Annotated in this window: 61 protein-coding genes (1 of these 61 running past the window's edge); 10 read left to right on the forward strand and 51 right to left on the reverse strand. The window is 54.5% G+C overall.

Translation table 11 applies throughout. From position 1 onward, the window contains the following. Positions 1–191: 191 nt before the first annotated feature. The gene (locus tag KNP02_RS00005) at positions 192–2,318 is read right to left on the reverse strand and encodes a DNA topoisomerase III (protein WP_214706078.1); all 2,127 of its coding nucleotides are present in this window, start codon (positions 2,316–2,318) and stop codon (positions 192–194) included. A 126-nt stretch (positions 2,319–2,444) separates the two neighbouring features. On the opposite strand from KNP02_RS00005, the gene KNP02_RS00010 reads away from it, so the two are divergent. After that, the gene (locus KNP02_RS00010; RefSeq protein WP_214706080.1) at positions 2,445–3,314 is read left to right on the forward strand and encodes a DMT family transporter; all 870 of its coding nucleotides are present in this window, start codon (positions 2,445–2,447) and stop codon (positions 3,312–3,314) included. Here the strand turns inward: KNP02_RS00010 and KNP02_RS00015 are convergent. The 3 genes from KNP02_RS00015 to KNP02_RS00025 all read right to left on the reverse strand — a co-directional run bounded on the left by KNP02_RS00015 (position 3,309) and on the right by KNP02_RS00025 (position 6,938). Next, positions 3,309–4,691, reverse strand: a complete 1,383-nt coding sequence (locus KNP02_RS00015) for an MATE family efflux transporter (RefSeq protein WP_214706082.1) — start codon at positions 4,689–4,691, stop codon at positions 3,309–3,311. The genes KNP02_RS00010 and KNP02_RS00015 overlap by 6 nt on opposite strands. Positions 4,692–4,772: 81 nt before the next feature. Continuing rightward, a complete protein-coding gene (locus KNP02_RS00020; RefSeq protein WP_214706084.1) occupies positions 4,773–6,026 on the reverse strand; it encodes a peptidase U32 family protein in 1,254 nt (417 codons plus the stop codon). Between the two features lie 9 nt (positions 6,027–6,035). Then, positions 6,036–6,938 carry a peptidase U32 family protein gene (locus KNP02_RS00025; protein ID WP_214706087.1) on the reverse strand — a complete coding sequence of 301 codons (903 nt, stop codon included), beginning with the start codon at positions 6,936–6,938 and terminating at the stop codon, positions 6,036–6,038. Positions 6,939–7,088: 150 nt separating this feature from the next. Between KNP02_RS00025 and KNP02_RS00030 the strand changes: the two genes are divergently transcribed. Beyond that, positions 7,089–7,883, forward strand: coding sequence for an SDR family NAD(P)-dependent oxidoreductase (locus KNP02_RS00030; protein WP_240731320.1), 795 nt, complete (start codon positions 7,089–7,091; stop codon positions 7,881–7,883). Positions 7,884–7,951: 68 nt separating this feature from the next. Here the strand turns inward: KNP02_RS00030 and KNP02_RS00035 are convergent, their stop codons facing one another. Genes KNP02_RS00035 through rnz form a run of 7 tightly spaced genes read right to left on the reverse strand, consistent with a single transcriptional unit; the run spans position 7,952 to position 12,607 of the window. Then, positions 7,952–8,272 carry a hypothetical protein gene (locus tag KNP02_RS00035; protein ID WP_034777912.1) on the reverse strand — a complete coding sequence of 107 codons (321 nt, stop codon included), beginning with the start codon at positions 8,270–8,272 and terminating at the stop codon, positions 7,952–7,954. 35 nt (positions 8,273–8,307) lie between these two features. Further along, entirely contained in the window at positions 8,308–8,853 is a 546-nt protein-coding gene (locus KNP02_RS00040; RefSeq protein ID WP_214706088.1) for a hypothetical protein, read from the reverse strand. After that, positions 8,826–9,788 (reverse strand): ATP-binding cassette domain-containing protein, encoded by a 963-nt coding sequence (locus tag KNP02_RS00045; protein ID WP_214706090.1) that lies wholly within the window; start codon positions 9,786–9,788, stop codon positions 8,826–8,828. The genes KNP02_RS00040 and KNP02_RS00045 overlap by 28 nt, the downstream gene beginning before the upstream one ends. Continuing rightward, positions 9,757–10,425 (reverse strand): hypothetical protein, encoded by a 669-nt coding sequence (locus KNP02_RS00050; RefSeq protein ID WP_214706091.1) that lies wholly within the window; start codon positions 10,423–10,425, stop codon positions 9,757–9,759. Before KNP02_RS00050 ends, KNP02_RS00045 begins: the two co-directional genes overlap by 32 nt. Further along, positions 10,403–10,813 (reverse strand): DUF4430 domain-containing protein, encoded by a 411-nt coding sequence (locus KNP02_RS00055; protein ID WP_214706093.1) that lies wholly within the window; start codon positions 10,811–10,813, stop codon positions 10,403–10,405. Before KNP02_RS00055 ends, KNP02_RS00050 begins: the two co-directional genes overlap by 23 nt. Further along, positions 10,810–11,700 carry a hypothetical protein gene (locus KNP02_RS00060; RefSeq protein ID WP_029595291.1) on the reverse strand — a complete coding sequence of 297 codons (891 nt, stop codon included), beginning with the start codon at positions 11,698–11,700 and terminating at the stop codon, positions 10,810–10,812. Before KNP02_RS00060 ends, KNP02_RS00055 begins: the two co-directional genes overlap by 4 nt. Position 11,701: 1 nt before the next feature. Next, entirely contained in the window at positions 11,702–12,607 is a 906-nt protein-coding gene (gene rnz / locus KNP02_RS00065; RefSeq protein WP_214706096.1) for a ribonuclease Z, read from the reverse strand. Positions 12,608–12,682: 75 nt separating this feature from the next. Between rnz and KNP02_RS00070 the strand changes: the two genes are divergently transcribed. Beyond that, a complete protein-coding gene (locus KNP02_RS00070) occupies positions 12,683–12,856 on the forward strand; it encodes a hypothetical protein (protein WP_021067671.1) in 174 nt (57 codons plus the stop codon). Positions 12,857–12,900: 44 nt separating this feature from the next. Here KNP02_RS00070 and KNP02_RS00075 read toward each other — a convergent pair whose 3' ends face one another. Both KNP02_RS00075 and KNP02_RS00080 read right to left on the reverse strand, forming a co-directional pair. Next, a complete protein-coding gene (locus KNP02_RS00075) occupies positions 12,901–14,031 on the reverse strand; it encodes a M20/M25/M40 family metallo-hydrolase (protein WP_214706101.1) in 1,131 nt (376 codons plus the stop codon). 179 nt (positions 14,032–14,210) lie between these two features. After that, on the reverse strand, positions 14,211–15,200 hold the full coding sequence (locus KNP02_RS00080) for an aromatic acid exporter family protein (RefSeq protein ID WP_021067673.1): 990 nt from the start codon (positions 15,198–15,200) through the stop codon (positions 14,211–14,213). 67 nt (positions 15,201–15,267) lie between these two features. On the opposite strand from KNP02_RS00080, the gene KNP02_RS00085 reads away from it, so the two are divergent. Together KNP02_RS00085 and fadH are read left to right on the forward strand one after the other, a co-directional pair. Continuing rightward, positions 15,268–16,347, forward strand: coding sequence for an N-acetylglucosaminidase (locus KNP02_RS00085; protein WP_353047331.1), 1,080 nt, complete (start codon positions 15,268–15,270; stop codon positions 16,345–16,347). Between the two features lie 94 nt (positions 16,348–16,441). Then, entirely contained in the window at positions 16,442–17,206 is a 765-nt protein-coding gene (gene fadH / locus KNP02_RS00090; RefSeq protein WP_371819416.1) for a 2,4-dienoyl-CoA reductase, read from the forward strand. Positions 17,207–17,238: 32 nt separating this feature from the next. Here the strand turns inward: fadH and KNP02_RS00095 are convergent, their stop codons facing one another. From KNP02_RS00095 to KNP02_RS00130, 8 genes are all read right to left on the reverse strand, one after another. Further along, on the reverse strand, positions 17,239–17,829 hold the full coding sequence (locus tag KNP02_RS00095) for an HD domain-containing protein (protein WP_214706105.1): 591 nt from the start codon (positions 17,827–17,829) through the stop codon (positions 17,239–17,241). Continuing rightward, entirely contained in the window at positions 17,826–18,500 is a 675-nt protein-coding gene (locus KNP02_RS00100) for a metal-dependent hydrolase (RefSeq protein ID WP_214706107.1), read from the reverse strand. The genes KNP02_RS00095 and KNP02_RS00100 overlap by 4 nt, the downstream gene beginning before the upstream one ends. A 39-nt stretch (positions 18,501–18,539) precedes the next feature. Then, entirely contained in the window at positions 18,540–19,262 is a 723-nt protein-coding gene (locus tag KNP02_RS00105; protein ID WP_138859288.1) for an amino acid ABC transporter ATP-binding protein, read from the reverse strand. Continuing rightward, positions 19,259–19,918 carry an amino acid ABC transporter permease gene (locus tag KNP02_RS00110; RefSeq protein ID WP_034777942.1) on the reverse strand — a complete coding sequence of 220 codons (660 nt, stop codon included), beginning with the start codon at positions 19,916–19,918 and terminating at the stop codon, positions 19,259–19,261. The genes KNP02_RS00105 and KNP02_RS00110 overlap by 4 nt, the downstream gene beginning before the upstream one ends. A 56-nt stretch (positions 19,919–19,974) precedes the next feature. Next, a complete protein-coding gene (locus KNP02_RS00115) occupies positions 19,975–20,763 on the reverse strand; it encodes a transporter substrate-binding domain-containing protein (RefSeq protein WP_214706642.1) in 789 nt (262 codons plus the stop codon). 184 nt (positions 20,764–20,947) lie between these two features. Beyond that, positions 20,948–21,289 carry a DUF952 domain-containing protein gene (locus KNP02_RS00120; RefSeq protein ID WP_021067681.1) on the reverse strand — a complete coding sequence of 114 codons (342 nt, stop codon included), beginning with the start codon at positions 21,287–21,289 and terminating at the stop codon, positions 20,948–20,950. A gap of 55 nt (positions 21,290–21,344) precedes the next feature. Then, the gene (locus tag KNP02_RS00125; RefSeq protein ID WP_214706109.1) at positions 21,345–21,773 is read right to left on the reverse strand and encodes a BrxA/BrxB family bacilliredoxin; all 429 of its coding nucleotides are present in this window, start codon (positions 21,771–21,773) and stop codon (positions 21,345–21,347) included. Positions 21,774–21,807: 34 nt separating this feature from the next. Then, positions 21,808–22,992 carry a class I SAM-dependent methyltransferase gene (locus tag KNP02_RS00130; protein WP_034777948.1) on the reverse strand — a complete coding sequence of 395 codons (1,185 nt, stop codon included), beginning with the start codon at positions 22,990–22,992 and terminating at the stop codon, positions 21,808–21,810. A gap of 99 nt (positions 22,993–23,091) precedes the next feature. On the opposite strand from KNP02_RS00130, the gene KNP02_RS00135 reads away from it, so the two are divergent. Beyond that, a complete protein-coding gene (locus KNP02_RS00135; protein ID WP_214706110.1) occupies positions 23,092–23,868 on the forward strand; it encodes a sporulation protein in 777 nt (258 codons plus the stop codon). An 80-nt stretch (positions 23,869–23,948) separates the two neighbouring features. On the opposite strand, the gene KNP02_RS00140 is transcribed toward KNP02_RS00135, so the two are convergent. The 8 genes from KNP02_RS00140 to KNP02_RS00175 all read right to left on the reverse strand — a co-directional run bounded on the left by KNP02_RS00140 (position 23,949) and on the right by KNP02_RS00175 (position 33,568). Further along, positions 23,949–25,271, reverse strand: coding sequence for a dihydrolipoamide acetyltransferase family protein (locus tag KNP02_RS00140; RefSeq protein WP_214706112.1), 1,323 nt, complete (start codon positions 25,269–25,271; stop codon positions 23,949–23,951). A gap of 11 nt (positions 25,272–25,282) precedes the next feature. After that, the gene (locus KNP02_RS00145; protein ID WP_034777955.1) at positions 25,283–26,260 is read right to left on the reverse strand and encodes an alpha-ketoacid dehydrogenase subunit beta; all 978 of its coding nucleotides are present in this window, start codon (positions 26,258–26,260) and stop codon (positions 25,283–25,285) included. Further along, positions 26,260–27,258 (reverse strand): thiamine pyrophosphate-dependent dehydrogenase E1 component subunit alpha, encoded by a 999-nt coding sequence (locus KNP02_RS00150; RefSeq protein WP_034779950.1) that lies wholly within the window; start codon positions 27,256–27,258, stop codon positions 26,260–26,262. Before KNP02_RS00150 ends, KNP02_RS00145 begins: the two co-directional genes overlap by 1 nt. Positions 27,259–27,279: 21 nt before the next feature. After that, positions 27,280–28,689 (reverse strand): dihydrolipoyl dehydrogenase, encoded by a 1,410-nt coding sequence (gene lpdA, locus KNP02_RS00155; protein ID WP_214706114.1) that lies wholly within the window; start codon positions 28,687–28,689, stop codon positions 27,280–27,282. Next, positions 28,673–29,764 carry a butyrate kinase gene (gene buk / locus KNP02_RS00160; protein WP_214706115.1) on the reverse strand — a complete coding sequence of 364 codons (1,092 nt, stop codon included), beginning with the start codon at positions 29,762–29,764 and terminating at the stop codon, positions 28,673–28,675. The genes lpdA and buk overlap by 17 nt, the downstream gene beginning before the upstream one ends. 1 nt (position 29,765) lies before the next feature. Then, positions 29,766–30,887 (reverse strand): Glu/Leu/Phe/Val family dehydrogenase, encoded by a 1,122-nt coding sequence (locus tag KNP02_RS00165; protein WP_214706116.1) that lies wholly within the window; start codon positions 30,885–30,887, stop codon positions 29,766–29,768. Positions 30,888–30,911: 24 nt separating this feature from the next. Next, positions 30,912–31,808, reverse strand: a complete 897-nt coding sequence (gene yqiS / locus KNP02_RS00170; protein ID WP_214706117.1) for a phosphate butyryltransferase — start codon at positions 31,806–31,808, stop codon at positions 30,912–30,914. Positions 31,809–31,930: 122 nt separating this feature from the next. Then, on the reverse strand, positions 31,931–33,568 hold the full coding sequence (locus KNP02_RS00175; protein WP_138859277.1) for a sigma 54-interacting transcriptional regulator: 1,638 nt from the start codon (positions 33,566–33,568) through the stop codon (positions 31,931–31,933). Between the two features lie 130 nt (positions 33,569–33,698). On the opposite strand from KNP02_RS00175, the gene KNP02_RS00180 reads away from it, so the two are divergent. Beyond that, positions 33,699–33,947, forward strand: coding sequence for a DUF2627 family protein (locus KNP02_RS00180; protein WP_034777970.1), 249 nt, complete (start codon positions 33,699–33,701; stop codon positions 33,945–33,947). 613 nt (positions 33,948–34,560) lie between these two features. Here KNP02_RS00180 and spo0A read toward each other — a convergent pair. From spo0A to aroQ, 15 genes are all read right to left on the reverse strand, one after another. After that, positions 34,561–35,292: a sporulation transcription factor Spo0A gene (gene spo0A, locus KNP02_RS00185; RefSeq protein ID WP_138859276.1), complete on the reverse strand. Its 732-nt coding sequence runs from the start codon at positions 35,290–35,292 to the stop codon at positions 34,561–34,563. Beyond that, positions 35,293–36,990, reverse strand: coding sequence for a DNA repair protein RecN (gene recN, locus KNP02_RS00190; RefSeq protein ID WP_214706118.1), 1,698 nt, complete (start codon positions 36,988–36,990; stop codon positions 35,293–35,295). Positions 36,991–37,003: 13 nt separating this feature from the next. Continuing rightward, the gene (gene ahrC, locus KNP02_RS00195; protein ID WP_214706119.1) at positions 37,004–37,453 is read right to left on the reverse strand and encodes a transcriptional regulator AhrC/ArgR; all 450 of its coding nucleotides are present in this window, start codon (positions 37,451–37,453) and stop codon (positions 37,004–37,006) included. Positions 37,454–37,592: 139 nt separating this feature from the next. Then, a complete protein-coding gene (locus KNP02_RS00200) occupies positions 37,593–38,414 on the reverse strand; it encodes a TlyA family RNA methyltransferase (RefSeq protein ID WP_034777976.1) in 822 nt (273 codons plus the stop codon). A gap of 6 nt (positions 38,415–38,420) precedes the next feature. Further along, complete coding sequence (dxs, locus tag KNP02_RS00205; protein WP_214706127.1) at positions 38,421–40,313, reverse strand: 1-deoxy-D-xylulose-5-phosphate synthase; 1,893 nt, start codon at positions 40,311–40,313, stop codon at positions 38,421–38,423. 123 nt (positions 40,314–40,436) lie between these two features. After that, positions 40,437–41,315 carry a polyprenyl synthetase family protein gene (locus tag KNP02_RS00210; RefSeq protein ID WP_214706133.1) on the reverse strand — a complete coding sequence of 293 codons (879 nt, stop codon included), beginning with the start codon at positions 41,313–41,315 and terminating at the stop codon, positions 40,437–40,439. Continuing rightward, the gene (xseB, locus tag KNP02_RS00215; protein ID WP_034777980.1) at positions 41,312–41,542 is read right to left on the reverse strand and encodes an exodeoxyribonuclease VII small subunit; all 231 of its coding nucleotides are present in this window, start codon (positions 41,540–41,542) and stop codon (positions 41,312–41,314) included. Before xseB ends, KNP02_RS00210 begins: the two co-directional genes overlap by 4 nt. Continuing rightward, positions 41,511–42,860: an exodeoxyribonuclease VII large subunit gene (xseA, locus tag KNP02_RS00220; protein ID WP_214706135.1), complete on the reverse strand. Its 1,350-nt coding sequence runs from the start codon at positions 42,858–42,860 to the stop codon at positions 41,511–41,513. Before xseA ends, xseB begins: the two co-directional genes overlap by 32 nt. After that, a complete protein-coding gene (locus KNP02_RS00225; RefSeq protein ID WP_214706137.1) occupies positions 42,853–43,689 on the reverse strand; it encodes a bifunctional 5,10-methylenetetrahydrofolate dehydrogenase/5,10-methenyltetrahydrofolate cyclohydrolase in 837 nt (278 codons plus the stop codon). The genes xseA and KNP02_RS00225 overlap by 8 nt, the downstream gene beginning before the upstream one ends. 84 nt (positions 43,690–43,773) lie before the next feature. Beyond that, positions 43,774–44,157, reverse strand: a complete 384-nt coding sequence (gene nusB / locus KNP02_RS00230; protein ID WP_034777985.1) for a transcription antitermination factor NusB — start codon at positions 44,155–44,157, stop codon at positions 43,774–43,776. A gap of 112 nt (positions 44,158–44,269) precedes the next feature. Next, positions 44,270–45,613, reverse strand: a complete 1,344-nt coding sequence (accC, locus tag KNP02_RS00235; RefSeq protein WP_034777987.1) for an acetyl-CoA carboxylase biotin carboxylase subunit — start codon at positions 45,611–45,613, stop codon at positions 44,270–44,272. Between the two features lie 7 nt (positions 45,614–45,620). Next, positions 45,621–46,076: an acetyl-CoA carboxylase biotin carboxyl carrier protein gene (gene accB, locus KNP02_RS00240; RefSeq protein ID WP_214706139.1), complete on the reverse strand. Its 456-nt coding sequence runs from the start codon at positions 46,074–46,076 to the stop codon at positions 45,621–45,623. A gap of 112 nt (positions 46,077–46,188) precedes the next feature. Next, a complete protein-coding gene (gene efp / locus KNP02_RS00245; RefSeq protein WP_021067706.1) occupies positions 46,189–46,755 on the reverse strand; it encodes an elongation factor P in 567 nt (188 codons plus the stop codon). Between the two features lie 29 nt (positions 46,756–46,784). Beyond that, entirely contained in the window at positions 46,785–47,852 is a 1,068-nt protein-coding gene (locus KNP02_RS00250; RefSeq protein WP_371819421.1) for a M24 family metallopeptidase, read from the reverse strand. Next, positions 47,848–48,285 carry a type II 3-dehydroquinate dehydratase gene (gene aroQ, locus KNP02_RS00255; RefSeq protein WP_214706147.1) on the reverse strand — a complete coding sequence of 146 codons (438 nt, stop codon included), beginning with the start codon at positions 48,283–48,285 and terminating at the stop codon, positions 47,848–47,850. Before aroQ ends, KNP02_RS00250 begins: the two co-directional genes overlap by 5 nt. A gap of 142 nt (positions 48,286–48,427) precedes the next feature. Between aroQ and KNP02_RS00260 the strand changes: the two genes are divergently transcribed. Continuing rightward, positions 48,428–49,372 carry a DUF1385 domain-containing protein gene (locus KNP02_RS00260; protein ID WP_214706149.1) on the forward strand — a complete coding sequence of 315 codons (945 nt, stop codon included), beginning with the start codon at positions 48,428–48,430 and terminating at the stop codon, positions 49,370–49,372. A 16-nt stretch (positions 49,373–49,388) separates the two neighbouring features. Further along, complete coding sequence (locus tag KNP02_RS00265; RefSeq protein WP_214706155.1) at positions 49,389–49,802, forward strand: SA1362 family protein; 414 nt, start codon at positions 49,389–49,391, stop codon at positions 49,800–49,802. A gap of 55 nt (positions 49,803–49,857) precedes the next feature. Here the strand turns inward: KNP02_RS00265 and hpt are convergent, their stop codons facing one another. Both hpt and mntR read right to left on the reverse strand, forming a co-directional pair. Then, entirely contained in the window at positions 49,858–50,385 is a 528-nt protein-coding gene (hpt, locus tag KNP02_RS00270) for a hypoxanthine phosphoribosyltransferase (RefSeq protein WP_214706644.1), read from the reverse strand. Between the two features lie 178 nt (positions 50,386–50,563). Further along, positions 50,564–50,992 carry a transcriptional regulator MntR gene (gene mntR, locus KNP02_RS00275; RefSeq protein ID WP_034778001.1) on the reverse strand — a complete coding sequence of 143 codons (429 nt, stop codon included), beginning with the start codon at positions 50,990–50,992 and terminating at the stop codon, positions 50,564–50,566. Positions 50,993–51,156: 164 nt separating this feature from the next. Here mntR and KNP02_RS00280 point away from each other — a divergent pair, with 164 nt between their 5' ends. Further along, positions 51,157–51,537 (forward strand): rhodanese-like domain-containing protein, encoded by a 381-nt coding sequence (locus tag KNP02_RS00280; protein ID WP_034778003.1) that lies wholly within the window; start codon positions 51,157–51,159, stop codon positions 51,535–51,537. A gap of 91 nt (positions 51,538–51,628) precedes the next feature. Here the strand turns inward: KNP02_RS00280 and gcvPB are convergent, their stop codons facing one another. The 5 genes from gcvPB to KNP02_RS00305 all read right to left on the reverse strand — a co-directional run. Further along, positions 51,629–53,104, reverse strand: a complete 1,476-nt coding sequence (gene gcvPB / locus KNP02_RS00285) for an aminomethyl-transferring glycine dehydrogenase subunit GcvPB (RefSeq protein ID WP_214706156.1) — start codon at positions 53,102–53,104, stop codon at positions 51,629–51,631. After that, on the reverse strand, positions 53,104–54,441 hold the full coding sequence (gene gcvPA, locus KNP02_RS00290; protein WP_214706646.1) for an aminomethyl-transferring glycine dehydrogenase subunit GcvPA: 1,338 nt from the start codon (positions 54,439–54,441) through the stop codon (positions 53,104–53,106). The genes gcvPB and gcvPA overlap by 1 nt, the downstream gene beginning before the upstream one ends. A gap of 25 nt (positions 54,442–54,466) precedes the next feature. Next, positions 54,467–55,540, reverse strand: coding sequence for a glycine cleavage system aminomethyltransferase GcvT (gene gcvT, locus KNP02_RS00295; RefSeq protein ID WP_214706158.1), 1,074 nt, complete (start codon positions 55,538–55,540; stop codon positions 54,467–54,469). Between the two features lie 147 nt (positions 55,541–55,687). Continuing rightward, complete coding sequence (locus tag KNP02_RS00300; protein ID WP_034778008.1) at positions 55,688–56,026, reverse strand: hypothetical protein; 339 nt, start codon at positions 56,024–56,026, stop codon at positions 55,688–55,690. Next, on the reverse strand, positions 56,023–56,489 hold the 3' portion of the coding sequence (locus KNP02_RS00305) for a shikimate kinase (protein ID WP_233004372.1). Its footprint extends 19 nt past the window's final position; 467 of the gene's 486 nt are visible here — the last part of the coding sequence; its start codon lies beyond the right edge, outside the window — the gene reads right to left on this strand; its stop codon occupies positions 56,023–56,025. Before KNP02_RS00305 ends, KNP02_RS00300 begins: the two co-directional genes overlap by 4 nt.

Consider the following 56,489-nt stretch of genomic DNA (forward strand, 5'->3'; position numbering starts at 1 on the left):
CGTCAGGGGAAAACAGCGCGTGAAACGCGAGCTCGGCTTCGCCCTCATGGCGGTGAACCTACGGAAGTTCATCGCCAAAGGCATCGGGGGAAGTGCAAAGAAGGGGTCCGGCCACCGAAAATCGGTGACCGGACCCCTCTTTTTATTAAAAAGCTCTAAAGCCGGCTAGTTATGTCCCAGCCTCTTATTTTTTATTTAAATTCGAATCGGAGCGCCCCTTTTTCAAGATAGAGCGCAGCGTCGAACGTCTTGTCCCCTTTTTTGAACGTATGCACGTTCGACTGGCCGCCGTTGATCATCTGTTTCAGCTCATCCTTGGCAATCCCGACGCCGAGCACTTGTTTCGACATCGTGAACTTGCATCCTTCGCGATAACCGCTGCAGCCGATAAACTTCGGATGCTCGACGAGCCCTTTGCCGCAGCTCGGACAGACGCCGAACGACGCTTTTGGCCGTGCCGCAGATTTTTTACCGAAACGTCTTGCTTCGATCGTGTAGCCTTCCGGGTTCGCCGACTCGACACGCGCCTTCGCCTCCTCGACGAGATGAATCGACATCTTTTTCGCCTGTTCGATAAACTCGGCGGCGGATGCCGATGCCTGTCCAATCTCATGGAGCCGCTTCTCCCACTTCGCCGTCATGGCCGGCGAGGCGAGGATGCTGTCGCCGAGCACATCGATTAAGAGACGACCCTTGTCGGTCGGGACGAGCTCTTTCTTTTGCAGGTCGACATAACCCCGTTTTTTCAATCCGTCGATAATATTGGCCCGCGTGGCCTCGGTGCCGAGCCCTTCGACTTCTTTCATGATGTGAATCAGTTCCTCATCATCGAGTTGCTTGCCGGCCACTTTCATCGCCATGATCAGTGCCCCTTCCGTATACCGTTTCGGTGGCTCCGTCTGTTTCGATAATACTTCGACTTTTTTTTCGGTCAACGGTTCACCGACTGTAAGTGCCGGGAGCTCGACGTCTTTGGACTTCATCTCGACGACTTGCCGGTACCCGGGGCTGACGACGACCGTCCCTTTCGCCCGGTATAGGTCGTCCCCGTCCATGAGGTCGACCGTCGTCTTCTCAAGCTTCGCCGGAGGGGCGAACGCCGCAAGAAAGCGACGGTTAATCAAATCGTATAGTTTTGCATCGTCCCCGCTGAGCCGAGCCACATCGCCACACGCCTCGGTCGGGATGATCGCATAGTGATCACTGACTTTTTTCGCATTGACGTAGCGACTGTTTCGCGACGGATTCTCGGTCAACACGTCCTGAAGTCCGGCATAGGCCGCGGACTTCAACAGCCGGGCTTTCGTCTGCGGGAACAGTGTCGCTTCGTCCGGTGTGACGAAGCTCGAGTCGGTCCGTGGATAACTGATCCACCCTTTTGTATACAACTTTTGGGCGATATCGAGCGTCTTCTTCGCCCCAAAGCCGAACCGCTTGCCGGCCTCGGCCTGCAAACCCGATAAACTGAACCAAAACGGCGGGTATTCCGTCTTGTCCTCTTTGTCAATCGAACGGACAATCGCCGTCCCGGTTGCCCGGTTGACGACGGCGTCGGCTTGATCGCGTGTCTTCAGTTTCGTCGTCTTCCCGAGCATGTATTTCGCTTTGAACGTGCCACGTCCTTTTTGAAGTGTCGCCTCGACCTCGAAATACGGCTCTGGGACGAACTGTTTAATCTCACGTTCGCGATTGACGATCAAAGCGAGCGTCGGCGTCTGGACACGACCGAGCGAGAACACGTCCTCGATACCGATCGTCTTCAACAGCGTCGTATATGCCCTTGAGGCGTTCATACCGACGAGCCAGTCGGCACAAGCACGACTCATCGCCTCATGATAATAAGGGACGGTCTGGTCGCCGGGCAGCAGTTCGGCGAAACCACGGTCGACCGCCTGTTCGGTCAAACTTGAGATCCAAAGGCGTGACAACGGTTTTTTATTGCCAGCGAGTCGTAAAATGAGCCGGACAATCGCTTCTCCTTCTCGCTCGGCATCGGACGCGATGATGATATCGGTGATGGAGCGATCGTGCAGCCATTTTTTGATCGTCTGGAACGGTTTTGATTTACCTTTCGAGATGCGATAGTCGAATCGGTCCGGCACAATCGGGAGCGACTCATATTTCCACGACTTCCATTCCGGTTTATAGTGGGACGGTTCTTGAAGCTCGCATAAGTGACCGACCGCCCACACGACGATGGCACCTTCCGGGAAACGGGCGCAAGAAGCGATCTCAATCTCGTCTTTTTTCTTTTTTGATGGATACGGCGCAGCCAGTTTTTGAGCCTGCGACGGTTTCTCCGCGATGATTAGTCTCATAGGATCCCTACTTTCAAAGTCATCCGAAATATCTCGTCGGAACGACACTTTCGAGAAAGAATGTATTTTCTTATCTATTCTATAATATCATTAGAAGAGTATGTACAACATAAAGGGGGATGTCGATTGTCTTATCTTATCTTATTCGCCGCCGTCTTCTTCTTATCGACGAGCGTCTTGTTCGTCAAATGGACGTCCGCACCGGCCGAGACGGCCGCGTTTTACCGTATGCTGATCACGTGCCTGATGTTGTTGCCCTTCGTCGATTTCAAGTCGCTCCTCGGGACACGACTCATGACGCGATATGCCTTGCTCCTCAGCGGGACGTTGCTCGCGTTCCATTTTTGGCTCTGGTTTTTATCGCTCGATTATACGACCGTCGCGAGTTCAACGTTATTCGTGACGTCGAGTCCGATTTTCGTTTTAATCGGGAACGCCTTGATTTTTAAAAAGAATCCGACCCGGAAAGGGTTAGCCTTCGCGCTCATCGCTGTCTTCGGAGGTATGCTTGTCGCGGCAGGCGACATTCAACTCGGACGTGAAGCGCTGTTCGGGGACTTGCTCGCTTTAATCGCCGCCCTTCTTATCGCCGGCTATTGGCTCGTCGGCCAACACGTCCGGACTGAAATGAACACGAATACATACTCGTTCAGCGTCTATCTCGTCGCAGCGGTCGTCCTCTGTTTCATGCTTCTCGTCCGGGGGACGACGTTCACCGCGTTCGAATCGGTCAACTGGTGGTATTTCCTCGCCCTCGCCTTCTTCCCGACGATTTTAGGGCATAACTTGTTCAACTATGCGCTCGCCCGTGTCAGTGCGACCGTTGTCAGCATCACTATCCTTGGCGAGGCATTGTGGGGCATGCTTTTCGGGTTCGTCTTCTTCGACGAGCGTCTCGGCGTGATGCAATGGATCGGCGCGGCCGTCCTGCTCGGCGGAATCTATTTGTTCCTAAAAGAAGACGCCCGTTCCACCAGAACGGACGTCGCTTCATAAATTGGTCGCTTTCGCTTCGACTTCTTCCTCAGACGGGCGGAACAATAACTTGCGGTCCCACACCGCCATGCCGACCGCCGTCAAGAAGGTCATGGCATCGGCGATTGGAAACGCGAGCCACACCCCGAACACGCCGAAGAAGTTCGGCAAGATGAAGACGAGCGGAATCGTATAGAGCGTTTGGCGCGACAGTGACAAGAACATCGCGACACGGGCCTTTCCGAGCGATTGATAAATGCCGTTGATGAGCATTTGCACGCTCGGGAGAAACGAGACGGCGAACAACACATGGATGGCCGTCACCCCGCCGGCAATCAAGTTCGCGTCGGTCGTGAACATGCGCATGAGCTGTTCCGGAATCAACTGGAGCGTCAGCCAGATGATGACCGCGATGGCAATCCCGACCCGCAACGCCATCCAGATCGTCTCGCGCATCCGGTCGAATTGTCTGGCCCCGAAATTATACCCGACGATCGGCTGCATGCCTTGGACGATGCCCATAATCGGCATGCCGACGAGCGCCATGAATTTGTTGATGATCGCGAAGATGGCAAGTTCCTCGGTCCCCCCATACGTCCCGAGCATGACGTTGACCGCGACGAACAAAATCGACTGCGACACCATCATGATGAACGAAGACGAACCAATCGCCATAATCTCCTTCAATTCGCCGAACCGTAATCGAAACTTCCGCCACTGGAAATCGAGATCGGTGCGGCGATTTTTTGCGAAAAAGAAACGGAGCATGAGCACCGACCCGACGACTTGAGCGAGCGCCGTCGACCAGGCCGCCCCGTATATGCCCCACCCGAACGTGAAGATGAACAACGGCGTCGTCACCAAGTTGACGACGACGGTCGTGAGCATCACTTTCATCTGATAGGGCGCCTGCCCTTCGGCGCGCACCATCGCGCTCGCCGCCAGGGTGAACATGAAGAACGGAGAGCTGATCAGCACGACCGATAAGTATTGTCGGCTCAATTCCATGATGGCCGATGTCGCCCCGAACACTTTCAAAATATCATCCAGCATGAAGAAGGCGGAACTGACCGCGAAGGCAGCGAACACGCCGACGAGGACGAGGACATTCAAAAACGTGACGGCGGCACCGGCATCGTCGCCTTTCCCGAGCTTCCGTGAACTAATGGACGCCCCGCCCAATCCGACCGCACTCGAGACGGCCATAAGAATCATTTGAATCGGGAACGCGATTCCGATGGCAGCCACGGCAGTTGCCCCGATGCCTCGGGCGACGAAAATCGTATCAATGATATTGTACAGTGCCGTCACCAGCATCCCGATCATCGCCGGCAGCGACAGCTTGAACAGCAGGCGGCCAATCGGGTCGGTCCGGAGCTGCTCCGTATTTTGATTCATGCTTCCATCCCCTTTGTCGTCTATGTTAACAGGGTAGCAAGATTGGATGGAACGGTCGACTATGTTGTCTTGCCGGATGTGTCAGACGTGACTCGGTTCGGGTGTGTTCACGACACCGGCTTTTCGCTTGCGCATGATGAAGTCGGTCGCGACCGGTCGCTCGACCTTGACGCGTACCGTCATCATCGCCTGGTTCGCCGTCTCGAGTCTTTTCCCGGATTCATCGTACAGTTCCTCGATTCGTTGCGAGAAACGGACGAAGCCGGGACCGAAAAACTCGACTTCTTCCCCGCGTCGAAAATGATTCCGTTGCTCAAGTGTCGCCAGCTGTGTCGACGCATCATACGAGATGACGCGGGCCGCGAACGCATATTGCGGGATGGCGCGCGGTTTGCCGAACAGTTGCTCGTTCTCGGTCGGGACGCCGTAATAGAATCCGGTCGCGAGTTCACGTTGCGCCGCTTTCCAAATCTCTTCTTCCCAGGCCGGATCGAACACGAAGCCATCAGGATCGTCACAGTACGCATCGATGACTTGCCGATAGACGTTACAGACCGTCGCCACGTAATGAATCGATTTCATCCGGCCCTCGATTTTCAAGCTATCGACACCAGCCTCGACCAAATCGGGGATATGGCGCACCATCGCCAAATCGACCGAGCTCATCGAGAACGGTTCTTCGTCACGTGCCGCCATCTCATCGGTCAATAGCTCATCCGCTTCAAAGAAACCGTATTTCCAACGGCACGACTGGGCACAGCCGCCACGGTTTGCATCGCGCAGCGCCATGTGGTTTGATAACGTGCAACGGCCCGAATAGGAGATGCACATCGCCCCATGCACGAACGTCTCGATTTCGACATCGACTTGCCGTTTCATCTCTTTGATTTCTTCCATCGACACTTCACGCGCAAGGACGATGCGCTCCAACCCTTCCTCTTGCCAAAAACGGAGCGTCTCATAGTTCGTCGCCGATGCTTGCGTCGACAAGTGGACCGGAAGTCCCGGTGCATCTGTGAGACATACCTCGATCATGGCCGGATCGGAGACGATGACGGCATCGATGCCGATGTCACGAAGTTTGCAAAAGAACTCTCCCGCACCCTCGATATCCCCTTCATGCGTTACCATATTCGCCGCGACATACACTTTTGCCCCACGTTCATGAGCGAACGCGACGCCTTCGGCCATCTCGTCGTACCCGAAGTTGCCGGCCCGGGAGCGGAGCCCGAACTGTTGCCCTCCGATGAAGACCGCATCGGCCCCGTATAAAATCGCCATCTTCAATTTTTCCAAATTCCCGGCTGGTGCTAATAGTTCTGGACGTTTTTTCATCTCAATCCCTCACTTGATCTCTTCTGGATTACGTAACAACAATCCGGTTCCGAGCCGGAATTGTTCAGGTTGGAGTTCGGCGAGGCGCCGCTCCATGACGTGGCGGTCGAACCGCCCGTTTAATAAATCTGACCGGGCTTTATCGAACAGGCGGACGATGTCAACGAACGCATCTCCCGCATGCCAGCCTTCGAGTTTCCACGTGTGTAGTCCGCCCTTCAAGAGCGCGGGAAGTTGACCCATGAGCGTCAAATCTTCTGAGAAGACGTGCGTGCCGTTGTCGTCTTGATAGACCGGATAGCGGCTGTCCGCATCCGATGGTTCGCTCACATAGTACTCGCGTTCTTCTGCCAACGTGTTCGACCGGCCGATCTCGTTAAAGTAGTTCGTCAAGAGCGGACGCTTCGAATGATGGATGCACGTCGGGCCATACACTTGCACCTCGACCGGCAACCCGATCTGTTGTTGGATTATCTCAAGTTCGGTCAGCGTCACTTCACGCGCCACGACCGCGCCAATCGCGTCACGTTTACCCCAAAACTGAATGTGGCGCGCCGACGTGACGAGCGTTTGAGCATCATACCAATAGGGGATATTGGCATTACGGATCATGCGGATGGCGCCCGGGTCGCCGGCCGTCACACTGTCGATTCCGATCGCTTTGAGTTCCTGCAAATATTCAGGGAGCGTCTTGATCTGCTCGTTATGCATCAAGTTATTGACAGCGACCGTCACTTCTTTGCCGTATCGGTGGGCTACTGCTGTGACTTCTCGCACAGCCGGAAGTGACCAGTCACCTTTGTGGCGTAACCCATATTTTGAATCTCCGATATAGATGCGGTCGGAGCCCGCCATGATTAGCGCCTCTGCTTGCTCGACGCTTTGTGCCGTAGTCACTAGCTGAATCATCATTTGCTTTCTTCTCCTCACTTTGTGAGTCTAATCACATATTCTTGCTATACTCTAGCACACGTTTTGATGTGGTGGCCGTGCAGGAATTTAACAACTCGTGAAGAAATCAGTAACAAAGTATGACTTTTTACATCGAAGGAGTGGACGATTTTGACAAAAACCGCCTTAATTACTGGAGCCTCGACCGGAATTGGCCTCGATCTTGCCGTTTTAGCGGCCCGGGACGGGTTTGACTGTATCCTCGTGTCTCGCAACGAGCCCCGTTTGCACGAATTGAAAAAAGTACTGGAGAAGCGGTACCGTGTCCACGTGCACGTATTCGCCCTCGACTTGTCTGAACATCAGGCCGCAAAACGACTGACAAACGCGATTGAAGACGCCGGACTGACGGTCGACTTTTTAATCAACAACGCCGGTTTCGGGACGGCCGGCGAGTTCATCGACCTCGACGCCGAGACCGAGGCCGAAGAGGTCCGCTTGAACGTCAACGCCCTGACCGAACTGACGAAAGCCTACTTACCTGGCATGGTCGAGCGAAATCATGGTTATGTCTTAAATGTCGCCTCAGTCGCCGCCTTCCAACCTGGCCCTTACATGGCGGTCTATTATGCGACGAAAGCGTACGTGTTGTCACTCACCGAGGCGCTCCATGCCGAAGTGAAAGGAACAGGTGTGAACGTGAGCGTCCTGTGCCCGGGACCGACCGATACCGGTTTCTTCAATCGTGCCGGCAGCGAAATGATGGTGTCGAAAATGCCGTCCCACCTCGTCGCCTTCTTCGGCTATAAAGGCGTCATGAATAACAAACGCGTGGTCGTTCCCGGCGTCTCGAACCAGTTGCTAGTGGCCGCGGCCAAACTCATGCCTAGGGCGGTCAGCCTCGAGATCTTGCGCCGGTTCCAAAAACCGTCAGATGCCGGAATGGAAGATGTGCCGACGACCTGACAATCATAATCAATAAAAAGGAGGAGGTTCCCGTTGTGGGACCTCCTCCTTTTACGTATAGTGATTGTTCAATGTCGAGCCAACTGCACCATGCGCCGAATCAGTGAAACACCCGGAATACACACCATCAGAGCCGTCGCCACGACGACTGCCCAGGCCAACACGCTCTCGAGCGTGACCGCTCGCTCGGCCAGTCCGTCAAGGACGCGTCCCCCTTGTACAGACAGGACGATCATTAGTGCAGGCCATACACTCGCGCCGAGAATACTGAGCATCCCATAGCGCGTTCGAATGAGACGACGAGACATCAACAATAAATTGAGTCCCATAAACAACAGTCCAATGAAAAGAAACCAACCGATTTCAACTAGATTGACGTATCCGCTCATGCACGCGTCACCTCACTCGGTGTGATATCTACTTGTTACCCGTCTTCTCGTACAAATATGCGAACGAACAGATCGTGCAATAAGACGAGAAAGAGGGCATTCCCGATGCCATGGGCCATATCGAACGGCAAACTGAGCACGAGCAATTTGACGAAGTCGATCCCGATTACCTCGGCGAAGGACAGGTTGGCCGTCCATCCGAATAAAAAGCCGGCCCCGAGACCGACGGCGGCAAGGAACAACCGGGAGCGACGAAGCAATGGCTTCAAGAACGAGACGACGACGACGACAAGGAGCCACCCTAAAAATTGAAACAAAACGAACGGGCCGACCCCGAGCAACAGACCTGATAAAATCGGAACGAACAATGCCAACATGGCCCCACTCGTGAATCCAAAATAAAGGGTCGTCAGCATGAGCAGCGCTGTCGAAGGTTGGACATTCGGGATGGCCACGAACAGCCAACGTCCGATGACCGCGAGAGCGAGAATTTGCGTCAAGACGGCAATCGGGGCGTCACTCCGTTCGAACCTCGACATGACCCCCGCTGCAATCAAGAGGATGAGGACATATGTGACCATAGCGCACTCCGTTTCATATAGTCGCTGCGATCCCCATCAAAGACGAGCATCCCGTTCGACAGGCAAATGATGCGGTCTGCCGCCTGAATCAGTTGCTCGTCATGGGTGGCACACATGATGTGCGCCGTCCCGGCTTTCTCGATTAACGCCCGTTCAAACTGAGAGCGCTCTTGCTCGGTCAAGCCCACGCTTGGCTCGTCCAACAAGAACAGAGATGCCTCAGAATCGAATATGGCTTGCAGTTGAGCGAGACGACGATTCGTCGCATGCGGGAACGGACCAACCTCTTGCTCGGCCGGTAAATAAACCGGCCGCTCGGTCCATTTGACCTTCCCATACAACGGACGCACGCTTTTGGCAATCAATTCGAGCAACGTCGACTTCCCGCTGCCATTCGTACCGATACAGACGGTCAGACCCGGCCCCTTCATTTCGTAAGACACATGCTCGACCGCATAGGACGCCTGTAACGGGTGGCGATAGGACACGTCCGTAACGACAAGTTGAGGCTGATTCATGGTCGGATTGACGTGAAACGCGCCGGACGGACTATGTTCGCGCGTCCTATCCGTGTAAGCAATCCGAACGCCAAGCCCGGTCAGTCTGCTGAGCAACATCGTTAAATGCTCGACCCGAAACCGATCCAAATGTCGAAACGGTTCAATCAAGACGAGCGCCTCGGCTGAATCGGCGAGGGCGTGAGCGATGCGGACGAGTTGCCGTTCTCCGCTTGAGCACTCATCGAATCGCTTATGAAATAGATGATCGATTTGAAGAATGGCAGCCAGTTCGGCTCCTCGCAGGGAGTCACTCCCAGAAATGAGCGATGAAACCTTCCCGGCAAGCGGGGTATCAAGGCGGATGACTCGCGCTCGTTCTTCCCTCACCCACTCATCGAATTCATCATGTCCGTCTGCCAAGGATAACCAACGCATCGCGCAACCCACCTTTCGTCAAATATGGATACAGTAACCACACGACCGGCACTCCCATCGAGGCGATCGCCACGAAACCGAGCAAGACGAGGCATTGAACGGTGTCATGCCGTTCGAAACGTCGCATTTGATTCGTCACATACACCGGTTCAAGGCGTTGACTGTCGATACCGACCACGATCGCCTCTTGCCACTCGCGTCTCGGATGGCTCGCAATGGATAATCGCACCGCCCGCTCCATCGACGGGACGAGGGCCCATCCCCCATAGAGCAACCGGGTCGAACGCGGCCATCTGTTCAAGAACGGAAGCAATCGTTCGAGTCGTATGAACCGGTTCATCCAGATCATACCGAACAAAAATGTAGATAATGGAATCAATTGATTCGTGATGCCCATGAGAGAGACGTTCCACCCAAAAACAATCGGTGCAAACGAGATCAGCATGAACGCGGCCAAAACACCGAGCATCGCCAGCGGAAATCGTCGTTCGAGGAGCAACAGGCCGACAAGCCCAAGAAGGAACCAAACCGAATCATTTAAATAAGTCAGGATGAACAAATGGACCACTAAGAAGAAAAGGAGCGTGACCGGATGTCTGCGCTCCCAATCTGCCTCATTCGAAGAAAGAAATCGCATCTTCTTCGAAACGCCATTGAATAATATCGGTCGATTCGACTTCTTTGGCCCCAGCGCCTTCGTCGCCTGGGCTTCCATTAAAGGCGTAGACCCAGCCCGACGATTGACCGGCCGACTTCTCTTGAATGCCGTCGATCGCCGTCACGTATGTCATCTCTCCGCTACCGACCGATTCGATGTCGAGTTCAGTCGCTTCAAGGGCATCGAGCACTGTCGCCCCGTCCTCTAAACAGACGCTCTTCTCATGGAACAACGTCTCCTCGGTCGCAGCATCATAAACGGAAATCGTCGGTTCGACATCACAAGCCGCTTCCTGGGTCGATGTCGTATCTCCTCCGCATGCGGTCAAAAGCGGGACAAGTAAACTCATCAGAAGCAATTTTTTCATAAATCAGTCAAATCCTCTCGTTGATGGATAGAGTAGTTGTATAGAATCGTGTATTTCTCACCCGTCGTCCGCCCTTGCTGGCTCAATCCCGACAATTGAATGCTGTTGGCGAGCACCGGCTCGCGTTGCAACCAGAACTTGACGAGGCGATTATCCCGATTGATCATGAGCATCGACTCGTTCTCGAACGTGTACATGTCGTACAGCCCATCGAATGAGAACTGGAGGAACGGGGCATCGACTTGTGTCGTGAATTCAGACCAGGCCGGTTTCCGGATCGCGTCGAGCATATGTTCAAAGTCGACGAGTTTCTCGAAGAACGCACTTCCCGAATCCTTATTCAGTTCGTCGACTTGACGATACGTCAGCTCGCCCGATTCGTCGTAGTTGATTCGAATCTGTTGATACGAATTTGCGCGTTCGACCATGAGCAAATATTCGAGCGAACGGAGTTCACCGTCCTCGCTGAAAATCATTTTGCTTCGGTCGAGTTTGATGGACTCACTGTTGATCCGGCGCAGAATGTTGTCCGTCATCTCGTCAAACGTCTCGTCTTGAATCGACACCGTTCCAATCTGTTGTGACTCGGCCCGGAATTCGGATTGATCAAAGAGTGGGACGAACAAGAGGACGATGAAGAAAAAGAATCCGACGAGCGCCCCGTACCATTTATAGCGGCTATTGCGTTTCGGGAAGAATAAGAACGACATCAGGAATCCGATTGGAATATGAAAGCCACCAATAGGGAATGAAACGATCCCGAGCAATGAGAAAAATAAAAATTTGATAAGAAAGTTTGGTTCCGGTTCTTTCAGTTGATTTAAGCGTAAACCTAGCAACGTACTGATGACGAAAAAGCCTAGCCATACGTATAGTTGTACTGTCACGTTAATCCCCCACTGTAAACTCGAAGAAGTCAGTCGCTACATGGCTGTCTGGAAACACGGTGCGCACTTCATCCACAAACGCCTCGTCTCGACCTTGATAGCGGGCCGAGATATGCGTGACAATCAAACGGCCAACTTGCGCCGTTTTTGCGAGCGTTGCCGCCTCAACTGTCGTCGAGTGGCCGTATTGACGGGCGAGTTTCGCCTCTGCTTGCATGAACGTCGCTTCATGAACGAGCACGTCGACGCCAGTGGCGAGGATGGCTGCGTTCGGACAAGGGACCGTATCGCCTAGAATCGCCACGACCAGTCCGGGAACCGCGTCAGTGACGTATTCTTTAGAGGCGTACGTTTCCCCTTCAAACTCGAACGTGTCAGACTGCTTGATCGTCCGATAAATCGGTCCGCTCGGGATGCCGAGCGCCTTCACTTTTTCGACGAGCAATGCGCCCGGTCGTTCCGGCGCTTCGATGCGGAATCCATAAGACGGAAAGCGATGTTCAAGCCGTCTGACCGTGACGATGTGCCCGTCCTGTTCGAACGTATCGCCGTCCTCGTACTCGACAATCGTCAAATCATAGCCGAGATAAGAACCGGTTACTTTCATCGTCAACTCGAGCCATTTCTTGATGCCTTTCGGTCCATACAAGGTGAGCGGGCTCGATCCGTCGAGCGCCGAGCGCGTCGACAGAAACCCGGGCAGACCGAAGACGTGATCCCCGTGAAGGTGTGTCACCCAGACGGCTGAGACTTTGCGCGGCTTGACTTTCGTATGCAACATTTGGTGCTGGGTCGCCTCGCCACAATCGATAAGCCACGTCTGTTTCGTAAGCGTAAGTGCCAACCCCGAGACGTTCCGTTGTTTCGACGGCATACCGGAGCCAGTTCCTAAAAATTGTAACTTCATAAATAATATTGTCCTTTCTTATCGTCCATTCCATGCTATACTGTAGGCAATCGTTGAAAAAGGATGTGATCCGTGATGAAGAAAGTTGAACATTCCGACTCGATCTATCAACAGATCCGGGAACGGGCGACTTCAATGAATCGCAAACACCAACAAGAATTAGGCACCTCAATCCTCATTCACGACATAGCGATGGAACTTCACTGTTCAGACGAACTCGTTTTAGAATCGTTGGAGTTCGCCGCATAATAGCTCGAACACATAGGAAGAGCCGACATCACGTCGGCTCTTTTTCATTTCGTTTTAGGTGTCGCGACGAGCTCGACAATTTGAACGACATATTCAACCAACTTGTACAGTTCGACGAGTGGCATACGCTCGTTCGTCGTATGAATTTCTTCATATCCGACAGCAAGGTTGACGGTCGGAATCCCACCACCGGCAATCACGTTGGCGTCAGAACCGCCGCCCGAATGCAAGATTCGAATTGGACGGCCAATCGCTGTCGCGGCTGCTTTCGCCACTTCGACGACTTCGTCCCCTTCTTCGAACTTAAAGCCTGGGTACATGATGTCGATGTCGACTTCCGCACGTCCGCCATGTTCTTCAGCTGCGTCAAGATACGCTTGTTTCATCGCTACGGCTTGTGCTTCCATCTTTTCATGAATCAATGAACGCGCCTCGGCGAGGACTTCGACGTAGTCGCAGACGATGTTCGTGGCACGGCCGCCTTCGAAGCGTCCGATGTTTGCCGTCGTCTCATCATCGATGCGACCTAACTTCATCTTCGCGATTGCTTTCGCCGCGATTTGAATCGCCGATACACCTTTTTCCGGGGCTACACCGGCATGAGCCGTCTTGCCATAGATTTTGGCGTTCACTTTCGCCTGAGTCGGTGCTGCGACGATAATGTCGCCGACCGGGCCATCCGAATCGAGCGCGAATCCAAACTTCGCATCAATTTTCGAAAGATCGAGCACTTTTGCCCCGACGAGCCCAGATTCTTCTCCGACTGTGATCACGAACTGGATTTGACCGTGTGGAATCGCTTGTTCCGTCAACACGCGAACGAGTTCGATCATCGCCGTCAATCCGGTTTTATCATCCGCCCCGAGGATGGTCGTCCCATCCGTCACGACGTAACCGTCTTGAATACTCGTCTTGATCCCTTTACCAGGTGTGACCGTATCCATATGCGCCGTGAAATAGATCGGGTCGACGCCTTGTTTCGTCGCCGGTAGCGTAATAATCAAGTTGTTACCTGAATGAGCCGTTTTCGTCGACGCATCGTCTTCATAGACGTCGCATCCGAGCTCTGTGAAGACCGCCTTTAAATGCTCACAGATGACTGCTTCTTCTTTCGTCTCTGAGTCGATCCCGACCAGTTGTAAAAATGTGTCAAGCACTCGTTTCTCGTTTACCATGAAAACATCCCTCCATCCAAACATTTCTAGGTTATTATAACAAACTCGTGCCGTTTGCACGAACCTTTTCCATTCTGTACAATGAGGACAAACACATTTGGAGGAACGTCATGAGTAAGAAACAGAAAAAGCGTCAACGCATCATTCAAATCGGTGTCGTCGTCATCGTATCCATCTTTTTATTGAGCACGTTTTTGTCCGGGGTGGCCATGTTCCTGTAACAGCAGGATATACCGCTCTTTTAAAATCAAGTAGCTCTTCACGTCCGACAAAATATTTAATAACGATGAACGTACCTCAAATTCCTCACGCGACGTGGGGAGGGGTACGTTTTTTCGATAATGCTCAATCGTTTCTTCGAGCTCCCGTAGGAACGTCGAAGCGTCGGCCCGTTGGTTGACGTTGTCGCCGACGCGCCGAAGGAACGTCGCGACCGGTTTGGCCTCATTGACGACCATCGTGATCTCCCGTGAGTTCTCGGCGATGCGCTTCAAGATGTCATATTGCCGCTCCCGCATTCGGAAGTACAGGTAATCCATGTCCTCGTTCCGCTTCCCGATCGAGTTCCCCATGCGACGGAGCGCGAGGTCTTTCCCTTGTTTCAAATAATCCCGCGTCTTCAACAGCATCATCGAATGGTCGTTATAGACGCCGGTCTCGACACATGCGGCCACATCATAAAAATGCACGGCGAGCGCCCGGTCGATATTGTCCTTGATGCGTTCGATCTCTTTATCGAGCGTCGGCATATACATGTTGACGACGAGCCCGACCCCGACCCCGATGGCGATCAACAACAACTCGTTCACGAACAAATCGAGTGAGAACTGTCCTTCCGTATACAGATGGGTCAGGATGACGACACTTGTGATCATGCCATCTTGCAGTTTGAGCTGTTGTACGAGCGGGATGAACATGACAAAATAAAGTGTGAGCGTCGCTGGCGAATAGCCGAGCAAGGTGAACATCAACGCACCCATGCCGATGGCAATCAAGCTGGCCATGACCCGTTCATAGGAGGCCCGAAACGACTTTTTCCGCGTCTCCTGAATACTGAGGATGGCGATGATGGCCGCGAAGACGTAATAGTCGAGATGGATCGTCTCCGAGATAAGCATGGCAATCCCGGCGGCTGCCGCCGTCTTGAGCGTACGTGATCCGATTTTCATAATAGCTCCTCCTCTCTCACAAAATTGTTCACTAGTTTCTTCCGTTTGGCAATCCATATGTTTGGAAGTGATCGTATTGAAAAGAAAGAAACGCGGCGTGATCCCGACGATTCTCACGCTCGCTCTCGCCATATCCGGTTTCCTTTGGCTCCAAGATCGTCCGATCGGGTCGTATACCGTTCAGACCTATGACAACGGGGACGTCTCGACCCGGGCGTTCGAGTCGCTCGATGAGGCGCGCGCCTACATGGAACGCGGGGGCAATCGCGCCCTACTCGATGCGTCGGGAGACGTCATCGATTTCACAGGTACTGGAATCGCGGTCACCCCGACCGACCGAATCACAAACCTATATCAGGACGCCGAGTTTAAGAAACGGCAGTCCTATGTCGCCGGTGGAACACGTCTCCGTCTCATGCAAACGGGCGACAAGCATTTGTTGGTAAATATCTCTGGGGCCGATGTCTACGTGAAGCCGGCCGACATGACGCTTTACCCGGACGCCGTCGTCGAGCGGCGCGGCTTCTATCAGATACAGGACGGACAAGTGTTCCATACCGTCGAGGCGAACGGCAATTTGGCCGGGACGTTTCTCGTCGGACCGGCGCCGCAACAGTCGTCCGACCGATATTACACGGAGGACGTACGCGACGTGTTCGATTCGCCCTACCAATTCGCTTCAATCGCGTCGAAGGCACCGTATTCGGCTCGCGAGCTTGACGCATTCCTCGAATCACTCGACGATAGCCCGCTCGCTGGGAAAGGCGACGCCTTCAAGGACGCCGAGGCCGAATTCGGCATCAACGCCTTGTTCCTCATGGCTGTAGCCGGACACGAGTCCGGTTTCGGTACGTCTGCCATCGCCCGTGAAAAAAATAACTTGTTCGGCTTCCAAGCGACCGACAACGATCCGAGCGGAAATGCGGCCTCTTATCCATCCGTCGAGGCGAGCATCGATGGGGCGGCTCGTTTATTCGCCGAGAAGTACGTGACCGGAGATTACGACCGCGGTCCGTTTCCGGGCAATAAACAAGAAGGCGTCAACGTCTTTTACGCCTCGGACCCATATTGGGGCGAGAAAGTCGCCGGGACGATGTATCGCATCGATCGTGAACTCGGATTGACCTATTTCAAACAGCTAAAATGACGGCCACGGCGGCCGTCATTTTTTTTTGCAGGAATCCCCCCTTCGCTGAGCGAATACCTAAATGAACGACCATTCATTCCAAAGGGGGATTTGTATGAAAACGATTTGGATCACAGGTGGCTCATCGGGGATGGGCAAGGCGATGGCGCTAAAATTCAAAACCGAGGGTTGGAACGTCGCCATCAGCGGCCGCAACGAAGAGCGGCTACAAGAAGCGATGGGCGAACTGGAGGCCATCGGGGCCGGAGCAGCGATGGCCGTGCAACACGATGTGCGTGACTACGAGTCGTGTTCACAAGCACTCGATCAAATCAGCGAACGCTTCGGACCGGTGCATGCGCTCGTCAATAACGCAGCCGGCAACTTCGTCTGTCCGACGCTCGACTTGACGCCGAACGGCTGGACGAGCGTCATCGACATCGTCTTGAACGGGACGTTCAATTGTACCCACGTCCTCGGCAAACATTGGGAACGGGAGCAACTGCGGGACGGCTCCATCATCAACATGGTCGCCTCCTACGCCTGGCAAGCGGGCGCCGGTGTCGCCCCGAGCGCCGCCGCCAAGGCCGGGGTGCTCAATTTGACGCGGACGCTCGCCGTCGAATGGGGGTATCAGTTCGGGGCACGCGTGAACGCGATCAGCCCGGGCCCAATCGAGCGGACCGGTGGTGCCGACAAACTCGCCGTCCACGTCAAAGAAGTCGAGCGCATCCGTCGTAACGTGCCGCTCGGACGGTTCGGCACACCCGAAGAGATTGCCGACCTCGCCTATTGGATGGCGTCGGACGAGATGCGCTATTTGAACGGAGAATGTATCTCGCTCGACGGCGGCCATTGGCTCAATAAACATCCGTTCTAACCTAAAACGGCCGAGGAGATTCCTCGGCCGTTTCATATGTCTTGTCCCGTCCATTCCGCTTCGAACCTGTCCAAAAATGAGACCATGAATGCGTGGCGTTCCCGAGCAATCTGTCGTGCCCGTTCCGTATGCATCCCATCCGCGAGCCGGAGCAACTTATCATCGAAGTGGGCGACCGCACTTGTCGCATCGTTCGGGTCATATAAAGCCGTTCCGCGTGACCCCGCGAATTGGAACGTGCGGGCGATGCCGATCGCCCCAATCGCGTCGAGTCGATCCGCATCTTGCAGGATGGCACTTTCCAACGTCGATGGACTTCTATGTTTCGAGAACGATGTCTCGCCGATGATCGTCAGGACGTGCGCCCGTCGATTCGGGTCGAGCGCTAACGTGTCCAAGTGACGCGCGACGAGCCCCGCCTCGCGACCGAGCTTCTCATCCTCGACGTCGTGCAAGAGCGCCGCAAGCGTCAAGACAAGCCGATCGACGTCTCCCCCTTCGGCGAGATGCATGGCTAAGCGGCGCACCCGCTCGAGGTGGGCCATGTCATGACCGGTATAGTCCCCGGCATGCAGCGCCGCCACGTACCGTTCGGTCTCGAGTAATGCTGGTTGCGTCGTCAAATCTCGATCGTCGTGTTCGGCTCAATCAAGAGGCCGCGTTGGTGCAGTTGATCGCAGAAAGCCTGTGCGTCTTGTTTGATGGGTGGGAACGTGTCGAAGTGAATCGGTACGACCCGTTTCGCTTGGAGCCAGTGCGCGGCATCGAGTGCGTCGACCGGTCCCATCGTGAAGTTGTCACCGATCGGGAGGAACGCGACGTCGATATCGAAGCGTTCGCCATACAGTTTCATGTCCGAGAACAGGGCCGTGTCCCCGGCGTGATACACCGTGAGCGCCTCTGTCTCGATGATGAACCCGCCCGGCATACCCATGTAAATCGGGACGTCCCCCATATCAAGACTCGAGCTATGGAATGCCTGCGTCATCGTGACGCGACCGAACGAAAACGAATGTCCGCCCCCGATGTTCATGCCGTGGACCGAATAGCCTTTTTTCTCATAATATGTCGCCAGTTCGTGCGTCGCGACGATTGTCGCACCCGTCTGTTTCGCAATCAGTTCCACGTCTTCGACATGGTCGAAATGAGCGTGGGTGAGCAGGATATAATCTGCTTTGACGCTCGCCGGATCGATGTCCGTGTGCGGATTGCTCGTCAGGAACGGGTCAATCAAGACGGATGTCCCGTCGATATCGAGTTGTACGGTTGCATGGCCATAGTATGTGATCTTCATAGAAATCCTCCCTTTCTGGTGTCAGATGGATCGTTTCAGTTATAAGACTTTCTCTAAGAAGCGTTTCGCGCGGTCGGTCTGCGGATTGAGGAGCAGGTCGGCCGGTTTGCCTTCTTCCATCAAGATACCTTCGTCGAGGAAGAGGACGCGGTCCGCCACTTCGCGGGCAAAGCCCATCTCGTGCGTGACGACGACCATCGTCATCCCTGAATCGGCGAGTCCTTTCATGACGTCGAGCACTTCGTTGACCATCTCTGGGTCGAGCGCCGACGTCGGCTCATCGAACAACATGACGTTCGGCTCCATGGCGAGCGCCCGGGCGATCGCGACCCGTTGCTTCTGTCCACCCGACAGTTGGCTCGGGTAAGCGTCAATCTTCTCCGATAATCCGACGCGTTCGAGGAGCTTTTTAGCTCGTTCGATCGCTTCGGCCTTGCTCACTTTCAAGACGTTGATCGGCGCGTACGTCAAATTGTCGAGCACGCTCATATGCGGGAACAAGTTGAACTGTTGGAACACCATGCCGATGTTTTGACGAGCCTTCGAGACGTTCGCCCCTTTTTTCGTGAGCTCATAGCCGGCGACGCTGACCGTGCCGGACGTCGGCACTTCAAGCATGTTCAAGCAACGAAGGAACGTCGATTTCCCGGAACCGGACGGACCGATGACGGCGACGACCTCCCCTTTCTCAATCGATGTCGTAATGCCTTTGAGGACCTCGAGGTCACCAAATTGTTTGTATAAATCCTTTACTTGTATCATCTGCCATCACTCTTTCTAAGCCGTTTTTCTAGACGTTGACCAAGATACGTCAACACCATCACTATTGTAAAGTATATCACACCGGCAAACAGGAGCGGTTCAAAGTAGATTGCCTTTTGCCCACCGACGATTTGCGCCCGACGCATGATGTCGAGCACACCGACCGTCGAGACGAGCGCCGATTCTTTCGTGAGCGTGATCATCTCGTTGACGAGGGCCGGCAAGATATTTTTGAACGCCTGCGGCAAGATGATTGACCGCAGTTGTTTGACGTACGGGACGCCGAGGGCATCCGACGCTTCCCACTGGCCTTTATCGACCGCTTGAATCCCGGCCCGAATGATTTCCGAGATATACGCCGCCGAGTTGAGTGAGAAGGCGATGACGGCCGACTGATACGGCGTCGTGATATAACCGGTCAATTGCGGTAACCCGAAGTGGATGATCGCGAGTTGCAAGATGAGCGGTGTCCCGCGGAATACGGCCGTGTAGGCGTGCCCGATGAAGTTGACGAGACGGTTTGGGACGATCTTGAATGTGGCGACGACGACCCCGAGCGTGATCCCGAGCAAGGCCGAGACGAGCACGACTTGAAACATGACCGGGATCCCTTCGAGAATATACGGGATAGAATCATAAATCCGACTAAAATCCATTGTGAGTTCCTCCTAAAAAAGGCTGACTGATATTTTCAGTCAGCCTTCTTCAATCTTTATTCAGCTGGTGCTGCTTCTTGTTCGAACCATTTTTGTGCCAACTTCTCGATGTCTCCTGAATCGATCATCTTGTTCAATTCTTCATTGAATTGATTGCGGAGCTCATCGTCCTTACGGAAGGCGGCGGCAGAACCGGCCTCTTCCTCATCGACGATTTCAAACGTTGAAAGTTCGCTGTCTTGGTCGAGGTATTTCTTCGCGACCGTGTCCTCGATGACCATTGCATCGATGCGACCGGTCTTGATTTCCTGGATGATCTCCGGGATCTTGTTCAAGGCGACAATTTCAGCGCCCGGGATTTGTTCTTTAGCGATTCCTTCTTGAATCGAACCAAGTTGGACCCCGACTTGTTTCCCGTCTAAATCTTCAAGCGACTGGATGGCATCCCCTTTTGACAAGATCAAGTTCTTCGCAGTGAAGTAGATGTCTGAGAAATCAGCGTTCTCTTTTCGTTCTTCTGTCGGTGTCATACCTGCCATGACGAAATCGACACGGCCAGCGTTCAGCGCCCCGAGTAGGCTACCGAAATCCATGTCTTCAATTTTCAATTCATAGCCCATGTTCTCGGCCACTTGCTTGGCGATGTCGATATCGAAACCGACGATCTCGTCGCCGTTCGCCGTATCGACGAACTCATATGGGAAGTAGTCCGCACTCGTCCCCATGACGATGACTTTATCCTCCTCATCGGTCGACGTCGAACCTCCTTCGTTCACGTCTGCCCCACAAGCTACCGTGAAAGCGGCAAGACTTGCGATACATAATGCTAGAAAACCTTTTTTCATATTCATCGTCCCTTTCTTCTATATAGGATGAAATTATCAGAACTTTAACAAAATTATGACATATATGTGAATAGTGCTCAACTGTTCTTCGACTCATCACATGTCCGACTTGTTCTTCAACCACTATATACACATAATTATTACTTGTAAAGTATATTCATGCATAAAATATAAAAAAATACGGTCACATTCGCTCGTAAGCAAAATAAGTGACCGTACCGTTGTCGCGAGAGCCGTAGGGCTGCACCCGTTTGACCGACGCGATCGGGATGGCGCTATACACGTGGGGATAGCGTTCCCCGTCCTCGTCAAACTCGTAGTGGAGCAGGCTGCCGAGACGTCCGACATGGAACGAGACGAGCACGACTCGCTCCCCATGATAATGTCGACGCACGAATTTGCCGATCTGTTGCGGGGTGCAACAACGAATATAACCTTCCGTCTGGAGGGTCGGCTCGTTGATCTCGCCGCGCGACAAAGCAATCGTATATTCGGCCTCGCTCATGATTTTGACGACTGGTTCCATCTCATCGATCCCTTCTTAAGGAAAAGCGCAAAGGCAAGGCCTCTGCGCTCACTTCTTAGGCGTAGTAAATATCGAACAACGTCTGTAACTGCTCGACGAGCTCTTCGGCCGTCGATGACTCGATCGTGCTCCGTTCGACCATCGTGACGATATTGCCGTCTTCTAACAGCGCGATCGATGGTGACGACGGGGCGTAACCTTCGAAGTATTCACGGGCCCGGTCCGTCGCTTCACGGTCTTGACCCGCGAACACAGTCACGAATTGGTCCGGTTTGACGCCTTCCATCTTGTTCACGTACGCTGCTGCCGGACGAGCGATGCCACCGGCACAGCCACATACCGAGTTGACGAGCACGAGCGTCTTGCCTTCTTTTGTTAACGCCGCGTCGACTTCTTCCGATGTCGTGAGTTCTGTGTACCCTGCAGCGCGTACCTCATTGCGAGCTTGTTCGACTACATCTTGAAAGTATAATTGAAAATCCATATTGTTTCCCCTTTCGACTTGCGTCTGTTCTTTCTTATTTTACGTCTAGTGGATCGGTTAGGACAAGTCTATCGCTCAATTGTCCTTCGAGGAACGGTGTCGCGTTCAACAGCGTCTTGAAGGCCACATAGCGGGCCCGCGCTTCAGCGGTCGCTTCCCGGTTCGTGAGATACGCCCGAATCAGGATGTTCTTCGGCGTGTGCTCCATGTCGATGAACTCGAGCAGTTGCGCCTCATAGCCGACGAGTCCAAGTAATTCGGCCCGAATCGAATCGGTGGCGAGCGCCGCGAACCGTTCTTTGACGAGTCCATGCTGCAACATGACGTCGAGGCTCGGTGCCTCGAGTTGACGATTCAATTCTTTTTGACAACAAGGGACGCTCAAGATGACTTTAGCTCCCCAGCGAACGGCCCGGGCGAGCGCCATGTCCGTCGCGACGTCACAGGCATGAAGCGTGACGACCATATCGACCGCCGTCTCGCCTTCGAACTCGTTGATGTCCCCGACGAGAAACTCGAGGCGCTCATAGCCGAGGTCACGGGCAATCCCGGCACATTCTTCGATGACTTCTTTCTTCAAATCGAGCCCTGTGATATGGACGTCATAGCCTTTCATTTCATGCAAGAAGTGATAGAGGGCGAACGTCAAATATGACTTCCCTGAGCCGAAATCGAGAATCCGGACGGTCCGGTCGGTCGGTAAATGTTTGATTGAGTCTTCGATAAACTCGAGGAAGCGGTTGATTTGTTTGAACTTGTCGTATTTTTGACGCTTCACTTTTCCGTCCTCGGACTGGACGCCGAGGCGGATGAGGAACGGTACCGGTTCATCGAGCGGTAACAAATACTGCTTCTCGCGGTTATGGCTCAGCTTCACTTGTTTGACGGCCGTCTCACGTTCTTTGAACGTCACTTTGAACTTTTTAGACAGTTGAAAGTGGACCTCGGACGCCGTCAACTGGAACTGACCTTGGCGGAACGTCTCGAGCAATTCATCGAGCTCGATGACCGCCTCGTCCGGTGTGAGATTTTTATGTTTCATCACCCGTTCAAATTGGTATTCGAACTGTATATGGTACTCGCCTTTCAACAGGACCGGCTTCAATTTGACCCGGCGCAAATCGTTCGACTTTTGACGCGGTTGGCTGACTGTCGCCGTCACGAGCTCGTTCTGGCGAATCACATCAGCGAGTCGCTGTTTTAACTCTGTATATTCCACTGCGTTCATCCTTTTTTCAATAGTTTCGAAACTTTTGTTCACGTGTATTCGTACATACTATTACACGAACACGTGCAAACGTCAAAGGAGGATTATTGTATGTTCAAAAAGTTATTATCATCGATTGGGATCGGTGCCGCGACGGTCGATACACGGCTCGCGGAGAGTGCCTGTGTGCCAGGCGGGACGCTCGATGGTGTCGTCCATATCAAGGGCGGTAGCACCGAGCAATCGGTCGACCGGATTTACATCTTCTTCAACACGCTTTATAAGCATGAGGTGAACGACAAGACGACGTACTCGACGTTCACGATTGAGAAGATTTTGTTGAACGAGGCGCCGTTCATGATTGGGCCCGACGAAGTGAAGGAAATCCCGTTCACGATCGACGTGCCGTTCAACACGCCGATTTCAGTCAGCCAATCGAAATCGTGGATTGAGACCGGTCTCGATATCGCCCAGGCCGTCGACCCGAAAGACGAGGACTCGATTCTCGTCAAACCGAACCACGCTCAACAGGTCGTCCTCGATGTGCTCGATGACATCGGTTTCCGCTTGAAGAAGGCCGATACGGAGATGCTCCCGGCCCGCCATCGTTCCGGCCGTCTCCCGATTGCCCAAGAGCTCGAATACTCGCCGAACGGGACGAGCTATGGACGCAAACTCGATGAGCTCGAAGTCGTCATGCTCCAAACAGAATCGTCGTTAGATTTATTGATTCAAGTCGACAAGAGCGTCCATAATCTCGGCAGCCTGTTCGCCGACTTGACCGGGACCGACGAATCGACGCACCGACTCAGCTACACGAACGCCGAGCTCACTTCGCCCGAACGGATTCGCCGCGATCTCGAGGCATTGATTGAACGTTCCATCTGAACCATGTTGCCACGGACAATTCCGTGGCTTTTTTATTTTCCATATGAAAAATCCTGCCTCGGTCGAAGGCAGGACGTGAATCAATAGAGCGTATACGTGTCTGGGTCGATAGACTCGAGCGACTGTTTGATGGCCTGCAAGAATTGACCGGCGACGAGACCGTCGAGGACACGGTGGTCGACCGACATACACAAGTTGACCATATCACGCGCCGCGAACATCCCATTCACCCAAACGGGACGTTTCACGATCGACTCGACCGACAGGATGGCCGCTTGCGGATAGTTCAAAATCGGCGCCGATTGAATCGAACCGAACGCACCCGTATTGTTGATCGTGAACGTGCCACCGCGCATCTCGTCCGCTTTCAAACGGTTGCCGCGGGCACGCGCCGCCACGTCTTGAAGGGCGACAGCGAGCCCTTTGATGTTCTTCTCGTCCGCATGTTTGATAACCGGGACGTAGAGGGCGTCGTTCGCTGCGACGGCGACCGACAGATGGATATCTTGATGGACTTTGATGTGATCGCCCGCCCATTCCGAGTTCATCATCGGGTGTTTTTTGAGCGCCTCGATCGCCGCCTTCATAAAGAACGGCATGAATGTCAGTTTGACACCTTCCCGCTTGAAGAACTCGTCTTTCAACTTGGCCCGGGCTGAGACGAGGTTCGTCACATCGACCTCGATCATGAGCCACGCATGCGGGGCCTCATGTTTCGAGCGGACCATGTTGTTGGCGATCGCTTGACGGACACCGGCCGTCGGAATCAATTCGACGCGGTCCGTTGAGACGTCAGCAGAAGCCGTAGTAGCTGGCGTTACAGCCGGGGCAGCAACTGTTTCCGGCACTTCGAGCTTCACTTGGGTCATCGTCTCTTGGACTGGCGCCTGCGTCGCCGTTTCCGGCTTGACCGGACGACCTTCTGACAAGTAGCGGAGGACATCTTTGCGCGTGATGCGACCACCGAGGCCGCTGCCGTCGAGCTCGTTCAAGTCGATCGCATTCTCATTGGCGAGTCGGATGACCGCCGGCGAGAAACGTCCATTATTCTGTTTCCGTGGCGCGGCCGACGCGGCAGTGACCGCTTGCTTCGTCTCGACCGGGGCCGATTCGACTTGTGCCGGTTCTGCTTTCGGTTCTGCTTTTGCCGGTGTAGACTCGGCACCTTCGACTTCCATGATGAGGACTGGCGTGCCGACGGCGACCGTGTCCCCTTCACTGATTAACATTTCTTTCACGACGCCGGCACTCGTCGCCGGGATCTCAGCCGTCACTTTATCGGTCATGACCTCGGCGAGCGGCTCATACTCCTCGACGCGGTCACCTGGTTTGACGAGAAACGTCGTGATCGTCCCCTCGGTGACACTTTCCCCGAGCTGTGGCATTTTAATTGTCTGTTCCATATGATCCCTCCTTAAAAGGCGGCGAGCTGACGTGCCCGCTCCGCGATTTTTTCAGGGGAGACGATGAAGAACTTCTCCATCGGTGGTGCGTACGGCATCGACGGAACGTCCGGTCCCGCCAGACGTTCAATCGGCGCATCGAGTTCAAATAGTGCTTTCTCAGCGATGATGGCCGCGACTTCCCCGATGATGCTGCCTTCTTTATTGTCCTCGGTGACGAGGAGCACTTTCCCGGTTTTCTTGACGGCTTCAACGATGGCGTCTTGGTCGAGCGGATAAATTGTGCGCAAATCGAGGATGTGCGTGCTGACCCCTTCGGCTTCAAGCGTCTTCGCCGCTTCCTGGGCCATGTGGACGCACAGACCGTACGTGATGATCGTGATATCGTCACCTTCCCGCTTGACGGCGGCCTTGCCGATCTCGACCGTGTACTCTTCGGTCGGGAGTTCCGACTTCAATAGACGATATGCCCGTTTGTGCTCAAAGAAGAGGACCGGGTCGTTCGAACGAATGGCTGCCTTGAGCAATCCTTTCGCATCGACCGGATCGGACGGGATGACGACCTTGAGTCCAGGCGTCGAGTTGAACATCGCCTCGACCGATTGAGAGTGATAGAGCGCACCATGGATTCCACCGCCGAACGGTGCACGGATGACCATCGGGCACGTCCAATCGTTATTTGAACGATAGCGGATTTTCGCCGCTTCCGAGACGATTTGGTTGACCGCCGGCATGATGAAGTCGGCGAATTGCATTTCGGCGATCGGACGCATGCCATACATGGCCGCCCCGATTCCGACACCTGCGATCGCGCTCTCGGCGAGCGGCGCATCGATGACGCGGTCCTCGCCGTACTTCTCAATCAAGCCTTGGGTCGCACGGAACACACCGCCTCGGACACCGACATCTTCCCCGAGCACGAAGACGTTCTCATCGCGTTCCATCTCTTCATGGATCGCTTCATTGATCGCTTCAATAAACGTTTTCATCACATTTCCTCCTCGTACACATGGTCCATCGTCGATTCTGGAGACGCATATGGTGCCTTGTCGGCGTACGCAGTCGCCTCATTGACTTCACGATCGACGTTTGCCTCGATCTCTGCGAGTTCTTCCTCGGTCATGACGCCATCCTCAATCAAACGCTTCCGGAACAATTGATTCCCGTCGCGATTTTTAAGGTCAGCCAACTCTTCGACCGAGCGGTACGCTTTGTCATCGTCATCTGACGAGTGCGGTACGAGACGTTCGACTTCGGCTTCGATGAGCGTCGGGCCTTCGCCGCGAAGAGCGCGGGCGCGTGCTTCTTTCACGGCGACATAGACGGCAATCGGATCTGTCCCATCGACCGTGACGCCCGGCATCCCGTAACCTTTGGCGCGGTCCGATACGCGCTCACAAGCGAGTTGCTTCGAGAGCGGTACCGAGATGGCGTATTTGTTGTTCTCACAGAACAAGATGACCGGCAGCTTGTGGACACCGGCGAAGTTTGCACCTTCGTGGAAGTCACCTTGGTTCGATGAGCCTTCTCCGAACGAGACAAACGTGACGAGTTCTTCTTTTTTCAGTTTGGCGGCGAGCGCCACACCGACCGCATGCGGTACTTGCGTCGTCACCGGAGACGAACCCGTCACGATGCGGTGCTGTTTTGAACCGAAATGCCCTGGCATCTGACGACCGCCCGAGTTCGGGTCTTCCGCCTTGGCGAACGCCGACAACATCAAGTCGCGAGCCGTCTGTCCGAAGTGGAGGACAACGGCGACATCGCGGTAATACGGGAGAATATAGTCCGTCCCTTTCTCAAGCGCGAACGCTGCCCCGACTTGGGCCGCCTCTTGTCCTTGACACGAGACGACGAACGGGATTTTTCCGGCACGGTTCAATTTCCACATGCGCTCATCGATTTTACGGGCGCGGACCATCGTCTCGTACATCGCACCGAGGTCTTGTTTTGTCAATCCTAGTTCCTCATATGAATTCACAGTCATCTGTTCCATTCTGTTTCCTCCTTAGGCGTGAATCGGTAATCCGTCAACGGCCAGTGCCGCTTCTTGGAACGCTTCGCTCAGCGCCGGGTGAGGATGGACGAGTTGGCCCATTTCCCATGCCGTGGCGTTCAAGACGAGAGCGAGTCCGCCTTCTGTGATCAGTTCTGTCGCTTTTGGCCCGACGATATGCACACCGAGCAGGTCGTCGGTCGACTTGTCGGACACGAGCTTGACGAATCCGTCCGCCTGTCCTTCGATGCGGGCCTTGCCGAGACCGTTGAAGCGATACGTGCCCGTCTTCACATCATGACCGGCCGCTTTGGCCGCTTCCTCGGTCATGCCGACCGATGCGACTTCCGGCACCCCGTACACGCAACGCGGGATCAACGCATAATCGAGCGGAGTCGGCTCGTGACCGAGAATCGTCTCGACCGCCTTGACACCTTCCGCTGAGGCGACATGGGCGAGCTGGAGCTTGCCGATGCAGTCCCCGATGGCGAAGATGTGACGTTCTTTCGTCCGATACTGCTCATCGACTTGGATGACACCGTTCTCGACGACAATCGATGTGTTCTGTAACCCGAGATGTTCCGTATTGGCGACCCGTCCGACCGAGACGAGCACACACTCGACCGAGAGCGTCTCTTCGCCGACCGCGAGTGCGACGGCGTCCGGGGTTACTTCAGTCCGCTCGGGGTCGACCGTGACGTTCTTTTTCACTTTGACGCCGCGCTTTTTGAGCAGCCGTTCGACTTCCCGTGACACCGCCTTGTCTTCGAGCGGCAACAGTCGCTCTCCGACTTCGATCAAGGTGACGTCAACGTCGAGGTCGATGAGCATCGAGGCCCATTCGACACCGATGACCCCACCGCCAACGATGGCGATCGATGCCGGCAACCGTTCGAATTGGAGCAGGTCGTCCGAGTTTAAAATCCGTGTATGGTCAAACGGCAGACCAGGCAGTTCGCGCGGAATCGACCCCGTCGCGATGATGAGCTGGTTCGGCAAGATGAGCTCAGACTCGCCCGAGCTGTCCTCGACCGCGACCGTTCCCGGCTGCGGCGAGAAGATGCTCGGCCCTAAAATCGAGGCCTTGCCGCGGAATACCTCAATCTTGCCTTGTTTCATCAAGTGCTCGATGCCTTTCTCAAGCCCTGCGACCAAATCGCGTTTGAACGACTGGGCGCGTTCCATGTTGAACGTGACCGTTCCCGTCTCGACGCCGTAGGCGCTCCCATGTTTCGCCGTCTGATAGACGTGGGCCGCTTTCAACAACGCCTTCGTCGGGATGCATCCTTTATGTAGACATGTCCCGCCGAGTTTCTCGGCCTCCACGATTGCGACAGTTTTACCGGCTTGGGCCGCCTTGATGGCCGCGACATATCCGCCAGGACCGCCGCCGATGACGACGATCTCAAATTCTCGTGCCATGTGTATCCCCCTCATATTCTCGAACTGCTTCTTCTTGTCGGATGGCCCGGAGTGCGCCTTCGGCGAGTGCCTTCAACTCATCTTCACCAGGATAGATGTGGACCGGCGCCAAATAGCCGACGCGCGCACTAATTTGCTCGGTCAGCCAAGTCGAATAGGCGATGCCGCCCGTCAATAGAATCGCGTCGACGTCACCAAATAAGGTGGCGCCATGTTTGGCGATCTCTTGAGCGACCCGGTACGCCATCGTCTCGTAAAGGAGTGCGGCTTGCTTATCACCGTCTGCCATCCGCTGTTCGATCTCGATCGCGTCGAACGTCCCGAGGTGGGCAAACAGACCTCCGCGTCCGACGATTTTTTGTTTCATTTCCGAATGTTTATACCTGGTACTATAACATAGTTCTACTACCTGTCCAACAGGAATCGAACCGGCTCGTTCCGGCGCGAGCGGTCCGTCGCCATCGAGTCCGTTGTTCACATCAATGACCGTCCCTTTGACATGGGCGCCGACCGTGATGCCGCCTCCGAGGTGAGCGATGATCAGGTTGAGCTCTTTGTAATCGCTTCCATTTTCGGCGGCAAAACGCTTCGCGACCGCCTTTTGGTTCAAGGCGTGGAAGATGCTGCGTCGGTTGATTTCAGGCATTCCCGTTGGTCGCGCGAGCGGTCCGAGCTCGTCGACGACTACTGGATCAACGATAAAATTCGGTACTTGAAATAACTCGCCGAGCTTGTGGGCGAGCAAACCGCCCAAGTTCGAGGCGTGCATGCCGAAACGTCCGCTCGCCAAGTCTTCCCGCATGAGCGGATTGACGGCGTACGTCCCCGACGTCATCGGGGCAAGCAAGCCACCGCGACCGACGATCGCGGACAAGTCCTCGCCCGCGATGCCCGTCTCGGCCAACAAGGCTCGTACTTCCCGTTCCCGATGCGAAAGTTGCTTCGGAATTGACAATCCTGTGACGTCGGCCCCATGACGGACGGTCCGAGACATGATCTCGACCGCTCCGTCAAACAAGCCGACCTTCGTCGAAGTCGAACCAGGGTTGATGGCAAGAATGAGCTGTCTTGTCATTTTAGCGACCACCTAACAGACTCTTTTCGACTTTCAAGAACTGGCTGCGTGAACGTGCCATCATCTGAATGCGCTCTTCAGCCATCTTCTCGGCCGCGACGTGGGTCGGTACCCCGTCCCGTTCGGCAATCTCGAAGACGCGCTGCATGTTGTCGTAAATGAGCTCGACTTTCTTCATCGCCCGCTCGCGGTTATAGCCTTCGAGCTCGTCGGCCACGTTGATGACACCGCCCGCGTTGATGACGAAGTCTGGGGCGTAAAGGATACCGCGCTCCTCGAGCACGTCCCCGTGACGATCCTCAGCGAGCTGGTTGTTCGCCGCTCCGGCGACGATTTGGGCTTTGAGCATCGGAATCGTCTTATCATTGATGACCGCACCGAGCGCACACGGGGCGAAGATGTCACAATCGACCGCATAAATCTCGTCCGGCTTGACGACCGTCGCGCCGAAGTCCGTCTCGGCCCGTTTGAGCGCCTCTTCGTTGATGTCGGTGACGACCAAGTGTGCCCCTTCTTCATGTAAGTGGCGGCACAAGTTATAGGCGACGTTCCCGACCCCTTGGACGGCGACCGTCTTGCCGGCGAGCGAATCCGAACCGAACTTCCATTTCACTGCCGCCTTCATGCCGCGATACACGCCATACGCCGTCACCGGTGATGGGTTGCCGCTCGATCCGAACGCCGGGCTGACACCGGTCACGTAATCCGTTTCCATGTGGATGAAGTCCATATCGGCGACCGACGTATTGACGTCCTCGGCCGTGATGTAGCGCCCGCTGAGCGATTGCACGTAACGACCGAATGCACGGAACAACGCCTCTGATTTGTCCGTCTTCGCATTGCCGATGATGACGGCCTTCCCGCCACCAAGGTTGAGTCCCGCCGCCGCGTTCTTATACGTCATCCCTTTGGCGAGACGGAGAACGTCCGTGAGCGCCTCTTCTTCTGAAGCGTAGTTCCACATCCGCAGCCCCCCGAGAGCCGGTCCGAGCGTCGTATCATGAATCGCGATAATCGCCTTCAATCCCGATGCCTGATCTTGACAGAAGACGATTTGCTCATAGTCTTCAGCCTGTAAGACGTCGAAAATACGAAAGCGTGGTTCCATGTTAGTTTCCATCATTGATGATTCCTCCATATGCGTAGTTTATTTTTTGGCGTGCAGTAATGCGAACGCGAGTGAGTACAGCTTGGCCTCGGCCGTATCGGCCCGACTCGTCAAGACGACCGGGGCGGCCGCGCCGACGACGATGGCTGCCACACTTGCTCCGGCAAAGTACATCATCGACTTATAAAGGACGTTGCCGACCTCTATGTATGGGACGAGCAATAGGTCGGCTTGTCCGGCGACGTCGCTGGCGATGCCTTTCTGTTTGGCCGCGACCATGTCGACGGCGTTATCGAGCGCGAGCGGCCCGTCGACGATACAACCTTTGATTTGTCCGCGCCGGTTCATCTGACTGAGCAGTGCGGCGTCCAGTGTCGCCGTCATCTGCGGATTGACGACTTCGACCGCCGCGATGGCGGCCACTTTCGGCGACGCGTAACCGATGTCATGCATCGCCGCCACGGCGTTATGAATGATGTCGACTTTTTCATCGAGTGTCGGCGCGATATGGATCGCCGCGTCGGTCACCCCGATCAGCCGGTCCCGATTCGGGATTTGGAAAAGGGCGATATGGCTGAGCGTCCGGTTCGTCCTCAGCCCCGTCTCCCGGCTGAGCACGGCTTTCATGAACGTCGACGTCGCGACCATTCCTTTCATGAGCACATCGGCTTCCCCCATTTTGACGGCGAGTGTGGCCCGTTTGGCAATCTCTTTGTCGCCTTTGACGTGGATGATGTCGACCGCGTCCTCGTCGATGCCGTGATCATCACACAATCGTTTAATCTCACGGGCCTCCCCCATCAGTTTGAACCGAGACAATCCGTGATCGGTCGCGAGCTTGACGGCGCGGATGACTTCTACGTCGGCCGCCCCGGCGATCGAGACGGTGCGCCCGTTCAGTTGTTTCGCTTGTTCGAGCATCCGTTCAAAATTCATGCGTGTCCCCCCTTGCCTGTCTTCACTTACTATCATGCAAGATTGTTTCCATTTTTGAAAGCGCTTTAACCAGTTGCATATTACGCACATTATTGCATGGTATGAAAAAAAGTGCAGGTAATTTATTGCAGACGTTCAAGTTTATTATACAGCGTTCGGATCGAGATGTGTAATCGACGAGCCGCTTCCGACTTGTTGCCGTCCGCTTCCTCGATCGCCCGTTCAATCAAATCTCGTTCGTAACGTGCGACGGCGTCTTGCAAGGAAAGCGCGTCGGTCGGTCGTGTCGACGGGACACGGGCCGAGAGTTGAAGATGGTGCGGGGCGATCCACTGTTCGCTGCTCGCCATATAAATCATCGCCCGGCCGAGCACGTTCTCGAGTTCACGGACGTTGCCTTTCCAGTATTGGCTCTTCAGCAGTTCGGTCGCCTCACGGTTCACACCGCGCACACTGCGGCCGTACTCTTGATTCAATTTACGGACAATGCGCTCACAGAGCGGCTCGACTTCTTCAAGCCGGTCCCGGAGCGGCGGGATATGAATCGGCATCCGATTGATTCGATAGTACAAGTCTTCACGGAACGTGCCGTCCGCCACTTTCTGTTCGAGGTCGGCGTTCGTCGCCGCGATGATGCGGACGTCGACCGGAATCGCATTCGTGCCCCCGACCCGGACGATCTCATGTTCCTGCAGGACACGGAGGAGTTTGACTTGGACGTCGACCGGCAGTTCGCCAATTTCGTCTAAGAAGAGTGAGCCGCCATCGGCCTCTTCGAAATAGCCGACCTTCCCACCACGTTTCGCCCCACTGAAGGCACCGTCCTCATAACCGAACAACTCACTCTCGAGGAGCGTCGGGGAGATGGCCGCGCAATTGACGCGGACGAACTTTTTATATTTCCGCGGAGACTCTCCGTGGATCGCATGGGCGAACAGTTCCTTGCCCGTCCCCGACTCCCCGCGAATGAGGACGGTGACCGGCGTGACCGCGGCGAGGCGGGCCTGTTCGATGACGAAGCGCATCGCGTCGCTCGACGCGATGATATCGGCGAATTGGTATTTCGCCTCAAGGTTGCGGATACGCGTCTTCGCTTCTTGCAGCTCGTCACGGAGCGCCCGGATTTGGGAGACGTCCCGGATCACACCGACCGACCCGCGCAGTTTCCCTTCGACGATAATCGGTTCGGCATTGACGAGAATGTCGCGCCGCGTCGCCCCGATTTGCATCCGGATATCGCGGACTCCTTGCCCGGTCGACAGCACTTTCAAGTGAACGCTCTCCTGCATGCCGATGTCGGCCGTCGCCGGCTTATCGACGACGTCTTCTTTCTTGAATCCCGTCAGTCGCGTATAGGACGGGTTGATTAAAATCGTATTCCCGTTGTGGTCGGCGACCGAGATCGCCTCGCTCGTACAGTCGATGATCGCCTCGAGCATCTGTTGGTTTTGCTTCAGCCGTTCGACGACGATACGGATGAACTCCCCGGGCAAGACGACCGCGTCCGCAAAATGTTCTTTCAACTCATCAAACGTCTCAGAGCGTCCGGTCGTCTCGATCACGAAATCGAGACGTGTTGCAGCACATACCCGCCAATCCCCCGCCGTCATAATCCCGTGGTTGCGCGCGAGCTGCACGCCTTCGGCCATCGCTTCCGGGTCGATGACGGCGACGACGGTGACGAGCGGCGAGTCGAGCAACATCTTCAACACCTCGGTCCCGCCTTTCCCCGCACCGACAATCATCAATCGTTTATTCATTCTAATATCCCCCATTTTACCGTTCTGCATCCATGCTACTGAACCTGAACTGATTTCGCAACCTCACAAAAAAGGCCGTGTCGAGCTATGTATTTTCTGTTAAAATAATGAGTGTTAAGGAGGAGATCCTATGCGTATCATCGCACTGCTGATCTTGATCATCCCTGGCCTACTTGGTGTCTATGGCATCAAGTTGCTTCGCGACAGTTTCTTCCTCAAGACGAGCGTCCCATTCTCTTGGATCGAGTCGGTGGCAGCCGCCTCCATGCTCCAAGGAACGTTCGGGCTGTTGATCGCGATGGGCGGGATCGGTTTTGTGGCAGGTTATATCTTCAATCGTGACAAGAAAACAGGCAAAGTCCCGCGAATAGATTCTTGAACACAAAAAAAGGTTCCCTAACTTGACTTCATTTCAAGTGCGGAACCTTTTTATTCGTATTGAATTGTGATCACTACGGATGATCTCCTCTCCTACTTGCTACAATCTTGTGACATGAGGTCCAATGGTCTTCTTAATGAAGAAGTTTGAAAGAAATTAGTAACTGCCGTCTTGCGTGAACGGAAACGTACCCATTCGAGTTACTAACAAATAGTCATCGGGTCATGTCGAACCATCCATCGTGAAGTCGAACGCTTGCCATAAACTGTTCAACGGTTGACAACACTCCTTTTGGTCAACTGAACGATTCGTTTTCCCCGAACACGGTCCCTAGCTTCGAACCGATGCCGGAATCGCCTCGCGAATGAGCGTACGCCGCGACCTCTCGTCGGGACGATGACGATTTGAGATGTCGTTCCCACCTCTGAGCTATTGACGGATAGCGGTCCGAGATGATTTCTTGCTCTAACCTGTTCCGGAACACGTTAGAAAGCGTTCATCTGACGCTCGTCCAAGTAACTTGGTACACCTTTATTATAACAAGTTCCGGCAATTTTGCAAGCGCTTTCTTTCACAATATTAAAGAAAATCAGGAGGAGAACCCCCTGATCGGTCATTTCTGTTTAAACGATTGATACGTGACGAAATATGAAATGAATTCAGAGTTTTTCGGACTGCGCTCGCGCTCAGGCCGGCCATCGAACATCTCATGGTCGCGCATCCCGTTCTCCCATGCCGTCTTGATGGCATGGCGCATCGCTCGCTCGACACGGGACGACGTCGTCTCATGCTCTTTCGCGATCATCGGATACAGTTCCTTCGTGATCAATCCGAGCAGCTCTTGGCGCTCCCGGACGTACACGACGGCTTGACGAATATATTTAAACCCTTTGATGCGCGGTGAAATCCCGAGTTGTTGCAACAACAGCGAGATATCGAGTTCTTCCGGCGACATCGCCTCGAATTCTCGGCTCGAACCAGCGGCGAGTTCGCGGATTTTCGTGATCAATTGTTGAATGTTGAACGGCTTGACCAAAAAGTAAGAAGCGCCGAGTTGAACTGCCTGTTTCGTCACTTCATCTTTCCCGAACGCACTGAGCATGATCACTTCCGGTTTGGCATGAGCCAATTCCGTCTGTAACCGTTCGAGGACGCCGATGCCGTCCAGGTGCGGCATGATGATGTCGAGCAGCAGCACGTCCGGCTGGTGTGTCTTGACGACGTCTAAGCATGCCTCGCCGTCGTAGGCGGTCCCGACGACTTTTAAGTCGTCCTCGGACTCGAGTTGGCGGGTCAACAAGTCGACGATTTCTCGATTGTCGTCCGCGATACATAATGTGATCAATTAAGACACCCCTTCGATAAACTTCCGTTTTAATTGGAGAGACATAGTGAGCAGTTCCTCCACATGTTGTTTCGTCAAATCCGTCATCTGCGCCCCGGCGATCATGCGCCCGAGCTCATCGACTCGTTCGGCATGACCGAGCGTGGAGACGTTCGTCTTCGTGCGATCATCCGTCTCCGTCTTCGTGATGTACAAGTGCTGATCCGCCATGGCGGCCACTTGAGCCAAATGGGTGATACAGAGCACTTGTGAGCCGACCGACAGACGGAAGATCTTCTCACCCATCGCTTGGGCGACCCGTCCTGAGACACCCGTGTCCACTTCATCGAAAATGATCGACGCGACGCCGACCGTTCGCGAGAAAATCGACTTCAAGGCGAGCATGACGCGGGACAATTCTCCGCCGGAGGCCACTTTGGCGAGCGGCTTGAAAGGCTCCCCGACGTTCGTCATCATATAGAATTCGACTTGATCGAGCCCGTCCGCCTTGAACGGTCCTTCTTTGAACCGAACTTCGAACTGGGTCTTCTCCATATATAATTCTTTCAATTCACGCTGAATCGCCTTCTCGAGCTCGGAAGCCGCTTGTTTACGGGCCGCCGATAGCGTCAGCCCGGACGTACGTACTTTTTGTTCGAGCTGGGCGAGCCGGTCCGATAGTTCTTGCAAATGTTCTTCCCGATTCGTCATCGATTTTAACTCATCAGCAATTTTTTCCCCGTACGTGATGACCTCGTCGATCGTGGCGCCGTATTTCCGCTTCAGCTGTTGGAACAAAGCGAGCCGCGTCTCGATCTCATCGAGCCGGATCGGATCGAATTCGAGCGAGTCGAGCTGGTCACGCAACTGAAATTTCGCGTCTTCGAGCAAGAAGTAAGCGTTCGAGATCGTCTCGGCCATCGGCGCGAGCGATGTCGACAATGCGGAGGCTTCCTCCATCTCGCGCATGGCGATGCCGATCTGGTCGAGCCCTTTCGCCTCATCCGCGACCGCCTCATACGATAACCGGACGTGCTGATGAATCCGCTCGAAGTTGGCGAGCTCGTTCCGTTCCTCCGTGAGCGCCTGTTCTTCACCGACTTTCAGCTCGGCCGCCTCGATCTCATTCGTCTGGAACGCGAGCAAGTCCATGCGTTGGGCCAACTCTTGTTCACTTTGACTCAACCGTTTCAACTCATCGGCGACGTTTTTCCAATCGACGTAAGCCTCGCGATATCGCTCGAGGAGCGGGGCGAGCTCGGCTTCGGCAAAGCTATCCAAAATACCGAGATGGTACTCGGCATCCATCAAGTGCTGATGCTCGTGCTGGCCATGGATATCGACGAGCAGTCGGCCGAGTTCGCGTAGCGTCGATAGCGGCATCATCTTGCCGTTGACCCGGCAAACGCTCTTTCCGCTGCTATGTAAGTCGCGGCGTAAAATGACGGTCCCTTCTTCGATCTCAATCCCGTATTGGGTCGCCGCCTCGAGGATCGGGTGGTCCGGTTCGACGATGAACAGCCCTTCGATCTCCGCCTTGTCTTGACCGTAACGGACAAACTCGCTCGAGCCGCGTCCCCCGACGAGCAAACCGATGGCGTCGAGCAAGATTGACTTCCCAGCCCCGGTCTCCCCTGTCAATACGGTCATCCCACGTTTGAACGTGATATTCAGTTCATCGATGATCGCAAATTGTTTGATCGATAGTTCTGCTAACATACGATAATTCACCTCATAACATTCCGAGTAGTCGTTCGATGATTCGTTTCGCCTGGTCTTCGTCACGGGCGATCATCAAAATCGTGTCGTCTCCACATACCGTTCCGATCAGCTCGTCCCATGACAAATGATCAATCAAGACACCGATCGCATCCGCATTGCCCGGCAACACTTTCATGACGACCAAGTTTTGAGCCGAGTCGACCGAGACGAAGCTGTCACCGAGGATCCGCTTCATCTTGCCGTACGGATTGAAGCGTTGATCGGCCGGGAGACTATACTTATAGCGACCGTCGTTGAGCGGCACTTTCACGAGATGAAGTTCTTTGATATCCCGTGAAACTGTCGCTTGCGTCACCGGATAGCCGGATCGGTAGAGCTCATCGACGAGCTCGTCTTGTGTCTCGATTTCACGATTGGTCACGATTTCTCGAATTTTAATCAAGCGCTGTCCTTTGTTCATACTCGCTGACACCTCATTTTATGTTTCACATACTCAGTATCATTCTAAAGTATTGTCGAAAAAAGGTCTAGCTTTCGCGGGATGAATTCCCTGGATCGGCGAGCGGACACAAAAAAACTGCAGACAGGACGTCTGCAGTTCAAGCGTTCTTCTTCAATTGCGCGTGGGCGGCGTCGATGACCGCGTCCACGTCGATGGCTGGGTCGACACTGCCGACACCGGTGAAACGGGCGAACAATAAGAATTCGATATTCCCATCCCCACCGGTGATCGGCGAGAAGTCGAGTCCCGCAACTTCGAACCCTTCCGAGGCGAAGTAACGGACCATGTCGTCGACGACCCGTTCATGGATGGCACGGTCCCGGACGATGCCTTTCTTGCCGACATCGGCCTTCCCGGCCTCAAATTGCGGTTTGACGAGCGCCATGACGATGCCGTTAGGCTTCAAAATCGTCTTCAACGGCGGAATCATGAGCCGAAGCGAGATAAATGAGACGTCAATCGTCGCAAAGTCCGGCGCCACCGGAAACTGGTCAGCGGTCGCATGGCGGAAGTTCATCCGCTCCATGACGACGACACGGTCATCGCTCCGCAGTTTCCATGCCAATTGGTTATAACCGACGTCGACGGCATACATCTGCGCAGCGCCGTTTTGGAGCGCGCAATCAGTAAACCCGCCTGTCGATGAACCGATATCGATGCCGATGTTACCAGCCACATCGAACGGGAAGACTTGGAGCGCTTTTTCAAGCTTCAGTCCCCCCCGTCCGACGTATGGCAACACTTGGCCTTTCACTTCGAGCGGGATGTCGTCAAACACTTTGTCCCCCGCCTTATCAAGCCGTTCGGTCCCACTATAGACGAGACCGGCCATGACGGCCCGTTTCGCTTTCTCTCTCGTCTCCGCTAACCCGCGGTCGACGAGGAGTACATCTAATCTAGTTTTCTTTCGTTTTTCCATAGTTCCTCACACATTCTGTCGATTTGTCACTTGAACGAACTGCTGAACCGAGTCAGCGATTTGCGTCGGACGGAGCCCGATTTCTTCGAGCAATTGATTGACGCCGCCGTGTTCGATATACCGGTCCGGAATGCCAAGTCGGAGCACACGCGGGAACTGCCCGGCATCGCTCGCATGTTCGAGCACACTGCTGCCGAAACCTCCGGCGAGCGCCGCTTCCTCTAACGTGACGAGCGGGATGCCTTCCGCGTATAAAGCGGAGAGCATGACGTCGTCGAGTGGTTTGATCGTCCGAGCGTTGATGACACGGATGCTCACTTGTCCTTCAAGCAGTGCACGCACTTCAAGCGCATCTTGCACTTGTGGACCGAACGTCAAGATGGCGACATCCGTTCCGTCCGCGACCGTCTCCCAGACGTCGAGCGGCAATTCGCGGAGCGTCTCGCTCATCGGTGTCCCGATTCCTTCGCCGCGCGGGAAACGGACGGCGATTGGACCGTCATCATACTTCAGCGCCGAATAGACGAGATGTTGCAATTCCTCTTCGTCTTTCGCCATCAAGATGCGAATGTTCGGCACGTGGCGCATAAAGGCGATATCGAACACGCCTTGGTGCGTCTCCCCGTCCGCTCCGACTAGACCAGAACGATCGATCGTGAAGACGACGTTCAAGTTTTGACGGCAAATGTCGTGCACGAGCTGATCATAGGCGCGTTGGAAGAACGTCGAATAAATCGAGACGACCGGCTTCAAGCCTTGTGTCGCCTGTCCTCCGGCCAATGTGACCGCATGTTGCTCGGCGATGCCGACGTCAAACATCCGCTCCGGGAATTGCTTGTTGAAGCAATCGAGTTTCGAGCCGACGCTCATCGCTGGTGTGATGAGTGTCACGCGCTCGTCCGTCTCGGCGACTTTCGTGATCGTCTCAGCGACGACCTTCGAATAGCTCGGTCCTTTGACCTTGTCTTTGATGACTTCTCCCGACTCGATTTTATACGGTCCGAGACCGTGCCACGTGCCGACACCATCGAGTTCGGCCGGACGATAGCCCTTGCCTTTTTTCGTGATGACGTGAACGATGACCGGTCCATCGATTTTCTTGGCGTACTCGAGCGTCTCGAGCAGGTCGCGTAAATCGTGACCGTCCGCCGGTCCGAAGTACGTGAATCCGAGCTCTTCGAAGAACGTCCCTGGGATGAGCGCTGATTTCAGCATATCCTTCACGCGTTCCCCGCTCCGTTCGAGCGAGTTGCCAACGATCGGGATATGTTTGATGAGCGTCTCGACTTCCTCACGGGCGTGTTTCAGTTTACGTGACGACCGCATCCGGCCGAGCATGTTGTGCATCGCGCCGACGTTCGGCGCGATCGACATCTCGTTATCGTTCAAGATGACGATGACATTTTGTTTCTCGGCGCCGATATGGTTGAGCGCTTCGAGCGCCATTCCCCCAGTGAGCGCCCCGTCCCCGATGATGGCGATGGCCCGGTCGTTCGAGCGTCCTTTCAACTCGTTCGCGATGGCGATTCCCATCGCGGCCGATAAGGACGTCGAGCTGTGCCCCGTCTCCCAGACGTCATGATCGCTCTCACAACGCTTCGGGAATCCGCATAAGCCGTTGTATTGACGCAGCGTATCGAACTGACTCGTTCGTCCTGTCAAGATTTTGTGGACGTACGCTTGATGCCCCACGTCCCATACGAGTTGGTCTTTCGGACTTTCAAATACACGGTGCAAGGCAAGCGTCAATTCGACAACCCCTAGGTTTGGTCCCAAGTGCCCTCCCGTTTCAGCCAATTTTTCAATCAAAAACCGTCTGATGTCTGCGCCGAGCGCTTCTAACTCGGGTACCGACATCTTTTTTAAGAATGACGGGTCTTGAATGGATGTCAAGTCCATGATGACCATCCTTTCTCCTGTCTTATTACTGATTCGTACCTTACATTTTACAAGAATGTGTCCATAGATGCTATACATTCACAAAAACAAAGGTGACACGATGTGCTCATCGTGTCACCGAGATTAATGATTGCGTCGTACGACGAAGTCGAGAAGCTCCCGTAAAAGCGGGGCCTCGACCGAAAGTTCGGCCAGTGCGGCCTCACTTTCCGTGACTTCTTGTTCCAGCCCTTTTTTCGCTCCATCGAGACCGAGCAGTTTCGGATACGTCGCTTTATCGTTTCCTTCGTCCGAACCGACCCGCTTCCCGATGAGCGCCTCGTCTCCTTCGACGTCTAAAATATCATCTTGGATTTGGAAGGCGACCCCGAGGTGTTTTCCGAACCGTGCGAGCGCCTGACGATCCGTCTCGGAAGCGTCCGAAAGGATGGCCCCCGCTTCAAGGGCATACACGAGAAGCGCCCCAGTCTTCCGTTCATGGATCGATTGCAGAGTCGACAGTGTCACACCGCTCCGTTTTTCAGCGAGCATGTCATCGAGCTGACCGCCGACCATGCCGGCGCTGCCTGCCGCTTCACTGAACCGTGTCATGAGGGCGACGACTTTCGTCGCTTCCAAATCGGCCCGTGCGATGAGATGAAACGCATCCGTCAGCAAGGCGTCGCCTGCGAGAATCGCGGTCGCCTCATCGAACTGACGATGGTTCGTCGGACGCCCGCGACGGACGTCATCGTCATCCATCGCCGGAAGGTCATCATGGATGAGCGAGTAGGTGTGAACCATCTCGAGGGCGACGGCCGCTTCATGCCCGAGCGCCCTCGGACGGCCATATGTATCGAGGACGGCATAAAGAAGGGCCGGACGAATCCGTTTCCCCCCCGCCTCGAGGGAGTATGTCATCGATTGAAACAAGCGCTCCGGCATCAAAGACGAATCGAGCAAGCGACGCGTCGCCTGTTCGACCTCTTCTTTCCATGCCTGTAGATGGACCTGCACGCTCATACGGTCCCTCCTTTTTCACGGAGCGTCCCGTCGAGTTCAAGAATTTCATCCATTTTTTGTTCCGCCGCCGTCAATTTGGTCTGACAGAGGGCAGACAATCGTACGCCTTCCTCGTAAAGGGTCATCGCTTCTTCAAGGGCGACTTCTCCCGTCTCGAGTTGTGTCACGATTTCCTCAAGCCGGGCGAGCGCCGCTTCAAACGTCAGTTCTTCTTGTTTCTTCGCCATCGTGTCTCTCCTTCACTTCCGCGACGGCATGGCCATCCCGAAATCGGATCGTCACCAGGCCGTCATGTAGTTGTTTGACATCTTTCACGTACGTCCCGTCCTGTTCGACGAACGTGTATCCTCTCGCGAGCACGGCGAGCGGGCTGACAGATTGCAATCGTCCTGCCAACTGTGCGAATTGACCCGCCGGTCTCTCGAGAGGTCGAATGCGTTCTAACCGTCCTTCATATTGCCGGAAACGGTCGTCTTGCGTTCGGAACACTTGCATCAGATTGCGGACGTCGAGGCGTTGGGACGACGCTGCGAAACGGTGCCGCGCGTGCGTCACTTGTTTCGTGGCACTCTGTTCGAGCCGAATCTCGGCCTGGGCGAACCGCTCTCGCTTTTGAATGATCGTATAGCGGGGCGACTTGAGGCCGTAACTGTTTTTCATGCGCTCGACACGTTCGCGAAGCGAGGCCATTTGCGTCGTCACGACCCGCGTGAGTGCGCGACTTAAGCGCTCCACATCTTTTCGTTGCGCTTCGATCGTTGCCGTCGCGAGCTCCGCCGCCGCTGTCGGAGTGGCAGCCCGTACGTCGGCGACGAAATCAGCCAACGTAAAATCTGTCTCGTGACCGACGGCCGAAATGACAGGAATCTCGGAATCGTAGATTGCTTCGACGACGACATCCTCGTTGAACGCCCACAATTCCTCGATCGATCCACCTCCGCGTCCGACGATCAATACATCGCAGTCGGTGCGTTCATTCATCCACCGAATCGCACTCGCCACTTGCGGAGCGGCTTGTTCACCTTGGACTGCGACAGGAGCGAACGTGATGGCCACGTGCGGTGCCCGCCGTCTAAGCGTCGTCGCGATATCGTGCAAGGCTGCGCCTTTCGGAGACGTGATGATCCCGATGCGCTCAGGGAACGCCGGTAGCGGACGTTTCCGTTCCGCCGCGAACCAGCCCTTCGCCTCGAGCTCACGTTTTCGTGCCTCATAGCGTTCGAACAAGATGCCGATGCCGTCTTGCCGCATGAGCTCGACGTACAATTGAACATCACCGGTCGACTCATACATCGTCACTCGAGCGACGACGACCACGTTCATCCCGTCCGTAGGTTCAAAGTTGAGCGTGCGGGCATCTCGTGAGAACATGACCGCCTTCATGCGGGACGATTCGTCTTTCAGTGTGAAATAGCAGTGCCCTGAGGCGTACCGTTTGAAGTTCGAGATTTCGCCGATGACGGCGACTTGTTGCAACACCGGGTCACCGTCGAGTTGACGTTTCACATAACGGACGACTTCAGAGACTTGAATCGGATTAGCCACGTGAGGCGACCTCGACCGTATTGTGCATGAGCATCGTGATCGTCATCGGACCGACACCACCCGGAACCGGGGTGATGGCGCCAGCGACGTCGCGGACACCATCAAAGTCAACATCTCCGACGAGACGGCTGTCGACGCGGTTGACACCGACATCGATGACGATCGCTCCCGGTTTGACCATCTCGTTCGTGACGAGACCGGCCCGACCGACGGCGACGATCAAAATGTCGGCTTGACGCGTCATCGCACCGAGATCGACCGTTTTCGAGTGACAGTATGTCACCGTGGCCGACTCGTTCAAGAACAGCATCCCGACAGGTTTCCCGACGATTTGGCTGCGACCGACGACGACGACGTGTTTACCGACGAGCTCAGTCTGTGTCTTGACGAGATGGAGAATTCCGTGCGGCGTGCACGGCAACAGTGTCTCGAGACCGAGCATCATCTTCCCGACGTTGGTCGGATGGAACCCATCCACATCCTTGTCTGGCGAGATGCGCATGATGACACGGTTCTCATCGATATGCTTCGGTAGCGGCAATTGAACGAGGATGCCATGGAGCTCGTCGTCCTCGTTCATCGAATCAATCAGTTCGAGCACTTCACGTTCCGAGATCGTCTCATCGAAACGAATCACTTGTGAATCGATCCCGATCTCAGCTGCTGCCCGTTCTTTACCCCGGACGTAGCTGTGGCTCGCCGGATCATCCCCGATTAAAATGACTTTCAGTTTCGGAACGATGCCGCGCGCACGAAGCGCACTGACCCGTTCTTTCAACGTTTCCCGATATGATGCTGCGATTTGTTTCCCGTCGATCACTACTGCCATCTCTCTCATCCCCCGTTATCTTAGGTTTCTCTGTAGTTGGTGTGGTGTCTTCTCTATTTGTATGACGCGTTTCTCTCTCTTCGTTTACGCTTTGATAATGTTGCCGAGGACGCCGTTGACGAGCTTGGCCGCTTCTTCGTCGGCGAACGACTTGGCGAGTTCGACCGCCTCGTTGATCGTCACTTTGTCCGGAATCGTCTCGACATAGAGCAACTCGTACGTCGCCATGCGGAGAATCGTCCGCTCGACGTTGCCGAGGCGATCGAGTCTCCAGTTTTTCAAGTTTTCGACGAGCAGTTCGTCAATTTCGTCTTTCTTTTCTAACGTCTCAACGACGAGTTGTTCGTAAAATGGATCCGAATCCATACCGTCGAGGGCGAATTCGATGGCCTCGTCCACCTCAAGTTTTGATACTTCGATTTGAAAAAGCGTTTGAATCGCTTTTTCTCGTGCTTCATGACGTTTCATTCAGATACTCTCCTTTTGCATGCTTTCATTGTGATAGTTTAGCATAAAGCCTCCATAAATTCAGTACAAAAAACCAGGAAGCCCAAATAATGTTCGGGCTTCCTGGTACGGTTCATTTTGTGAGCGTCATTTCTTTTTCGACAAATTTCGTGTCGAACGCGCCCGCTCGGAAACGTTCGTGCGCCATGACTTGTTGATGGAATGGGATCGTCGTATGAATGCCCGATACCGTGAACTCATCGAGCGCGCGAAGCATCTTCGCGATCGCCTCTTCCCGCGTCGGGGCATGGACGATCAACTTCGCCACCATCGAATCATAGAACGGCGGGATGACCGCGCCTGCGAACAGACCGCTGTCGACCCGGACACCCATACCGCCCGGCACGATGTACTGATCAATTTTCCCAGCCATCGGACGGAAGTCGGCAAACGGGTCCTCGGCGTTGATGCGGCACTCGATCGAGTGTCCGCTGAACGTGATGTCGGCTTGACTGATCGCGAGCGGATGACCGAGCGCGACCTCGAGTTGTGCTTGGACGAGGTCGAAGCCGGTGATCATCTCGGTGACCGGATGTTCGACTTGGATTCGCGTGTTCATTTCCATGAAATAGAACTCGTTCGACTCCGGGACGTAGATGAACTCGATCGTACCGGCACCAGAATAACGGATCGCTTTGGCCGCTTTCACGGCCGCATCTCCCATCGCTTGGCGCGTCGCCTCATCGATCGCCGGCGACGGTGCCTCCTCGATCAGCTTCTGCATCCGGCGCTGAATCGTACAATCACGTTCTCCGAGATGGATGACATTGCCGTACTGGTCGGCGAGCACTTGCACCTCGACGTGGCGGAACGACTCGATGTACTTCTCGAGATAGACGTCGCCGTTGCCGAACGCCTGCTTCGCTTCTTTACGAGTATCCGTGAGCCCTTTGACAAGCTCTGTCTCATCATAGGCGACACGGATTCCGCGTCCGCCGCCTCCGGCCGTCGCTTTGATGATGACCGGATAACCGATTTCACGGGCGAGTTCGACCGCTTCCTCGTCGGTCACGACCCCACTCGATCCCGGGACGACCGGAACGCCCGACTCGATCATCGTTCGCTTCGCTTCGTCTTTAATGCCCATCTTCCGAATCGCATAACTGCTCGGTCCGACGAATTGGATGCCGCACGCCTCGCTCATCTCGGCGAATTCGGCGTTTTCAGCCAAAAAACCGTAACCCGGATGAATCATCGTCGCATCGACCGCACAAGCGACCGATAGGATGTTCGGGATATTCAAGTATGAGTCTTTGGACGGGTTCGGTCCGATGCAGTACGCCTCGTCGGCGAGACGGACGTGCAACGCTTCACGGTCGGCCTCGGAGAAGACGGCGACCGTCGGAATGTTCAACTCTTTCGCGGCCCGGATGATCCGGACCGCAATTTCTCCACGGTTTGCAATGAGTAGTTTCATAGACACCTCACTTCACGCTGAAGAGCGCTTGACCATATTCGACTAAATCGCCGTCAGCGACGAGCATCTCGACGATTTCTCCGCTGATTTCCGCCTCGACGTCATTGAACAGCTTCATCGCTTCTAAAATACAGACCACTTGTCCAGCTTCGACGCGATCGCCGACTTGGACGTAGGCATCCTTGTCCGGTGCCGGGCGCGAATAGAACGTCCCGACCATCGGCGACGTGATCGTCCGTAGGTTGCTCGGGGCCGCTTCCGGTGTGACTGCTTGCTCCGTCTGAGCGGCCGGTGTAGGTGCAGCGACCGGCGCCGCTTGGGCGACTGGTGTATGATGGGCGGCGAGTTGCGGGGCCGCTTCTTTTTTCAATGATAGTTTAAATTCAGACGTCTCGAGCTCCAGCTCGTGGACGGACGTCTGATCGAGCATTGTGATCAGCTCTTTAATATGTTCGATTTGCATGAAATAACCCCCTGTTTATACCTGGTACTAATCTCTACTCTACTATAACTGGTCAGACCAGTGAATGCAACGACAAAAAAGGGCCCATTCCGAAGAATGGACACCCTTTGCCTTACCCGTTATAGCGGCCCGTGAACTCGCCTGTGCGCGTGTCGACCGTTACTTTTTCGCCTGGCTCGATGAAGAGCGGCACTTGAATGATGTGGCCCGTTTCGACCGTCGCATTTTTCTTCACGTTCGATGCCGTGTCACCTTTGACGCCTGGATCGGCCTCGACAATCGTCAAGACGACCGTCGTCGGGAGCTCGATGCCGAGAATCTCGCCATCGTAGTCAGCGATGCTCACTTCCATGTTTTCAAGCATGTACGGGAGCGCCGCTTTCACTTGCTCGCCCGTGAGTTCGAGCTGCTCATACGACTCTGTGTCCATGAACACGTACGTGTCGCCCATCGGGTAGAGGTACTGCATACGCTTACGTTCGATGTGGGCACGCTCGATGCGCTCGCCGCCACGGAACGTCGTCTCTTGAATCGCCCCCGTGCGCAAGTTACGCATCTTCGTACGAACGAAAGCCGCGCCTTTACCCGGCTTGACGTGTTGGAATTCGATGACTTGCCAAATCGATCCGTCCGACGTTTTGACCGTTAAGCCTGTTTTTAAATCGTTAACTGATACCATGTTGATTTCCTCCTAAGATGAGCTGAGACTCAAGCCTCAATCGTAATTAACTCTTTTGGCGACTGCGTGAGACGGAAATTGCCGGTCTCAGTGATGACGATATCGTCCTCGATGCGACATCCGCCGATTCCGGCGATGTAGATGCCTGGTTCGACCGTGACGACCATCCCCGGTTCGAGCACCGTCTCCGAACGGAATGACAACCCTGGCGCCTCATGGACTTCCATGCCGAGACCGTGTCCCGTCGAATGCCCAAAGTACTCACCATAACCGGCTTCTTTGATCACATCACGCGTCAACGCGTCCGCCTCGATTCCCGTGATCCCGGATTTCGTGCCTTCGACACCCGCGAGTTGTGCGCGGAGTACCGTATCATAGATGTTGCGCAACTCGTCTGAGATCTCTCCGACGGCGAGCGTGCGCGTGATGTCCGAGCAGTACCCCTGATAGTAAGCCCCGAAGTCGAGTGTCACGAGTTCGCCTGCCTCGATGACCTTATCACTGGCCACACCGTGCGGCAATGCCGAGCGATGGCCCGATGCAACGATCATATCAAACGACGACGAGTCGGCTCCTTGAGCACGCATGAACATCTCGAGTTCATTCGCGACCTCTTTCTCTGTCCGGCCCGGGCGGATAAACGACTGGATATGGGTGAACGCCGCATCCGCAATCGCCGCAGCTTCCTTCATTATCTTAATCTCTGACTCATCCTTAATCAAGCGTAGCTTTTCGACGATGCCTGATGTCTCGACGAGTTCGGCGTTGACGTCTTTTTCATACGTCCGGTATTGCCCGACCGTCATGTCATCTTGCTCGATACCGAGGCGTGCGACCGCTTCCCGGTCCACGACTTCTGCGACCGACTTGATGAGCGATGTCTTGTGTTCAATGATGTCGAACCCTTTCACTTGGCTCGCGGCCTGTTCCGTGTAGCGGAAGTCGGTGATGAAGCTCGCCGACTTTGGCGTGATCACAAGGACGCCACTCGACCCGGTGAACCCCGACAAGTAGCGGATATTCTCCCGTTTCGTCACGAGCAATCCGTCAATTCCGTTCGCTTCTAGCTGAGCTTGCAGTTTGTTGACCCGTTCAATCATGTTGATTCCTCCAATGTTCGATCAGCGCCTGCAACGCGAGCGTGTAACTCGTCAACCCGAAGCCACTGATGACGCCGAGACAGACGCCGGCGAGCTTGGATTCATGACGAAACGACTCTCGTGCATGCACGTTCGAGATATGTACTTCGACGACCGGGGCCTTGATGGCGGCGATGGCATCTCGGAGCGCGATTGACGTATGTGTATACGCCCCGGCGTTGAAGATGACCCCCGCATAATCGTACGCTTCGTGTAGCGCGTCGATCAGTTCGCCTTCATGGTTGGATTGGACGAACGTCAACTCGACGTCATCTGGTGCGGCGAGCAACAGCTCCGCCGTCAATCCCTTCAACGAGACGTCACCATATACGTCCGGTTCACGTCTCCCGAGTAGATTCAAATTCGGCCCATTCAAGACGAGTATGTGCACAAGTCTTCCCCCCTGTTCGTCAAGTCGCCTCTATTGTAACAAATTTAACGGTTGTAGCGACAATTGACGTTCATGTGGTTTCGTTTTTTAGGTGAATCACGGTATAATTCAACTATATAACTGTAGGAATCGAGGAAATGCCATGAAAACTAAACCACTGATCCCCGTTGGAGGCCAAGCGCTTGTGGAAGGCGTCATGTTTCAAGGACGCGCCGAGAGTGCCTCGGCAATCCGCCGGAAGGACGGATCCATCGAGACGTTCGAGCAACCTCGCATCCTCGTCCCCTGGGTCCAATCGTTAAAGAGAGTCCCGTTCCTGCGCGGCGTGGTCGCCTTATACGAATCGCTCAAAAACGGTTCCGCCCACATGAACTTCGCCAGTGACCGCTATGACGTCGATCCGAGCGAGGACGAGGCGACGAAACCGGATGAGAAGAAACAGAACATCTTGATGGTCATCATGATCGCGGTCGTTGGGATCATCTCGTACGTGTTCGGCAAGCTCATTTTTAACGTCACACCGGCCCTGCTCGCCGCCATGTTCCAAAGCGTGCCCGCATTGTCCGGTCACGTGATTCAAAACCTCCTCGAAGGGGGAATAAAATTAGTATTGCTGCTCAGTTACCTCTATTTGATTTCCTTGACACCGCTCATTCGACGCGTGTTTCAATATCACGGCGCTGAACACAAGGTCATCAACTGTTATGAGTCCGGACGACCGATCACCGTCGACAACGTCCGCTCGAGCTCACGCCTCCACTATCGCTGTGGGTCAAGCTTCATCCTGTTCACCGTTTTCGTTGGCATCGGCGTCTATATGGTCGTCCCGATCGATCCGCTCTGGGTCCGACTCGTCAGCCGCATCGCCTTGTTACCGGTGGTCATCGGCATCTCGTTCGAGGTGCTCCAATTCACAAACCGTTTTCGTGAACATCGCTTCCTATCCGTCCTCGGCAAGCCGGGACTATCGCTACAGCTGTTGACGACGCGTGAACCAAACGATGAGCAAATCCGCGTCGCCATCGAGGCTTTCGAAACATGGGAACGTTCAGAACTAGGTCAACCGGCCGCGCAAAGAGAGGGATAAAGAGGAGGAAAGCACCATGATCAGACAAAGAATCGGTACGACCGCTGCCACGATCGTGTTCATCTTAGGCTTCATCGGAGTCGGACATATGCTCGCGACCGACCCCGGTCGCTTGTTCAGACAGTTGCTCTTCATCGGTATTTTCGGGTTAATCTTCTATGTGATTTACCGTGTGTTCATGGCTCCTAAAATCTCAGCCGAGGATATGCGGTACCGGAAGACCGCTCAGGCTTCCAAAAAACGGATGCAACGTCCCGGTGCGAACCCTAAAGTGAAACCGTCCGCGACGACGAAAAAGAAAGCGAAACCTGGTTCAAACGTGACGAAACTCTCGAAGCGCCCGGCTCATTCGACGCATCGTAGCGACGCCCCTCACCTCACCGTCATCGAGGGGAAGAAAGGCAAGAAGAAAAAGAAAGCGAACATGTGAAAACGAACCAGATCGCCACGGGCGACCTGGTTCGTTTTTTGTCGTGATTCGGAAGTCAGTCCGTTTCGACGAAACCGATATACGGTAGATTGCGATACTGTTCGGCGTAGTCGATACCGTACCCGATGACGAACTCATCCGGGATCTCGAAGCCGACGTAATCGGCGTCGAGCGTGACGAGTCGGCGGGCCGGCTTGTCGAGAAGTGTACAAATCTTCAATTGCCCCGGTTGATGTAACGTCATATGCTGACATAAGAATTTAAGAGTCTGTCCCGTGTCGATGATGTCTTCGATGATGACGACGTACTTCCCTTCGACATCGAGGTCTAAATCTTTCCGGAGTTGGACGTTCCCGCTCGAAGTCGATTTCTTCCCATAAGAAGACGTCGCCACCGTATCAAGTTGGACACTGCCCGTCATCTGTCTCATTAAATCAGCCGCAAAGACGAGCGACCCTTTCAAGACGGCCACGAGGACGATTGGTGTCCCGGCCGCATCCCGTTCGATTTGTTCAGCGAGTTCCACCACGCGCTGTTTGATTTGTGCTTCGTCAAACAGTTTCCCTTTGATTTGAATATCCATCATGTCGGCAATTGTTCGCCGTCACCCCCTTATCATTCTTACCAGCACCCATTCTATCACAAAAACAACTCAAAAACAGACTAAAATTCAATTAAAATGTTTTATCGTTCGGTTCTAGAGGCGTTTCGATAAAAAAAGACCGCTCCCGAATCGATTCATCGGTCGCGGTCATCTAGACTCACTCATCGTCGTTCGTATTCAGTTCTTGAAACGCGCGAAACTGGGCCATCAGTTCGGGCTTATCTTCAAAAAATTCGACGAATTGGGTCATGCAGTCAAGCGTGTTCGAGCTCAAATGGTGCTCGATCCCTTCGACGTCCTCGTAGACATGGGCCTCGTCGACACCGATCAAACGTAAAAATGATTCGAGCATCGCATGACGCTCGACGAGTCGTTTCCCGATTTTTTGACCTTTTTTCGTCAACATGAGTCCTCTATATTTCTCATAAATCAAATAGTCTTCCCGGTCGAGCTTTTGCACCATTTTCGTGACAGAGGAGGGATGCACCCCTAAATGTTCGGCGATATCGGACACGCGGGCGTATCCTTTCTCGACCATTAGCAAATAAATTCGTTCTAAGTAATCTTCCATACTCGGTGTCGGCATGGGCGTAGCCTCCCCTTATGTTCCGTTCTGCAACCTCTATTTTAACGCAACCACCTAGAAACCGAAAGCAGAACGGGTAAATCCATCAGTCAATCATTGTCTCATGACCTTAAATTCTTTATAATGGATGTTGGTGAAACTTAATAGAGAAAGGGAGAACATCAATGGGAATCGAAACTATCCTCGTCATCATCCTATGGGCTGCGCTCATCGCATACATCGTCTGGCGTTTCTTGCCGGCACGCGGTTTGAAGAAAATGAAACAAGAAGAGTTTCGTGCGTCGCTCCGTAAAGGACAATTGATCGACGTCCGTGAACCGAACGAGTATAAGGGAGGCCACATCGTCGGCGCCCGTAACATCCCGGTCGGCCAATTGAAACTACGCATGAAAGAACTTCGCAAAGATCAGCCGATCCTCATGTATTGCCAAGGCAAGTCGCGTTCGAACCAGGCGGCCAAATTGCTTATGAAAAATGGTTATACCGACATTTACATGCTCGATGGCGGCTTCAAAAACTGGAAAGGGAAAGTCAAGAAAGACTGACCTGCCCACCACGTCCACTCCTCACTCCGAGGAGGGACGTTTTTTTATTTCCAGAAAAATACCCGCTCACGAATAGTGAGCGGGTTCGGATTCAATTGATTGACGACGGTTGGCGTCGTTCGTATTTGAGCACTGGTTTCCGAGCCGCAAGCGTCTCGTCCAGGCGTTTGACGACCGTCGTATGCGGGGCCGTCTGAACGATTTCCGGATTCTCTTCCGCCTCTTTGACGATTTGGAGCATCGCATCGCAGAAGGCATCGAGCGTCTCTTTCGACTCCGTCTCCGTCGGTTCGACCATGATGCACTCCTCGACGTTGAGCGGGAAGTAAATCGTCGGTGGGTGATAACCGAAATCGAGCAAGCGTTTGGCGATATCGAGCGTCCGAACGCCGAGTGCTTTCTGACGTTTTCCAGACAAGACGAACTCATGCTTGCAGAACGTGTCATACGGCACATCGAACGCATCTTTCAAGCGGGCGAACATATAGTTGGCGTTCAATACCGCTTCGCGTGAGACGCGCGTCAACCCTTCCGCACCCATCGTCTTGATGTAGCTATAAGCCCGGACGTTGATCCCGAAGTTGCCATAGAACGGTTTGATGCGACCGATCGATTGCGGGCGATCATAATCGAGCGTGAAGCCAGACTCAGAGCGGCGCGCGATCGGTGTCGGCAAGTACGGAATCAAATCGCGTTTCACCCCGACCGGACCAGAACCCGGACCGCCACCGCCGTGCGGCCCTGTGAACGTTTTGTGCAAGTTCAAGTGGACGACGTCGAAGCCCATATCCCCAGGACGGGCGGTGCCTAGAATCGCGTTCGAGTTAGCACCGTCGTAATACAGTTTGCCGCCGCTCTCGTGCACGACTTTGGCAATCTCTAAAATATCAGCCTCGAACAAACCGAGCGTGTTCGGGTTCGTCAGCATGAGCGCTGCCGTATCCGTCCCGACTTTCGCTTTCAAATCCTCCAAATCGACGAGCCCGCGCTCATCCGACTTGACCGTCACCGTCTCGAAACCGGCGACGACGGCCGAGGCCGGGTTCGTTCCGTGTGCAGAATCAGGCACGAGTACTTTCGTCCGTTCCATATCACCGTTGTGATGGTGGAACGCCTTGATGAGCATCAGACCGGTCCATTCCCCATGGGCCCCGGCTGCAGGTTGCAGGGTCACTTCATCCATGCCAGTGATCTCAGCAAGTTGTTCTTGCAGATCGACCATGAGCTCGAGCGCCCCTTGAATCGACTCGACCGGCTGCAACGGGTGAATACGGGCGAAGCCAGGAAGTCGGGCCATGTCTTCATTCACTTTCGGGTTATATTTCATCGTGCACGAACCGAGCGGATAGAAACCGGAGTCGACTCCGTGGTTACGTGTCGAGAGCGACGTGTAATGGCGTACGACATCGAGTTCAGACACTTCTGGCAGTTCGGCCGCCTCTTGTCGAACCATCGAAGCCGGCAAGAGCGTCTCCAAATCGACTTCCGGTACCGTCGGCGTCGGCAAATTGTAGCCAGTCCGCCCCTCACGTGACACCTCAAAGATAAGCGTTTGTTCGTGTTGCATCAGTTCATCCCCCCAACCACTTCAACAAATAAATCGATTTCTTCTTTCGTCCGAAGCTCCGTCGCACAGAGCAACATCTGGGTCTGACGGTCCGTTTCATACGTCCCAAGCGGCAAACCGCCGATGATACCATTGTCGAGCAGGTGACGCGATACTTGCTCCGCATCGATTCCGAAGTCGACGACGAACTCGTTGAACATCGGTCCTTCATCGATAATCGTATAGCCGGCCGCTTTGAGCGTTTCTTTCATGTAATGGGCCGTTTGAATGTTACGGACGGCCATGTCACGAATCCCGTACTTCCCGAGTGCGGACATCGTGATCGATGCTGCGAGCGCATTGAGCGCTTGGTTCGAGCAAATGTTCGACGTCGCCTTGTCACGACGGATGTGCTGCTCTCGGGCTTGAAGCGTCAAGACGAAGCCGCGCTTGCCATCCTCATCGACCGTCTGTCCGACGAGACGACCCGGAAGTTTGCGCATGAGCGCTTTTTTGACGGCGAAGTATCCACATGACGGGCCGCCGAAGCTTTGCGGAATCCCGAACGGTTGGGCGTCACCGACCGTGATGTCGGCCCCGAGCGCACCCGGCGACTCCAAAATCCCGAGCGCGAGCGGATTGCTCGACACGACGAACAATGCGCCGGCGTCGTGCGCTGCTTTCGCGAGGGCTGACAAGTCCTCGACGCGTCCATAAAAGTTCGGATATTGGACGACGAGACACGAGGCGTCCGTCAAATCGATGTCTGTCACGTCGGTCAATCCGGCGTTAACGTCCGTATACTCGACCGTGAGCCCTGGCCCACGGGCATACGTCCGGATGACGTCCTTCGCTTCCGGATGGACCGCTCCCGAGACGACGACACGTTTTTTCTTCGTATGGGCACTCGCGAGATACGTTGCTTCAGCGAGGGCTGTGATGCCGTCGTACATCGACGAGTTGGCCACGTCCATGCCCGTCAATTCGCAAATCATCGTCTGGAACTCGAACATCGCTTGGAGTTCACCTTGCGAGATTTCCGGCTGGTACGGCGTATAGGCTGTATAGAACTCGGAACGGAGAAGCATGTGGTTCATGACGCTCGGAGAGAGGTGATCGTACATTCCGGCCCCAAGGAAACTCGGAGTCGATTTCGTGTGCACGTTCTTCTCGGCGAGCTTCGTCATATGACGAACGAGGTCAACTTCCGGAAGCGGCGCACCGATGGCCGCTAAAGAAGCCGTCTCCCGGAGCGATGCTGGAATATCCTCGAGTAGGTTTTCAATCGACTCGACGCCGATCGTCTGCAACATGTCACGCTCATCTTGCTCTGTCATCGGTAAATAACGAAACTCCATTCTGTTCATTCTGAATCCCCCTGTATCATTTACGTTTATAGAACGGTGTCGGCACTCGTTCGGCTTCTATTTTTTTCCCCCGAACTTCAACGATAAAGTGTGTCGCCTCCGCGAAACGACGGTCGACACGCGCCCAGGCGATCGACTCGTTCACCGTCGGCGGCATCGTGCCGGTCGTGACGACACCGATCGTCTCCCCGTCAACTTCGACCGTCGCCCCTTGACGGGCGATGCCGCGCCCGAGCAAGCGTAAGCCGATCAAGCGGCGCGGGATGTCTTCTTTTTGCTTCACGAGGGCATCCTTGCCGACGAAATCGGTATCGAGTTTGACGGCAAAGTTCAAGTTCGCCTCGAACGGCGTGACCGTCTCATCGAGCTCGTGCCCGTATAATGGCAAGCATGCCTCGAAACGGAGCGTATCGCGGGCCCCGAGCCCGCATGGAGTGACGTTTTCTGCTTCTAACGCCGACCAGATTGCGGCCACGTCCTCGGCCCGGGCGTAGAGTTCAAATCCGTCCTCTCCCGTATAGCCACTGCGTGAGACGATGGTCGACACGCCGGCCACGTCGCCGGTCATGAACCGGAAAAATTTGATGTCTGCTAGCGGCAAGTCCGTCAAGCGGGCCAGCACGTGTTCGGCCATCGGTCCTTGAATCGCGATTTGACCATAGGCGTCGGACTCATCGGTCACCGTGACGTCACCAGTCACATACTGACGAACGTGGGCCACGTCTTTTTCGATGTTCGAGGCGTTGACGACGAGCCAAAACGCATCTTCATCGAGTCGATAGACGAGCAAATCATCGACGACACCGCCGTTAGGCAAACAGAACAAGTTGTATTGGGCCTGACCAATCTGTAATTTCGAGACGTCATTCGTGACGAGACGTTGCACGCTCTCGAGCGCATCCGGACCTTCGACCCGAATCTCCCCCATATGCGACACATCGAACATGCCGACCTCGTTACGCACCGCCTGATGTTCTTCTTTAATCGATGAGAACATGATCGGCATCTCAAACCCCGCAAAATCCACCATCTTCGCCTTTACGGAAATCAAATCATACAAAGGCGTACGTTTTAACGATACTTTCTCCATATTATCCCCCAATCCCGAACGTAAATAATGTATTTCGTGAAATATTTCGTTTTCTATTCCACTTTATCAATTTTTTATGGCTATGCCTAGCTAAAATGGGCAAAAATAAAGAGGATGGAAAACGAAAACGTTTTCATCCTCATTATTTCATATTTTGGTCTCAGTGGAAACGTCTGGGCGTTCGATTCCAGCTGTCCGCTTAATTTCTTTTGTCAGTCCGATCGTCGCTTGCTTAAGCTCCATCGTCTCGTCTTTCACGTTAACGGAATAGGCCTTCATCTGCTTCACAGAGGCGTTGACCGTATCGACGTGTTGCTTGATTTCATTGACGAGACCTTGGATGACGTTCGCACGAATCTGGAAACGTTCCGTCAAACGGGTGACCCGCCGCACGTCCGTCTTCATCTTGTTACGGTACAATAAGAACCCATACAAACCGAGCCCGACTAGTGCGAGCACAATGATGCCGAGATTGATCCAAATCATGTATCTTCCTCCTTCAACCGATATAAGGTATGCGCGATTGCTTCTGTGCTGAGCGAGGCGTCAAGCACGTGATCGGCACGCGCGTAGAGCGGCCGCCGACGTTCGTACAACACTTCGACGGCCGCCTTGCCGTGGCGCACGAGAGGCCGGTCCGAGTCTTTGATTCGGTCCCAACACATCTCATACGGTAGATCAAGTGCGATGACGACACCGTTTTCGCGCATCCAATCGAGATTTTCGTCTCGTTCGACGATTCCGCCGCCTGTCACGATATAGGCAGCTCTCGCCTGTCGCAAAATCTCACTTTCTTGCAGGCGAAACGCTTCCTCCCCGTAACGGTCAAAATATGCGGGGATGTCCATTTGGACGTCCATTTCGAACAGCTCATCCAAATCGACGACGTGATTCGATTTTTCAAGATATCGTTTTAAGCTTGATTTACCTGTACCCATAAACCCGATGA

The sequence above is a fragment of the Exiguobacterium sp. s40 genome (assembly GCF_018617905.1).
Classification (GTDB): domain Bacteria; phylum Bacillota; class Bacilli; order Exiguobacteriales; family Exiguobacteriaceae; genus Exiguobacterium; species Exiguobacterium mexicanum_A.

Coding starts and splice junctions, on each gene's coding strand:
- KNP02_RS00025 (WP_214706087.1), bottom strand. CDS start 6,938: ATGATGATTCAGCTAGTGACTACGGCACAAAGCGTCGAGCAAGCAGAG.
- rnz (WP_214706096.1), bottom strand. CDS start 12,607: ATGAAGTTACAATTTTTAGGAACTGGCTCCGGTATGCCGTCGAAACAA.
- KNP02_RS00165 (WP_214706116.1), bottom strand. CDS start 30,887: ATGATGGAAACTAACATGGAACCACGCTTTCGTATTTTCGACGTCTTA.
- nusB (WP_034777985.1), bottom strand. CDS start 44,157: ATGAAACGTCATGAAGCACGAGAAAAAGCGATTCAAACGCTTTTTCAA.
- KNP02_RS00080 (WP_021067673.1), bottom strand. CDS start 15,200: ATGAAAATCGGATCACGTACGCTCAAGACGGCGGCAGCCGCCGGGATT.
- KNP02_RS00035 (WP_034777912.1), bottom strand. CDS start 8,272: ATGAGCGGATACGTCAATCTAGTTGAAATCGGTTGGTTTCTTTTCATT.
- gcvPA (WP_214706646.1), bottom strand. CDS start 54,441: ATGGAGTTTCGTTATTTACCGATGACAGAGCAAGATGAGCGTGACATG.
- KNP02_RS00180 (WP_034777970.1), top strand. CDS start 33,699: ATGCGTATCATCGCACTGCTGATCTTGATCATCCCTGGCCTACTTGGT.
- buk (WP_214706115.1), bottom strand. CDS start 29,764: ATGACAAGACAGCTCATTCTTGCCATCAACCCTGGTTCGACTTCGACG.
- KNP02_RS00145 (WP_034777955.1), bottom strand. CDS start 26,260: ATGAAAACGTTTATTGAAGCGATCAATGAAGCGATCCATGAAGAGATG.
- KNP02_RS00120 (WP_021067681.1), bottom strand. CDS start 21,289: ATGGAACCAGTCGTCAAAATCATGAGCGAGGCCGAATATACGATTGCT.
- accB (WP_214706139.1), bottom strand. CDS start 46,076: ATGCAAATCGAACATATTAAAGAGCTGATCACAATGCTCGATCAGACG.
- efp (WP_021067706.1), bottom strand. CDS start 46,755: ATGGTATCAGTTAACGATTTAAAAACAGGCTTAACGGTCAAAACGTCG.
- KNP02_RS00075 (WP_214706101.1), bottom strand. CDS start 14,031: ATGGTAAACGAGAAACGAGTGCTTGACACATTTTTACAACTGGTCGGG.
- KNP02_RS00040 (WP_214706088.1), bottom strand. CDS start 8,853: ATGGTCACATATGTCCTCATCCTCTTGATTGCAGCGGGGGTCATGTCG.
- accC (WP_034777987.1), bottom strand. CDS start 45,613: ATGAAACTACTCATTGCAAACCGTGGAGAAATTGCGGTCCGGATCATC.
- KNP02_RS00140 (WP_214706112.1), bottom strand. CDS start 25,271: ATGGAACAGACAATTAAAATGCCACAGCTCGGGGAAAGTGTCACCGAG.
- KNP02_RS00015 (WP_214706082.1), bottom strand. CDS start 4,691: ATGAATCAAAATACGGAGCAGCTCCGGACCGACCCGATTGGCCGCCTG.
- KNP02_RS00125 (WP_214706109.1), bottom strand. CDS start 21,773: ATGGATTTTCAATTATACTTTCAAGATGTAGTCGAACAAGCTCGCAAT.
- KNP02_RS00055 (WP_214706093.1), bottom strand. CDS start 10,813: ATGAAAAAATTGCTTCTGATGAGTTTACTTGTCCCGCTTTTGACCGCA.
- KNP02_RS00175 (WP_138859277.1), bottom strand. CDS start 33,568: ATGAATAAACGATTGATGATTGTCGGTGCGGGGAAAGGCGGGACCGAG.
- xseB (WP_034777980.1), bottom strand. CDS start 41,542: ATGGCGAAGAAACAAGAAGAACTGACGTTTGAAGCGGCGCTCGCCCGG.
- KNP02_RS00280 (WP_034778003.1), top strand. CDS start 51,157: ATGGGAATCGAAACTATCCTCGTCATCATCCTATGGGCTGCGCTCATC.
- KNP02_RS00135 (WP_214706110.1), top strand. CDS start 23,092: ATGTTCAAAAAGTTATTATCATCGATTGGGATCGGTGCCGCGACGGTC.
- recN (WP_214706118.1), bottom strand. CDS start 36,990: ATGTTAGCAGAACTATCGATCAAACAATTTGCGATCATCGATGAACTG.
- KNP02_RS00070 (WP_021067671.1), top strand. CDS start 12,683: ATGAAGAAAGTTGAACATTCCGACTCGATCTATCAACAGATCCGGGAA.
- KNP02_RS00225 (WP_214706137.1), bottom strand. CDS start 43,689: ATGGCAGTAGTGATCGACGGGAAACAAATCGCAGCATCATATCGGGAA.
- KNP02_RS00020 (WP_214706084.1), bottom strand. CDS start 6,026: ATGAAAAAACGTCCAGAACTATTAGCACCAGCCGGGAATTTGGAAAAA.
- gcvT (WP_214706158.1), bottom strand. CDS start 55,540: ATGGAGAAAGTATCGTTAAAACGTACGCCTTTGTATGATTTGATTTCC.
- KNP02_RS00265 (WP_214706155.1), top strand. CDS start 49,389: ATGATCAGACAAAGAATCGGTACGACCGCTGCCACGATCGTGTTCATC.
- mntR (WP_034778001.1), bottom strand. CDS start 50,992: ATGCCGACACCGAGTATGGAAGATTACTTAGAACGAATTTATTTGCTA.
- KNP02_RS00210 (WP_214706133.1), bottom strand. CDS start 41,315: ATGAGCGTGCAGGTCCATCTACAGGCATGGAAAGAAGAGGTCGAACAG.
- lpdA (WP_214706114.1), bottom strand. CDS start 28,689: ATGGCACGAGAATTTGAGATCGTCGTCATCGGCGGCGGTCCTGGCGGA.
- KNP02_RS00300 (WP_034778008.1), bottom strand. CDS start 56,026: ATGATTTGGATCAATCTCGGCATCATTGTGCTCGCACTAGTCGGGCTC.
- KNP02_RS00105 (WP_138859288.1), bottom strand. CDS start 19,262: ATGATACAAGTAAAGGATTTATACAAACAATTTGGTGACCTCGAGGTC.
- KNP02_RS00045 (WP_214706090.1), bottom strand. CDS start 9,788: ATGCGTTGGTTATCCTTGGCAGACGGACATGATGAATTCGATGAGTGG.
- KNP02_RS00200 (WP_034777976.1), bottom strand. CDS start 38,414: ATGGAAAAACGAAAGAAAACTAGATTAGATGTACTCCTCGTCGACCGC.
- ahrC (WP_214706119.1), bottom strand. CDS start 37,453: ATGAACAAAGGACAGCGCTTGATTAAAATTCGAGAAATCGTGACCAAT.
- fadH (WP_371819416.1), top strand. CDS start 16,442: ATGAAAACGATTTGGATCACAGGTGGCTCATCGGGGATGGGCAAGGCG.
- KNP02_RS00150 (WP_034779950.1), bottom strand. CDS start 27,258: ATGACTGTGAATTCATATGAGGAACTAGGATTGACAAAACAAGACCTC.
- yqiS (WP_214706117.1), bottom strand. CDS start 31,808: ATGAATTTTGAACGGATGCTCGAACAAGCGAAACAACTGAACGGGCGC.
- KNP02_RS00115 (WP_214706642.1), bottom strand. CDS start 20,763: ATGAAAAAAGGTTTTCTAGCATTATGTATCGCAAGTCTTGCCGCTTTC.
- dxs (WP_214706127.1), bottom strand. CDS start 40,313: ATGGACTTGACATCCATTCAAGACCCGTCATTCTTAAAAAAGATGTCG.
- KNP02_RS00100 (WP_214706107.1), bottom strand. CDS start 18,500: ATGAAGATCACATACTATGGCCATGCAACCGTACAACTCGATATCGAC.
- KNP02_RS00050 (WP_214706091.1), bottom strand. CDS start 10,425: ATGCGATTTCTTTCTTCGAATGAGGCAGATTGGGAGCGCAGACATCCG.
- KNP02_RS00110 (WP_034777942.1), bottom strand. CDS start 19,918: ATGGATTTTAGTCGGATTTATGATTCTATCCCGTATATTCTCGAAGGG.
- gcvPB (WP_214706156.1), bottom strand. CDS start 53,104: ATGCAACACGAACAAACGCTTATCTTTGAGGTGTCACGTGAGGGGCGG.
- KNP02_RS00260 (WP_214706149.1), top strand. CDS start 48,428: ATGAAAACTAAACCACTGATCCCCGTTGGAGGCCAAGCGCTTGTGGAA.
- hpt (WP_214706644.1), bottom strand. CDS start 50,385: ATGGATATTCAAATCAAAGGGAAACTGTTTGACGAAGCACAAATCAAA.
- KNP02_RS00005 (WP_214706078.1), bottom strand. CDS start 2,318: ATGAGACTAATCATCGCGGAGAAACCGTCGCAGGCTCAAAAACTGGCT.